General features: G+C 42.2%; 44 protein-coding genes and 1 riboswitch (1 of these 45 running past the window's edge). Of the genes, 15 read left to right on the top strand and 29 right to left on the bottom strand.

Annotation, left to right across the window (positions count from 1 at the left end; all coding sequences use genetic code 11):
* The 7 genes from G1O98_RS09640 to G1O98_RS09610 form a co-directional block, all read right to left on the bottom strand.
* Positions 1 to 6,245, bottom strand: part of the annotated coding region (locus G1O98_RS09640) for a type I polyketide synthase (protein WP_163928595.1) (this coding region is incomplete at its 3' end). Its footprint begins 1,185 nt before the window's first position; 6,245 of its 7,430 annotated nt are in view.
* 141 nt (positions 6,246 to 6,386) lie between these two features.
* Entirely contained in the window at positions 6,387 to 12,005 is a 5,619-nt protein-coding gene (locus tag G1O98_RS09635; RefSeq protein ID WP_163928594.1) for a type I polyketide synthase, read from the bottom strand.
* Positions 12,002 to 13,993 carry a long-chain-fatty-acid--CoA ligase gene (locus G1O98_RS09630; RefSeq protein ID WP_163928593.1) on the bottom strand — a complete coding sequence of 664 codons (1,992 nt, stop codon included), beginning with the start codon at positions 13,991 to 13,993 and terminating at the stop codon, positions 12,002 to 12,004. Before G1O98_RS09630 ends, G1O98_RS09635 begins: the two co-directional genes overlap by 4 nt.
* A 141-nt stretch (positions 13,994 to 14,134) precedes the next feature.
* Complete coding sequence (locus G1O98_RS09625; protein WP_163928592.1) at positions 14,135 to 15,826, bottom strand: aromatic amino acid ammonia-lyase; 1,692 nt, start codon at positions 15,824 to 15,826, stop codon at positions 14,135 to 14,137.
* Positions 15,827 to 16,566: 740 nt separating this feature from the next.
* Positions 16,567 to 17,736: an MFS transporter gene (locus G1O98_RS09620; RefSeq protein WP_163928591.1), complete on the bottom strand. Its 1,170-nt coding sequence runs from the start codon at positions 17,734 to 17,736 to the stop codon at positions 16,567 to 16,569.
* Positions 17,737 to 17,921: 185 nt separating this feature from the next.
* Positions 17,922 to 18,698, bottom strand: coding sequence for a thioesterase II family protein (locus G1O98_RS09615; RefSeq protein WP_163928590.1), 777 nt, complete (start codon positions 18,696 to 18,698; stop codon positions 17,922 to 17,924).
* Between the two features lie 712 nt (positions 18,699 to 19,410).
* Positions 19,411 to 19,998: a hypothetical protein gene (locus tag G1O98_RS09610; protein ID WP_163928589.1), complete on the bottom strand. Its 588-nt coding sequence runs from the start codon at positions 19,996 to 19,998 to the stop codon at positions 19,411 to 19,413.
* Positions 19,999 to 20,337: 339 nt separating this feature from the next.
* Between G1O98_RS09610 and G1O98_RS09605 the strand changes: the two genes are divergently transcribed.
* Positions 20,338 to 22,326, top strand: coding sequence for a S8 family serine peptidase (locus G1O98_RS09605; RefSeq protein ID WP_163928588.1), 1,989 nt, complete (start codon positions 20,338 to 20,340; stop codon positions 22,324 to 22,326).
* A gap of 139 nt (positions 22,327 to 22,465) precedes the next feature.
* Here the strand turns inward: G1O98_RS09605 and G1O98_RS39250 are convergent, their stop codons facing one another.
* Complete coding sequence (locus G1O98_RS39250; RefSeq protein WP_163928587.1) at positions 22,466 to 23,248, bottom strand: ATP-grasp domain-containing protein; 783 nt, start codon at positions 23,246 to 23,248, stop codon at positions 22,466 to 22,468.
* Between the two features lie 29 nt (positions 23,249 to 23,277).
* Positions 23,278 to 23,400: a hypothetical protein gene (locus G1O98_RS40665; RefSeq protein ID WP_275941769.1), complete on the bottom strand. Its 123-nt coding sequence runs from the start codon at positions 23,398 to 23,400 to the stop codon at positions 23,278 to 23,280.
* Positions 23,401 to 23,456: 56 nt separating this feature from the next.
* Between G1O98_RS40665 and G1O98_RS09595 the strand changes: the two genes are divergently transcribed.
* The gene (locus G1O98_RS09595) at positions 23,457 to 23,702 is read left to right on the top strand and encodes a hypothetical protein (RefSeq protein ID WP_163928586.1); all 246 of its coding nucleotides are present in this window, start codon (positions 23,457 to 23,459) and stop codon (positions 23,700 to 23,702) included.
* Positions 23,703 to 23,789: 87 nt separating this feature from the next.
* Here G1O98_RS09595 and thiC read toward each other — a convergent pair whose 3' ends face one another.
* The 3 genes from thiC to G1O98_RS09580 form a co-directional block, all read right to left on the bottom strand.
* Positions 23,790 to 25,163 carry a phosphomethylpyrimidine synthase gene (thiC, locus tag G1O98_RS09590; RefSeq protein WP_163928585.1) on the bottom strand — a complete coding sequence of 458 codons (1,374 nt, stop codon included), beginning with the start codon at positions 25,161 to 25,163 and terminating at the stop codon, positions 23,790 to 23,792.
* 7 nt (positions 25,164 to 25,170) lie between these two features.
* Positions 25,171 to 25,267, bottom strand: a riboswitch (TPP riboswitch).
* Between the two features lie 324 nt (positions 25,268 to 25,591).
* Positions 25,592 to 26,797 carry a calcium-binding protein gene (locus tag G1O98_RS09585; RefSeq protein WP_163928584.1) on the bottom strand — a complete coding sequence of 402 codons (1,206 nt, stop codon included), beginning with the start codon at positions 26,795 to 26,797 and terminating at the stop codon, positions 25,592 to 25,594.
* 708 nt (positions 26,798 to 27,505) lie between these two features.
* Positions 27,506 to 27,985, bottom strand: a complete 480-nt coding sequence (locus G1O98_RS09580) for a sulfur transferase domain-containing protein (RefSeq protein WP_012410063.1) — start codon at positions 27,983 to 27,985, stop codon at positions 27,506 to 27,508.
* A gap of 263 nt (positions 27,986 to 28,248) precedes the next feature.
* Here G1O98_RS09580 and G1O98_RS09575 point away from each other — a divergent pair, with 263 nt between their 5' ends.
* From G1O98_RS09575 to G1O98_RS09565, 3 genes are all read left to right on the top strand, one after another.
* Entirely contained in the window at positions 28,249 to 28,431 is a 183-nt protein-coding gene (locus G1O98_RS09575) for a hypothetical protein (protein ID WP_163928583.1), read from the top strand.
* The gene (locus tag G1O98_RS09570; protein WP_243458389.1) at positions 28,412 to 29,110 is read left to right on the top strand and encodes a GNAT family N-acetyltransferase; all 699 of its coding nucleotides are present in this window, start codon (positions 28,412 to 28,414) and stop codon (positions 29,108 to 29,110) included. Before G1O98_RS09575 ends, G1O98_RS09570 begins: the two co-directional genes overlap by 20 nt.
* Positions 29,111 to 29,231: 121 nt before the next feature.
* On the top strand, positions 29,232 to 29,861 hold the full coding sequence (locus tag G1O98_RS09565) for a TetR/AcrR family transcriptional regulator (protein WP_163928582.1): 630 nt from the start codon (positions 29,232 to 29,234) through the stop codon (positions 29,859 to 29,861).
* Positions 29,862 to 29,993: 132 nt separating this feature from the next.
* On the opposite strand, the gene G1O98_RS09560 is transcribed toward G1O98_RS09565, so the two are convergent.
* Positions 29,994 to 30,707 carry a gamma-glutamylcyclotransferase gene (locus G1O98_RS09560; protein WP_163928581.1) on the bottom strand — a complete coding sequence of 238 codons (714 nt, stop codon included), beginning with the start codon at positions 30,705 to 30,707 and terminating at the stop codon, positions 29,994 to 29,996.
* Between the two features lie 163 nt (positions 30,708 to 30,870).
* Here G1O98_RS09560 and G1O98_RS09555 point away from each other — a divergent pair, with 163 nt between their 5' ends.
* Positions 30,871 to 31,653 (top strand): hypothetical protein, encoded by a 783-nt coding sequence (locus G1O98_RS09555; protein WP_163928580.1) that lies wholly within the window; start codon positions 30,871 to 30,873, stop codon positions 31,651 to 31,653.
* A 67-nt stretch (positions 31,654 to 31,720) separates the two neighbouring features.
* Here the strand turns inward: G1O98_RS09555 and G1O98_RS09550 are convergent, their stop codons facing one another.
* Together G1O98_RS09550 and G1O98_RS09545 are read right to left on the bottom strand one after the other, a co-directional pair.
* Positions 31,721 to 32,470, bottom strand: coding sequence for an SDR family NAD(P)-dependent oxidoreductase (locus tag G1O98_RS09550; RefSeq protein WP_163928579.1), 750 nt, complete (start codon positions 32,468 to 32,470; stop codon positions 31,721 to 31,723).
* 46 nt (positions 32,471 to 32,516) lie between these two features.
* Positions 32,517 to 33,974: an MFS transporter gene (locus G1O98_RS09545; protein ID WP_163928578.1), complete on the bottom strand. Its 1,458-nt coding sequence runs from the start codon at positions 33,972 to 33,974 to the stop codon at positions 32,517 to 32,519.
* A 30-nt stretch (positions 33,975 to 34,004) separates the two neighbouring features.
* Between G1O98_RS09545 and G1O98_RS09540 the strand changes: the two genes are divergently transcribed.
* On the top strand, positions 34,005 to 34,187 hold the full coding sequence (locus G1O98_RS09540) for a hypothetical protein (RefSeq protein ID WP_163928577.1): 183 nt from the start codon (positions 34,005 to 34,007) through the stop codon (positions 34,185 to 34,187).
* A gap of 138 nt (positions 34,188 to 34,325) precedes the next feature.
* A complete protein-coding gene (locus G1O98_RS09535) occupies positions 34,326 to 34,775 on the top strand; it encodes a hypothetical protein (protein ID WP_163928576.1) in 450 nt (149 codons plus the stop codon).
* Between the two features lie 62 nt (positions 34,776 to 34,837).
* Here G1O98_RS09535 and G1O98_RS09530 read toward each other — a convergent pair whose 3' ends face one another.
* Positions 34,838 to 35,263 carry an ester cyclase gene (locus G1O98_RS09530; RefSeq protein ID WP_163928575.1) on the bottom strand — a complete coding sequence of 142 codons (426 nt, stop codon included), beginning with the start codon at positions 35,261 to 35,263 and terminating at the stop codon, positions 34,838 to 34,840.
* Between the two features lie 456 nt (positions 35,264 to 35,719).
* Here G1O98_RS09530 and G1O98_RS09525 point away from each other — a divergent pair, with 456 nt between their 5' ends.
* Both G1O98_RS09525 and G1O98_RS09520 read left to right on the top strand, forming a co-directional pair.
* A complete protein-coding gene (locus tag G1O98_RS09525) occupies positions 35,720 to 36,739 on the top strand; it encodes an Npun_R2821/Npun_R2822 family protein (RefSeq protein WP_163928574.1) in 1,020 nt (339 codons plus the stop codon).
* A gap of 70 nt (positions 36,740 to 36,809) precedes the next feature.
* Positions 36,810 to 37,757 carry a glycosyltransferase family 2 protein gene (locus tag G1O98_RS09520; RefSeq protein WP_163928573.1) on the top strand — a complete coding sequence of 316 codons (948 nt, stop codon included), beginning with the start codon at positions 36,810 to 36,812 and terminating at the stop codon, positions 37,755 to 37,757.
* A 129-nt stretch (positions 37,758 to 37,886) separates the two neighbouring features.
* Here G1O98_RS09520 and G1O98_RS09515 read toward each other — a convergent pair whose 3' ends face one another.
* Together G1O98_RS09515 and G1O98_RS09510 are read right to left on the bottom strand one after the other, a co-directional pair.
* Positions 37,887 to 38,606, bottom strand: a complete 720-nt coding sequence (locus G1O98_RS09515) for a ParB N-terminal domain-containing protein (RefSeq protein ID WP_163928572.1) — start codon at positions 38,604 to 38,606, stop codon at positions 37,887 to 37,889.
* The gene (locus G1O98_RS09510; RefSeq protein WP_163928571.1) at positions 38,603 to 39,985 is read right to left on the bottom strand and encodes an AAA family ATPase; all 1,383 of its coding nucleotides are present in this window, start codon (positions 39,983 to 39,985) and stop codon (positions 38,603 to 38,605) included. Before G1O98_RS09510 ends, G1O98_RS09515 begins: the two co-directional genes overlap by 4 nt.
* 258 nt (positions 39,986 to 40,243) lie before the next feature.
* Here G1O98_RS09510 and G1O98_RS09505 point away from each other — a divergent pair, with 258 nt between their 5' ends.
* Complete coding sequence (locus G1O98_RS09505) at positions 40,244 to 40,615, top strand: zinc ribbon domain-containing protein (RefSeq protein ID WP_163928570.1); 372 nt, start codon at positions 40,244 to 40,246, stop codon at positions 40,613 to 40,615.
* 211 nt (positions 40,616 to 40,826) lie between these two features.
* On the opposite strand, the gene nblS is transcribed toward G1O98_RS09505, so the two are convergent.
* From nblS to yidD, 4 genes are all read right to left on the bottom strand, one after another.
* Entirely contained in the window at positions 40,827 to 42,773 is a 1,947-nt protein-coding gene (nblS, locus tag G1O98_RS09500; protein ID WP_163928569.1) for a two-component system sensor histidine kinase NblS, read from the bottom strand.
* A gap of 288 nt (positions 42,774 to 43,061) precedes the next feature.
* A complete protein-coding gene (gene pabB, locus G1O98_RS09495; RefSeq protein ID WP_163928568.1) occupies positions 43,062 to 45,260 on the bottom strand; it encodes an aminodeoxychorismate synthase component I in 2,199 nt (732 codons plus the stop codon).
* Between the two features lie 488 nt (positions 45,261 to 45,748).
* Positions 45,749 to 46,765: a sulfate/molybdate ABC transporter ATP-binding protein gene (locus tag G1O98_RS09490; protein ID WP_012410079.1), complete on the bottom strand. Its 1,017-nt coding sequence runs from the start codon at positions 46,763 to 46,765 to the stop codon at positions 45,749 to 45,751.
* 94 nt (positions 46,766 to 46,859) lie between these two features.
* Entirely contained in the window at positions 46,860 to 47,384 is a 525-nt protein-coding gene (yidD, locus tag G1O98_RS09485) for a membrane protein insertion efficiency factor YidD (protein ID WP_163928567.1), read from the bottom strand.
* A gap of 226 nt (positions 47,385 to 47,610) precedes the next feature.
* Here yidD and chlP point away from each other — a divergent pair, with 226 nt between their 5' ends.
* Entirely contained in the window at positions 47,611 to 48,831 is a 1,221-nt protein-coding gene (gene chlP / locus G1O98_RS09480) for a geranylgeranyl reductase (protein ID WP_163928566.1), read from the top strand.
* Between the two features lie 450 nt (positions 48,832 to 49,281).
* On the opposite strand, the gene G1O98_RS40660 is transcribed toward chlP, so the two are convergent.
* Positions 49,282 to 49,413 carry a hypothetical protein gene (locus G1O98_RS40660; protein WP_265578546.1) on the bottom strand — a complete coding sequence of 44 codons (132 nt, stop codon included), beginning with the start codon at positions 49,411 to 49,413 and terminating at the stop codon, positions 49,282 to 49,284.
* Entirely contained in the window at positions 49,403 to 49,555 is a 153-nt protein-coding gene (locus G1O98_RS09475; protein WP_163928565.1) for a hypothetical protein, read from the bottom strand. The genes G1O98_RS40660 and G1O98_RS09475 overlap by 11 nt, the downstream gene beginning before the upstream one ends.
* A 92-nt stretch (positions 49,556 to 49,647) precedes the next feature.
* Here G1O98_RS09475 and G1O98_RS09470 point away from each other — a divergent pair, with 92 nt between their 5' ends.
* Entirely contained in the window at positions 49,648 to 50,982 is a 1,335-nt protein-coding gene (locus tag G1O98_RS09470; RefSeq protein WP_163928564.1) for a pentapeptide repeat-containing protein, read from the top strand.
* A 68-nt stretch (positions 50,983 to 51,050) separates the two neighbouring features.
* Here the strand turns inward: G1O98_RS09470 and G1O98_RS09465 are convergent, their stop codons facing one another.
* The 4 genes from G1O98_RS09465 to G1O98_RS09450 all read right to left on the bottom strand — a co-directional run bounded on the left by G1O98_RS09465 (position 51,051) and on the right by G1O98_RS09450 (position 54,412).
* Positions 51,051 to 51,665, bottom strand: a complete 615-nt coding sequence (locus G1O98_RS09465) for a Uma2 family endonuclease (RefSeq protein WP_163928563.1) — start codon at positions 51,663 to 51,665, stop codon at positions 51,051 to 51,053.
* A 92-nt stretch (positions 51,666 to 51,757) separates the two neighbouring features.
* The gene (locus tag G1O98_RS09460; protein WP_163928562.1) at positions 51,758 to 52,378 is read right to left on the bottom strand and encodes a Uma2 family endonuclease; all 621 of its coding nucleotides are present in this window, start codon (positions 52,376 to 52,378) and stop codon (positions 51,758 to 51,760) included.
* Between the two features lie 241 nt (positions 52,379 to 52,619).
* Entirely contained in the window at positions 52,620 to 53,396 is a 777-nt protein-coding gene (gene map / locus G1O98_RS09455; RefSeq protein ID WP_163928561.1) for a type I methionyl aminopeptidase, read from the bottom strand.
* A gap of 20 nt (positions 53,397 to 53,416) precedes the next feature.
* A complete protein-coding gene (locus G1O98_RS09450) occupies positions 53,417 to 54,412 on the bottom strand; it encodes a Gfo/Idh/MocA family oxidoreductase (protein ID WP_175586606.1) in 996 nt (331 codons plus the stop codon).
* Positions 54,413 to 54,869: 457 nt separating this feature from the next.
* On the opposite strand from G1O98_RS09450, the gene G1O98_RS09445 reads away from it, so the two are divergent.
* The gene (locus tag G1O98_RS09445; protein WP_012410088.1) at positions 54,870 to 55,169 is read left to right on the top strand and encodes a ferredoxin; all 300 of its coding nucleotides are present in this window, start codon (positions 54,870 to 54,872) and stop codon (positions 55,167 to 55,169) included.
* 361 nt (positions 55,170 to 55,530) lie between these two features.
* On the opposite strand, the gene G1O98_RS09440 is transcribed toward G1O98_RS09445, so the two are convergent.
* Positions 55,531 to 57,246 carry a SpoIID/LytB domain-containing protein gene (locus G1O98_RS09440; protein ID WP_163928559.1) on the bottom strand — a complete coding sequence of 572 codons (1,716 nt, stop codon included), beginning with the start codon at positions 57,244 to 57,246 and terminating at the stop codon, positions 55,531 to 55,533.
* A gap of 115 nt (positions 57,247 to 57,361) precedes the next feature.
* On the opposite strand from G1O98_RS09440, the gene G1O98_RS09435 reads away from it, so the two are divergent.
* Positions 57,362 to 57,625, top strand: coding sequence for a sulfiredoxin (locus tag G1O98_RS09435; protein WP_012410090.1), 264 nt, complete (start codon positions 57,362 to 57,364; stop codon positions 57,623 to 57,625).
* Positions 57,626 to 57,671 lie beyond the last annotated feature (46 nt).

The raw sequence follows: 57,671 nt of genomic DNA, 5'->3' as shown, positions 1-57,671 counted from the left end.
AGTGCTTGTTGATTCCGTGCAGTCAGACATAACAAATCAGGAGATGAACTTGTGACCGGGGACTGTAAATTAGCTGCTACCGGGGATTCCTCAAGAATAACGTGACAATTCGTGCCACCAAATCCAAATCCATTCACACCTGCACGTAATGGGTTGCCATTTGGCGACCAGGGTATACTCTTACCCGCCACAGCAAAAGGTGTGTCAGCAAAATTGATATGGGGATTAGGCTCCTCAAAACCTACAGTTTGGGGAATTTTGCCGTGCTGCATGGCCAGTACTACTTTGATCAGGCTGACAATCCCAGAAGCAGATAGCAAATGACCAATGGAAGATTTAACCGAACCAATGGTACAGAATCCCTTTTCATCAGTAAAGCTACGGAAAGCTTGTGTCATCCCTTCTACTTCTACTGGATCGCCCAGGAGAGTACCTGTACCGTGGGTTTCAATGTAGGAGATAGTCCGGGGATCTACGCCACAACTGTTGTAAGCTTGGCGGATGGCTTCTGCTTGACCTTTGGGATTGGGAGCGGTTATTCCCTGGGAGTGACCGTCATTATTCACGGCGGAACCTTTAATCACGGCATGAATCAAGTCACCATCTGCCAAAGCCTGCTTGAGTGGTTTGATAATTAATACGCCTGCACCTTCTCCTAAAACGATGCCATTAGCACGGCGGTCAAAGGGATAGCAGGTTCCACTCAGGGAAAGAGCCTGTGCTTTACGTAAAAAAGTGAAGGGGCTAGGACTGAGGTTTAAATTAACCCCGCCGACGATTGCCATACCAGTTTGACCGGAACGTAGACTTTCGCAAGCAATATGTAATGCCACCAGAGAAGAAGAACAAGCTGTGCTAACTGCCATACTTGGCCCCTTGAGGTTCAGGCAATGGCTAACTCGTGCCGCTAATTCGTTGACCTCGTTACCTGCTGCTGACTCAGGGAGAATTTCACTTGGTTGCAGTACTTGTGAGAGGGTCTTGAGCAAATGCTGACGATCTTCAGCAGGAAGGTGATCAAACCAGGAACTCTCTTGCAAACGCTGACGTAATTCCTCGTAATACTGATAATTGGTGAAGTGTTCGATGTAAGTATTTTGTCCACAACCAACAAACACACTGATATTATCTGGGCGATATTTGCCGCCGTAGCCTGCTTGTTGTAGAGCCTGCATAGAAAGCTCTAGGAACAACCTTTGTTGTGGGTCCATCGCCGTAGCTTCCTTGGGAGAGATGCCAAAGAACATCGGGTCAAAGTCGAAGGGACTATCTACAAAGCATCCACGTTTGGATATTTTTGCTTGCAGAGAATTTCCTTTGGCTTCAAAGTAGTGTTGGTTGAACCAACGGTCTTGAGGCACATCTTGAATGACAGAGCGGCCTGCATTGAGTAAATCCCAATACTGCTCTAAGTTATCAGCTCCTGGTATTTTACAAGCCATGCCGATGATAGCAATGTCTTGTTCGGGAACGTCTTGGTATTTTTCCTGGGTAGCGACATTTGGGGGCGCTGATTTTTCGGCTTCCGGGCTAGATGTTTCTTCTGGAGCGATCGGGGCGTGGTCTGTCGCGCTCGTGCTAGTCTTCACAGAATAACCGTACTTGCTTTGTAAATAATCTACCAGGTCATCTGGTGTTTGATATTCAAACAGTAAAGTCGGAAATAATTCCTCACCCAGAGTTGTCCCTAAATGTTGGACAACTTCTACAGTCCCAACAGAATCTAACCCCATTTCTTGGAAAGTTTTGTGTCCTTCCACCTGTGCTTCCGGAATACGTAAATGTTGCAGCAAAACTTCTCGGACAAGCTGTCGCAGATTGCGAGATTTAGTTTGTGGTTGGCTCGTGGAGGATTTTGGTGCTATTTCTGGGGTGGCTTGAGCAATTAAGTCAATGATGTGAATTACACCAGAAGCATCCAAAGATAGAGCCTGAATAAAAGCATTGGCAGCTGGCTCTGGTTCCAGAGGATTTAAACCTTTGGATTTTACCATTAATAAAGTTGATGCCCCTAAAAGAGCGCCCATACCGCGATCGCTCCATAGAGAATAATTTAAAGCCAAAGAGCGTCCTTGACCGCCATGCTGTGTCCGGTAGATGGCATAACTATCGAGAAAAGTGTTGGCTGCGGCATAATCGCCCATGCCGGTTCCCCATTCGGCTTTAGAAGCAGAAACCGAGGACAACAACACAAAGTATTTCAGGGGTTCGTTACGGGTAACAGCATCCAAAATGATAGTTCCTTGAACCTTCGGCGCTAAAACTTTGGTGACTGAGGCAGGTTGTTTTTGTAGTAGTTTAAATGTGCTGTGGTCAACTGCACCCGCCGCATGGATGACTCCATCCAGCTTACCAAAGCGGGACTTGATGTTCTCAATTAATTGCTTCATCCCCAAGGCATCTGTCACATCCACAGCCTGATACATGACTGTGGCTCCGAGTTGCTCTAATTGCTCAATTGCCTGGATACGTTGCTGCGTCGAGGAATCATGACTAGGCGATTGCCATTCTTGTTTGGGGGGGAGTGGATGGCGACCTGTTAACACCAAATTGATGGGTACTTGACGAACCATAGCTAAGGCTATTTCTGTCCCGACAGCACTGGTACCACCAGTAATCAACCAGGTTTCTCCTGCTGACAAAGGTAGAGAATTATCTGTAGGTACATTAATTTTTTCCAAGGTACGGCTCAACCGTTGACCATGACGGATAGCAACGATACCTTCACCAGTAGGGGCTGCCTTCATTTCCTGGAACAAAATATCGGCTAATTTTTCTGGTAGATAGACATCTTGGTTAAAATCTACGACTTTTGCTTTAATCTGAGGATTTTCTTGTGCCACCACCTGTGCCAGTACACCTGCCATAGATTGATGTACACCGTGTAGGGAATCATTTGGAGATATTGGATAAGCACCTTGAGTTACCACTAAGAAATTGAGGGGAGAGGCTGGGTAATGTTTGACTAAAGCCTGTGTCAAAAACAAAAGACTGTAAACGCGTTCATTGAGCAGGCGGTCATTTTCTAGTAATTGTTCTGGGGATGTTGCCCACAAACTATAGTTCCACAGATGCACGGCTGCTGTGACTGTAACACCGACTGCTTTGATATTTTTAATTAGCTGTTCGTAGTCTTCAACGGATGCCGGATTAATAGTGAAATGTCCTGCTGTTTGCTTGAAGCTCTCCCCTGGGGTGACAAAATATGTCGTGTACTTTTTAGAGTCGAACAGCTTTTCTAAATTTTCTCCTACTTGGTGGCGATCGCTAAAGATCAAAATTGCCCCTGAAGGAATATCTTGAGATTGGCTTGACACCTCTGGAGTCCATTGCCAACTATGAAACCAATTCGATGGTACAGCCAGAGGAATTCTTGGCAAAGCTTTGACTTGGGAAATAGCTGGCAGACTTTTCTCCTGCAAGGAGAGAGGTTTTGAATTCTCCTCTGGTAGGGAAGGGGGCTGAGGGGTTAGGTTTCGCGTTAGGTTTTCCACCCAGTAGCGTTGGCGTTGAAATGGGTAGGTTGGTAGTGCTAGGCGGCGACGCTGATAACCTTGGTCAAATGCAGTCCAATTGATTTTTATACCCCTGATGTACAACTCACTTAAACTAGCAAGCAATTGTGACCAGTCCGGTTGTCCTTTTTTCAGAGAAGTTAGCCAAGTGCCTGTACCTTCTGGCAAGCATCTTTTACCCATGCCTACTAATGTGTTACTCGGCCCCATTTCTACAAAGATTTCATACCCTTGTTCATGTAGCGTCTTGATGCCGGCATAAAATCTTACTCCTTCTCTCAGATGCTGTCGCCAGTAAGTTGCATTGGGAATTTCTTGGTATTTAAATATTTGTCCAGTCAAATTCGAGATTAGGGGAATACGCGGCGCTTGAAACTGCACCGAGCTAGCTATCTGCTCAAAGGGATCGAGGATGCTAGCCATTAAAGGGGAGTGGAAAGCGTGAGAAACCTGCAATGGTTGGGCGTTAATTCCTTGAGTTGCCAATTCTTTCAGCACGGCTTGGACAGCTTCTCTGGCTCCAGAAATAACGATATTTTCTGGGCCATTAATCCCGGCAATTGCCACTTGCCCTGTGTAAGCAGCTAAAATGCCGTTAATCCGTGCTTCATTGGTGAACACTGCTGCCATCATGCCATTTTGGGGTAGAGATTGAATTAAGCGCCCCCGCTCGGCAATTAATTTCAGCCCATCTTCCAAGCTGAACACTCCAGCAACGCAAGCGGCTACATATTCACCCACGCTATGACCCATGACTGCATCTGGTACAATTCCCCAAGATTTCCACAGTTCAGCTAGGGAGTACTCTAAAGCAAACAGTGCTGGTTGAGTATATGCTGTTTCATTCAAGGGGGAAGCAACATCCGATGTGGGGTAAAGTACTGACAACAAAGGTTGCTGAAGATAGGGACGCAAAATTTCATCGCATCGGTCTAAAGTCTTACGAAACGTCGGCTGGGTTTCGTAAAGTTGCCGTCCCATTTCCACATACTGAGAACCTTGCCCTGTAAACAGGAATACAACTTTGGAACGCTTCTTCTGTGCTTGACCACTGACTAACGTGCTGGTCTGCTTTTGGCTAGCAAAAGCTGTTAGTTGTTCGCGCAAGTCTGTGTTGGATGCAGCAACAACAGCAAGACGGTGTTCAAAATGCGATCGCCCGGTGTTAGCTGTAAAACAAATATCTGCTAAAGATGTTTCTGGATGGGATGTTAAAAAAGATTCATAGCGGCTAGCCATTGCCAGTAGTGCTGCCTCAGTTTTGGCTGATAAACTCAAAAGATGAAAGGGACGCTCAATTAATTTTGAATTTTGAATTTTGAATTTTGAATTGTTATTTGGTGCTTCTTCGATAATCAGATGGGCATTAGTGCCACTCATACCAAAGGAACTAACCCCAGCCAAGCGTTTGCCGTTGACGGCTGGCCATGGAGTTGGCTTAGTTGGCACAGCAACCGCAAGTTTGTCCCAAGGAATATGAGGACTGGGCTGTTGTAAATGCAGATGTGGCGGTATCTCTGCGTTTTGTAAAGCCAGCACCACTTTCATTAAACTGGCAACTCCCGCAGCTGATTCTAAATGACCCAACTGAGTTTTTACGGAACCAATCAGCAAAGGTTGCTCTGGAGAACGTCCTTGACACAATACTGAGCCTAAAGCTCTCACTTCAATGGGATCTCCCAAAGATGTGCCTGTACCGTGGGTTTCTACATAACTAATTTGTTCTGGTGCTACCTTAGCGTTGGTGAGTGCTTGATTAATCAATTTCTCTTGAGCTAGCCCATTCGGTACTGTCAGACCACTGCTAGCACCGTCATGATTAACTGCCGAGCCTCGGACCACAGCCAAAATATTATCATTGTTGGCGATCGCATCTGATAAACGCTTGAGTACGACTATCCCGCAGCCTTCTCCACGTACATAACCATCGGCTTTGGCATCAAAGGTCTTACAACGACCATCTGGAGCCAGCGCCCTCATTCTACTTAGACCAATAGAGGCTTCCGGTGCTAATATCAAATTGACTCCACCAGCTAAAGCCATATTGCACTCACCTGACCGCAAGCTCTGACATGCCAGGTGAACTGCTAGCAACGAAGAAGAACAAGCCGTGTCTAACTGCATCACAGGGCCTTGCAAGCCGAGGACATAAGCTAGGCGACCGATGGCAATACTCCGAGCATTTCCTAAACTGCTGTAAGCATCAATGCGGTTATGATCGCCGGAATATAGGTTAAATCGGGAATAATCTTCCATAAAGAGTCCCATAAAGACTCCCGTCTGGCTGCCGTTTAATTCCTCTGGGGATTGTCCGGCGTTTTCGATGGCTTCCCAGCCTACCTCCAGCAGTAGCCGATGTTGGGGGTCCATGCTGGCTGATTCTAGAGGGGAAAGTCCAAAGAAATGAGGATCAAATTGATCTACCTGTTTAATAAACCCACCATAGCGGGTGTAAATTTTCCCCAAAGTGTTGGGATTTGCATTGTAATACTCATCCACGTCCCATCTGTCAGCCGGAACTTCAGTGATAGTGTCTACCCCATTGTGGAGTAATTCCCAGAATTTCTCAGGGTAGTCGGCTCCCCCAGGAAAGCGACAGTTCATCCCAATAATAGCGATTGGTTCTGTCTTGGCGTTCTCCACTGCGTCCAACTTGGCACGCATTTCTTTTAAGGCTAAAACTGAACGTTGCAATGGAGATAATTGGTTGATGTCTGAAGTGTTACTCATTTTAAGAAATTGCGTAATTAATAGACAAAGAAATTGAGTCTGAAGCCAGACTCATTTAGCTGTGTAAGTAAATAAATAAATGTCTTTTGTAGACTTATCGGAGTTAAGCAGGTGATTTACGCAAGTTCACAAGTAATTACTTCAGACACCAAGCAAAGCCTCTAATTCTTGGTCAACTAATGCTGCTAATTCGTCTTCAGAATATTGCTGAATATCTATTAACAAATTAGTTTGCACTTCAGTCTCTATTTGCGGCTCCACCACAACTGGCTCTGCTACATTCAAGGAAATTACATTGTTGAGCAGATATTCAGCTAAAGATTCAATTGTGGGATATTCAAAGGTCAAAGTCGAAGGTAGAGAACTTCCTAAGCTGGTTTCTAGTCGGTTCTTCAACTCGATGGACATGAGAGAGTCCATCCCCATATCGAAAAAGCCCTGTTGCGGATTTGGTTGATAAGCTGCTTCAAACCTGAGAACTTGGGCAACCTCACTTTGAATATAAGCAATCAAAACATTCTGGCGATCGCTAGCAATGGTTTCCTCTAATTGACGCAGAAGTTCAAGTTGTTTGGCTGATTGTGCAGAATTCCCTTGTGGCTGAGTTTGGGGAGCTAAATCGGAAATTAAGGGTGCTGCGCCTCCTGGTGGGAATTGCTGGAGGAATTTTTCCCAATTGACTGACATTACACCAACTTGGGTGGCATCTTGTCTCAATAAATCTCCCAGTAGTTGCAATCCCAATTCTGAGGACATGGTAGCAAAACCACTCTCAGCTATTCGCTGTTGGCTACGACTATCTAAATCTGCTGCCATCCCAACTTCTGCCCAAGGCCCCCAGTTAATGCTCAAACCTGGCAAACCCAAACCTCGACGATAATGAACTAAGGTATCCATGAACGCATTAGCGGCTGCATAGTTTCCTTGGCTGGGTGAACCAAGTAATGAGGCGACCGAGGAGAAGCAGACAAAGAAATCTAAAGGTAGGTCTTTGGTCAATGTGTGCAGATTCCATGCCCCTTGCACCTTGGGAGCAAGCACTTTCGCAAAGCGGCTCCAATTTTGTTGCAGTAATACTCCGTCATCTAAAACACCAGCCGCGTGAAAAATACCCCGTAGAGGTGGGTAGTTAGTTTTGATTGCCTCTAACATCTGAGCCACATCTTCCGTGTTGGACACATCTGCTGTGACAACTAGAACTTTTGCCCCTGCTTGCTGTAGTTGATTGATAGCTACTTGAGTATCACCAACCACTCCACGCCTGCTAGTTAAAACTAAGTTTTTGGCTCCTTGTGCTACCATCCACTGAGCAACTTGCAGCCCTAGCGCCCCTAGACCACCTGTAATCAAATAAGTCCCATCTTCACCAACTGCAAGTTGATTCACCTGGGTTTGAGCTTGGCGACGCACCAATCGGGAGACTTTCCGCACTCCTTGACGGAATGCAACTTCGTCTTCTTGGTCTGGGAAGCACAACTCTGCTAATAATTCTTCAACTTCGTTCCCATTGCTAGCAGGGTCTAAATCCAACCGCACACATGATAATTCTGGATGTTCCAAGGCAATGACACGTCCCAAGCCCCACAAAGCAGCTTGATTTATGGCTAAGGAATCAGATATTGGCTCTACTGGCTGGGTTCCTTTGGTAACTAACCACAAACGGGGAGACTTAGACCAAGTTGATTTTGCCAAGGCTTGAACCAAATGCAGCACATTACCACAGCCAGTATTTAAAGTCTCCAGCGTCTCCTCCAGCCCCCACAGGTATACTACCCCACGGCAGGGAGGTTGGTTATTACCTAAGCTTTCTTGAATTAATCTCTGAAAATCTCGTGGTTCTGAAGGGTTGATGTAGTAATGTTCTGCATTGGCTTGATATTCAGCACCGGGAGAAACTAAGATAGTGCGATCGCCACGTTCTTGGAGTAGTTTTGCTAACTTAACCGCCGTTCCTTGCTTATCAGCAAATATCAGCCAACTCCCTAACTCTTGTGACTGTGCTAACTGATGATTTTGCTCACGAGCCTTTGGTTGCCAAGCTACTTCATACAGCCAATCACCTAAATCTTTTTGCAGACTTTGCAGCAAAGTTGCCCGACGAACTTTCCTCACTTCAAAACCGATGATTTCGGCGATTAACTGCCCATTTTGGTCGAACAGATGTACGTCACCAATTAAGCTTTGCTGATTAGATGTTGGTGTTTTCTGACCATGACACCATAGTTGATGACCAGGATGGGAACGACCATAGAATCTAAAGCTACCGATGCTAAAAGGAATGTACATATAGTCATTCTCGACTTGCTCGGCAGGATTAACATCCCAGCAAACGTTGAGTAGTTGCAAGCATGAATCAATTAATCCCGGATAAAGTTGATAGTTATCGAGTTCGTCTGGTAATTGGGGCAGTTTCATTTGACATACAGCTTCTCCATCCTGATGCCAAATATTTTCTAGCCATTGAAATGAAGTTCCCCAACTGTAGCCAACTGCTTGAAAACTAGAGTAAAATTGCGTTCCCGATAAAACTTGAGAACATCTAGCCTTTACTTCTGCTACATCTACGAAATTGGGTACTGGCGAGAACAGCCGGACTTTTCCTGTGCCATGTGTTTTCCAAGAGTTGACCTCGTTTTCTGCTTCTCCACCTAAAAAACTAATAATTTGAAAGGAAGTCTCTTCTGTTGTTTGGGGTGTCAAAACTAACTGAACTGTTGTACTGCCCTCATCTGGGCAAACCAGCGTATTTTGAAATAACAAATCTTCGATAATGCAAGATTCGTTGGGGAAAGCCTCCTTAACTGCGGATAGAAGCATCGAGATATAAGATGCACCAGGAACTATTCTGACTTCATTTAGTTGATGATCCTCTAGGTAAGCAGGCGAATTGGGGCTAAATTGGGTTTCAAAGCGAATTTCTGGAGAAAATGGTAATTTTAGCCGTTGACCAAGTACAGGGTGGAGGGTTTTGCTAGCCTTGGCGGGTAAAGTCTGTTGGCGATGAGATGTCTCAACCCAGTAACGCTGGCGCTGGAAGGGATAATTTGGCAGCACTAGGCGACGACGGGGATAATCTTGATCAAAGCCAGACCAGTTGATTGATGCCCCACGCAAGTATAATTCCTGCAAGCTTTGAAGTAGCTGTTGCCAATCCGACTGTCCTGAGCGCAAACTAGGGAGCCAAACTCCTACTCCTTCGGGGAGACACTTACGACCCATTCCCAGTAAAATTGGTTTTGGTCCGACCTCTAGAAAAATTTCACAACCTTGCTGCTCAAGGGTTTCCATCCCAGAAGCAAATCTCACAGACTGGCGCAAATGTCTGACCCAATATTCCGCATTGGTGATTTCTGTAGTCACTACTGTGCCAGTAACATTAGAAATCAGTTTGATATTAGGTGATGAAAAGCTGACTTCTGAGGCAATGCGCGCAAATTCCGCTAACACTGGTTCCATTAAAGGAGAATGGAAGGCATGGGAAACGTTTAACTTGACACTATTAACGCCTTCGCCTTGGAGAGTAGACACCACTGCTGCGACTGCTTGATGTTGTCCTGAAATAACGACACTTTCCGGGCCGTTAATGGCAGCAATCGATACTTGATTGGCATAAGGTTGAATAGCTGCCAATACTCGCGCTTCTGAGACGAATATATTGACCATTGCCCCATCTTGAGGTAATGATTGCATGAGGCGAGCGCGGGCAGCAACCAATTTTAGTCCATCTTCCAGACTAAAAACTCCAGCTATACAAGCGGCAACATATTCACCCAAACTATGACCCATAACTACTGTAGGTTCTATGCCCCAAGATTTCCATAACTGGGAGACTGCATACTCTAGGGCAAATAAAGCTGCTTGGGTGTAGACGGTCTCATTAAGCGGGCTAGTGCCAGATTCAGGATAGAGAATTGATAGTAAAGGCTGTTCTAAATAAGGACGGAGAATTTCATCACAACGATCTAAAGTTTGCCGGAATATCGGTTGGGTTTCGTAGAGTTCTCGCCCCATACCTATATACTGAGAACCCTGTCCGGTAAATAGAAAGGCAATTTTCGGGCGCTTTTTGTTGTGTAATTGTCCACTCACACCTGGATTTTTACCTGCTGCAAAAGCTGCCAATTGTTGGCGTAAGTCCTGAGTAGATTCAGCGACAACAGCCAACCGATGGTCAAAATGCGATCGCCCTGTGTTTGCTGTGAAACAAATATCTGCTATATTTGCTTTGCTATCACCTACCAAAAAAGATTCGTAGCGGCTGACAAGTGACTGTAGTGCTGATTCAGTTTTCGCCGATAAACTCAAAAGATGAAGCGGACGCTCAATTAATTTTGAATTTTGAATTTTCAATTTTGAATTGTTATCTGGTGCTGCTTCCAAAATCAAATGGACATTTGTACCACTCATGCCAAAGGAACTGACCCCAGCTAGTCGTCGTCCATCTGCCCCTAATGGCCATTGTGTGGGCTGAGTCGGAACCACAACCGACAGTTTTTCCCAAGGAATATAGGGATTAGGTTGTTGAAAATGTAAATGTGGTGGCATCTCTGCGTGCTGGAGAGCTAACACAACTTTCATTAACCCGGCAACTCCGGCGGCTGATTCCAAATGACCAACCTGAGTTTTTACCGAACCGATAGTTAGGGGATTGTCTTGGGAGCGACCTTGACCTAATACTGCTCCCAAGGCTAACACTTCAATGGGATCGCCTAAAGGTGTACCAGTCCCGTGAGTTTCCACATATTGAATCTGATGGGCTTGGACGTTGGCATTTTCTAAGGCTTTGCGAAGTAATTTTTCTTGAGCCGAACCATTTGGGGCTGTCAGACCATTACTAGAGCCATCATGGTTGTATGCTGAACCCCGAATCAATGCCAGAATAGGATCACCATCAGCTAAAGCATCAGATAAACGTTTGAGTACTACTATGCCACATCCTTCTCCGCGTCCGTAACCATCGGCGCTGGCATCAAAAGTTTTACAACGACCATCAGTAGATAAGGCTTTTAATTTACACAGACCAATGGAAGGATCTGGTGAGAGAATCAGGTTGACACCGCCAGCTAAAGCCATATTGCATTCTTGAGAACGGAGGCTTTGGCAAGCTAGATGCACCCCTAACAGCGAAGACGAGCAAGCTGTATCTAACTGCATGGTAGCTCCTTGCAAACCCAAGACGTAAGCCAAACGCCCAGCCGCCATACTTCTGAGAATACTTAAAGTATTGTAGGCATCAATTTGAGTGCGATCGCCATAAAAGCTCAGTTGTGAGTAGTCATCCATAGACAGCCCGACGAATACCCCAGTAGGACTGCCATTTAACTTTTCTGGTGCTTGTCCAGCATTTTCTAGCGCTTCCCAGCTTACTTCCAAAAGTAGCCTTTGCTGAGGGTCGAGGCTGACTGCTTCGCGGGGAGAGATGCCAAAGAACTGAGCATCAAACTTATCCACTTCATTCAAAAAACCGCCGTACTGGGTGTACATTTTCCCTAACATATCGGGGTCTGGATGATAAAACTCATCTACTGGCCATCTTTGTGCAGGAATTTTGCTAATGGCATCTACCCCATTATGTAATAAATTCCAGTAATCCTCTGGGTTATTGACACCCCCAGGTAAACGGCAAGACATCCCAATAATAGCGATGGGTTCTTTCTGTAATTGCTCAACAGTATCAACTTCAGACCGCATCCGCCGCAATTCTAAAATGGCATTTTCTAGTAACAAGCGGTAATTTGTATTCTCTGAATTAGGACTCATACTAATCTCCTTTGTTTAACTGTGGCAATTTCTTTGGTTAGTAATTCAGCTATTTCCGCGTCTGAGAGTGCTTTTAAGTCTGCTGATTCGGCCAGTTCTGCTTTGTTGGTAGGCAATTCTACAGACACCACCAGACTTTCTGTGTGCAAATTAGACTCTGGCTTTGTCTTGGCTAATTCTGTTGATTGGGGAATTTTTTGACTGGCTAGGTGACGTGCTAAAGATTCGATGGTGGAGAAGTTCCAGACTATAGTTGCTTCTAAGGGATATCCCAACCATTCACTCAATTCTTGAGCTAACTTGACAGCCCTGACGGAATCTAATCCATAATCAGCAAATGACTTACTTTGGTCGATTGACTGGGCTGCTACTGCCAATTTTCTCACGACCCAATCCATAATCCAGTTTTCAATCAATTCGGCAGTTTGGTAAGAGACATTTACCGACGCAGATGTCTGAGTTTTGCTAACCACAGTACTATGGGAAGGTGCAGCAGAATTTTCTTGCCTTAGTAGCCGCTTGAGTATTTTGCCAGTCGGGTTCTTGGGGATGGAGGAGACAAATTCGACGGCACTAGGAACTTTATATTTAGCCAGTTTCTGGTAACAGAATGCAATTATTTCTTCTTCTGTAACTACTTGGTCTGGTTTGAGGACAACACTAGCTTTCACCTGTTCACCTAGTATTGAATCTGGTACACCGTAGACAGCTACCTCTGCAATACCTGAATGCTGGTAAATAACATTTTCAACTTCGGCTGGGTATACTTTTAATCCACCGTTGTTGATCATATCTTTGAGGCGGTCAACGATGTAAAAGTAGCCCAATTCATCTATTTGACCAATGTCACCGGTGTGAAACCATCCGTTCTTAATGGCTTTGGCAGTTTCAGCCGGGCGATTCCAGTAACCTAGCATGACATTGACACCGCGAATAACGATTTCGCCGAGTTCACCAGGGGTAACTTCACAACCATCATCGAGGCTGACAATCTTCATCTCGACATTTTCAATTGGTGAACCAATAGAACCCAGTTTGTACCTCAATTCGTGGTTATAGCTAGCTAAGGGTGATGTTTCTGTAAGACCATACCCTTGGTTGATGACTTTACCAAACTTGTCTTGCCAACGTTTGGCAATTTCTACAGGCAAACCTGCGGCCGCAGAGAAGTAGTAACGCACTGAATCCAAATCGCGGATAGATGCTTTATCGCATAAAAGAATAAAAGTAGTGGGAACACCAAAAAAGATTGTAATATTATATTCGCTTATAGTTGTCAGTACCGTTTCTGGGTCGAACGATCGCTGTAAAACGATAGTTGCACAGGTATTAAGTCCACTATTGAGAACTGCATTCTGCCCGAAACAGTGGAACATCGGTAAAAATAGTAAAATTTGATCGTTAGGACGCATTTCGCAACAGTGATTCATGGAGTGCATATTAGAAATCACATTGCCATGAGATAAAGTAGCGCCTTTAGGGAAACCTGTTGTACCAGAAGTATAAAGAATCGCCGCTGGATCATCACGTTCCATCTCCACAGCACGAGCGCTAGACGAAGCATTTGCCATGAATTCACTCAATGCGATCGCGTCAGTTGCTTTCCCCTCAGCAATTAAGATGTGCTTAAGGTGCGGTAAATCCTGCTTAGGCAATTTTTCTCGCAGCGTTTCTGTGGTTACGAGTACAACTGCTCCACAGTCATTGAGAATAAACTTGAGTTCATCGCTTTGCAGACTTGGGTTAATGGAAACTGCGATCGCCCCAATCTTGAGAATCCCCAGATAGGAAATAACAAATTCAGGAATGTTTGGTAATAATAATGCTATGCGATCGCCACGCTCAATCCCTAACCCCAGTAAAGCATTGGCAAAGCGATTTGCCATTTCATTCAGTTGTTTATAAGTAAAATATAAGCCTTCAAAAATGAGCGCTGGTTTGTTAGGAAAAAGGCAGCAACCACGCTCCACATTTTGGGAAATATTCATAAAAGTTGTTGCAAGATTTAAGTTGTAGCTCTTGTTGTACTTATCGCCTTGATGTAGAGAATTTATGCAATAAGTGGATGAAATTAGTAAACAGTCAACAGTTAAATTAACTGCCGACTGTTCACGATTGGCTAATAACTGTTAATAGATATCTTGAACTGCTTTTACAATCAAACCACCAGCCGCGATATCAGCAGAAATCCGGGCAATATGCTCATCCAGACCTTGCTCATTATCATTCCAAATATATGGGCGATCTGAAGTTGGTTTTTGTCCAACTACTTGGCGGACTGCTGAATACAACCGCTCAGTTGCAGGTGATAGACAGACGCGTGCATCGTAATGACCAGTCTTTTTATATGTGCGGAGGTCAACAGCTTGGACTCCAAACATGAGAGCGATCGCCATATAATTCTGGAATATATCGACAGAACGGCGGGCTAGAGTCGCTGAAGTGTATCCTTGACTGTTGATGTTCTGATTAAATTGTTCCGCATGGGTAGGAAAGCGATCGGCGATGGAATTTCCATAGAAGGTCAACAGTGGCATAATTGAGTTACCGCATATTTGCAGACCTTTTAGTCCCATATTGACTTTACGTTCTCGGTTGCCAAGTAAAGATGGTGGTAGTCCATTGCTAAACTCCGGTGAGGCGAGGAGGGCAATTTGCACATCCAAATGTTTAGCCATTAGCCCAATGTAGTAACGCAGGTGATCCATTCCCACACCCACGTACTGTCCGAGAAAATTGCCTCCATGATAGCTAGCTTGGTTATTCACATCAATCAGTGGGTTATCGGTCACTGAGTTGATTTCGATTTCAATTTGTTTGGCAATCTGGGAAATCCCATCAACAATGGGCCCCAAATACTGGGGAAGGCATCGCAGTGAGTAACGATCCTGAATTAATTCGTGATCACGATAATCGTGTTTACCATCTAACTCATCACGGACTAACTGGGAATTTGCTAGCAAAGAAATCATCTGATCTGCTGCCCATAATTGACCAGGATGTGGTTTGGAATTATGGATAAATGGATGGAATGATTGATTGGTTCCGTTTAAAGCTTGGATATCTAGAGCGTGAACGCCCATAGCGATCGCAGTTAAAATTTGAGTATCGTAGACGCAGTTTGCCGCAATACCTGTCATTACTGAAGTGCCGTTCATCATCGCCAAGCCTTCCTTCGGTAACAATGTCAGGGGTGACAAATTCAGCTGACTTAGGGCTGTCGGTGCATCCATCTCTTTACCGTTGAAGTCAACCTTAAAACTGGGATCTAAGCCTATCAGTGAACCAGTAATGTAGGATAGTGGCACTAAATCACCACTTGCACCAATTGAGCCAAACTCATACACATACGGTGTAACACCAGCGTTGAGAAAAGTTTCCATGCGCTTGATAAGTTCCAGCCTGATGCCAGATGCACCGTGCATGTGAGAGTTTGCACGCAAGAGCATAGCTGCACGCACATCCGCCAAGGGTAATTTGTTACCTGCACCTGTTTTTAGGAACCAAACTAAGTTGGTTTGGAGTTCAGATGCTTGTTCACGGGATATGGCAACATTGGCCATACCACCAAAGCCAGATGTTACTCCGTAAATTGGCTCCCCAGATTCAACAGCATTATTAATGTAATCACAAGATGCGTGAATATTCTGCAAAACGTCTGCGTTATCAGTTAAAGACACTAATGCGCCATTGCGTGCTACCCTTGCAACATCATTGATTGTGAGTTTCTGATTACCAATAATTACATTGGTAGAGGAATTTCCAGTGAAAGAAGATTGTTGAGATAAGGTTTTGCTTTGTGCTTGAGATAGTGTCTTCATACAGAGATTATGTTTAACTTGTAGTAGGTATTGCAATTAACTTAACTTTTGTTTTTTGCTGAGAGTATTTGACATAATATTTCAGCAAATACAAATTGATATTTAGCTGGCATCAGTGTTTTAACGAAGCAGTCATTCTCCATAATTGAAACTTTCGAGAATAATTTTTGGAGAAGTTCACGTAATAATTAACCAAAAACATTAGCCATTTGTTTCAATTTGTTTGCTCATATATTGATGACAGAGATTTCGTTTGTTGTGTTTTGAAATTACAACATGAGAGAATAAAACTTGTCATCGTTTGTTCTGTAATTGAACTGTTATATATTTAACTGGAGTAAGTAAAAGATTTATGCAACTATTCCATAAATTTGACTTTATTTATTTTACTCACCTGCGATCGCATATATTAAAAGCCTTATGTGGAATATGTTTCGTCTATTTCGGTCTCTATAAGACTAATACAGCACGGTGTAAACAGCACAAAAATTTAAAACCCGTGAAAATACTGCTATATGAGCTTTTCACAGATTTTAAATATTTAGATATTTTCTTACTCGAAAATGCCTAACAACATAGCTCAATCAAATCAAGCCATATCCGAAAGCGAAAGTGCCATTCACTATAATCTGAGTTGGCTCAGGAACATTTGGTTATAGATCAATTATGACGCTTCCGGCAAGGGATAATATGTCATTAGCACCAGTGAATCTTTCCTCTTCACCAGTGATATTAACGAGTTAAGCAATTCGGAACGGAAATTTTTTATTCTGTCTGCCTACATAAAACAAAAACACGGCAAAGATGATTATTGTCAAGCTAAATATGTAACCATCACCAAAAACTTTGATGGCTAAGGATGAAGCAATAGGCCCAGCAGTACATCCGAAACTATATATAGCTGTGAACAAAGCACTTCCAGAAGATAGTTCATTTCTAGAAAGTTTTGCTCCAATTAATGCCATTGCTAAGGGAAAAATCGGACTGATACTAGCTCCAGCAATAAATGCAAATATCTGGGTAGCAGTGGAGTCTTGAATCAATGAAAGAGATAAAAACGACAATATTACGATAGACACGCTCATAAAAAGAACTTTGAGTCTGCCGAATTTGTCTGCTATGTGAGTAACTGGAACAGTAGAGAGCAAGCCGCCAACTACAAATACAGCAAAGGTATAGCCGATCTGCTCTATATTGTAATTTTGTCGTAGCAGATAAACAGGATATAAAGAAACTAGCGTTGATTCGGCAAAACCATAGGCAAATGCGCCCTGAAGAGGAAGTTTCAGCTTGTTGAAAATTCCGGAACGTGAAGATTGTTGAAAAACAACTGCTTTATCTGGTAGAGCTATCCATACCACAATTACGCCGCTAAAAATTAAAGCACTACCCAACAAAAATGACAGTTTTGGTGAAACATTATACAAAGCAGAACCAATTACTGGGCCAATACCAAATCCAAAAGTAAAAGCTAGAGCATTCAAACCATTGACGATCGCTCGATTACCTTCATGACAAAAGTGATTCAATGCAGTGTTTCCACTGACTAGATATAAACAACAAGCAATGCCCATAACAGCACGTATAATAAACCACAAAGGCATTGATGTAGTCATAGTGAACAAAGGAGCGCTAATACCCATCATTGTCAAGCCAAGCATCATAGTTTTACGAAGCCCCAACTTGGGTAATACTTTTACTACGAACGGTGTTCCCAAAGCTATGACTAGAAAATACACTGTAGAATTTGCTCCTATCCATAAATCATCAACTTGATGTTGCGCCATTAATGTTGAGATAAAGGGATTAAATAGCCCTATAGAAATACCAGACAAAAAAGCTATGCTATACAAAGCTGGTAATCCAGTAGAAAACGGGGAATTTGATTTTGTCGAGATCAATTCTGTCATAAAACTTGAGGATAATTGATAAATTACGTGGTTTGAGTGCATGGTATAAATACGATGCAAGCAATCTTGTTATTGCAAAATAGCTACGCAAAATAGAAATAGCTTTTTTGCAATAAAAGTATTTTTAGCAGTTTATTTAAATAGATTTAGCTGCTTAGTAAAGTATAGATTTGTATCTGAAATTATTAATTGTTGTTGATAGCTACTAGGTAATTTAAATGTTGGGATAATGACTGCAAAAAGAGTGATTGAGAATTATGCAAAAAGAAATGATCTCCAGGAAACATTTGCAGGTTGAAGTAGCTACTAGTCTGCTCACGCCAAGCTTCTAAAGCATCAACCTTAATTGCTTTATCCTGCAAACCTCCAAATACAGAGATTGGGCATTCGAGTGGCATTTCACTTTTGTAAATGTATGTCTCTAGTATCGTAAAGTCCGCTCGTAGACAAGGCAAGAAAAGTTGCAACATTTGTTCATTCTGCAAAATTTCCTTGGGAATTGCATTGTAACGATCGCAAAGTTCCGCCAGGAATTTAGCTTCAGGCATTTTGTGAATAAACGGTTTGAGAATTGGTTTTTGGGGAGCAGGGCAACAAGCAGCAAATAAATGAACAGGGCTAAGATTATATTCTTGACGGAGTAGACGCGTTATCTCAAAGCCAAGCATTGCACCCATGCTATGACCAAAAAAAGCAAATGGCATATTCAGATACGGTCTAATTTTTGATGCCAAAGTTTGAATAAGAGTTAAAAAATTGGTATAGGAAGGTTCTTGCAATCGACGGCCTCTTCCAGGAAGTTGAACTAAGTAAACCTCTACATCCTTTGGTAATTTGTTTGTCCATGTACTATATGTTGAAGTTGTACCCCCCGCACATGGAAAACAGAATAGGCGAAGCTGGGCCTTAGGATTCAGCTGAGGGCAGCTAATCCAAGGGTCAAATATTAGTCTTGCTGTCATAAAATTATGTCTGTAATCTGAAAATTTTTGTTATAAAACCTAACCCTGTTTCTTTATCAGACTGTGGTAGCTCTGTTCATAGCAGCGATTAAAGGTAAATATTATTTCTGTACATATACACGGTTAATTAACATGAGTAATTAAATCTGACTATGAATAAGAATTATTACAGCCAAGACTTAAATTTTGGTACATATTTGCAGCAAATAATACTATCAAATTCATTGATAAAAAATGTTAATTTTATCTACCAGTAACTGCTATTAAATAGAAATAACTAAATAGTAAAAGCATAAAATTTTAATACCTGAGAAATTGCTAATTATATTTGATTCCTCCCGTCACTTTGATAAATTATTAAAACTTAAGAGTTAATTTTTTGTTTGCTCTCATAGTACTTATCGCTCTTCTCTGGGTTATTTATGCAAAACACCAAAATCCCCAGCAAATAAAATTTGTGAACTACAGCATTAGATGCGATGAGCTACGCCCCGCAAAGAAGCGCGGGTACGCCATCGCTATTCCTTAGAGGTTGTTTGAAAAGTTCTCGTCTTGGTAACAAAAGTTTTAGATCCCCCTAAATCCCCCTTAAAAAGGGGGACTTTAATTCCGTTTCCCCCCTTAAAAAGGGGGGTTAGGGGGGATCTCAAAGACCTAAAGTCACAGCGAAACACTGTTCAAACAACCTCTTAGTGTGACTCATTTCGAATTATTAATGTTCTAGTCTCAAACTTCTTTCCATAAGCATCTGAGGTTCGATATTCTCAACTTTTGGTATCGCTTCTAGCTGAGGAATTTTTGCGATCGCATCTGCAATATTACCTGATTGGGCACGCAACCAAGCGGCGTGAGGTGCATAGTCAAGGCTTTCTACTACTTCGTAACCCGCTCGATTAATTGCCTCGTGCTGAGACTTTATATCAATGCCTTCAGCAAAGCGGATGAAAACCAGTCCAGTTGGTACTGCTAGGGAACCATTGGGTTCTATTGTGTAAACTGGACTCAGTTTACCCTGCTCTGATTGATTGGGTTCGCCTGGAAAAACTGCGTAGGCGTAGCCCATCGGAGACATCGCACCATCGTTAAGTTGTAAAATTGCTCCTGGTGCTACCGTCTTGGGTTGATTATTATAATGTATTGCATAGTACCCAGACTTACGAGTATAAGATATAGCAGTGCGATCGCTGCCAACCCGAATTTGTTCAGGATACTCAGAAAAATAATCGTTTTGAAATCTCACTTCAGGAATCAGGGGTAAAGAGTACACCTGTAGAAAATACTCAGCCGGAAAATAAAACATCTTTCTCAAGTTCTAATCATGTTATAGCGTTTTCAGTGGTATGGAATACAAATCTTTATATCGGGATGCAAGCTATATATCCCTAGTGATAGTGAAGATTCGTAAAACAGCTTGACTTTGAATTCTTCTTTTCTGGAAAGACGAATTGAAGGCTTGTATGAACTTTAGAGAGATTAAATTCTGTTGCAGCTGGATCTTTTTAATGTCGTAATACACATATAACACATGAAATAAAAACCATCCATAAACGCACGCTGCGTATAGCAAGCTTTAAAAGTAGTGCATAATACGATTTCCCAATGCCCAATTTTCAAGACAAATATCCCAGGAGATTAAGCTATGGTTCAGGTTCGCTATGGTGGACAGAACGGTCAACAGTATGAACTTGCTATCAGTGAAGAACACGTTGTAGTGCGTACCGAAAGCCGCAGTACTCTAATTGGTGCAAGACCGTTTGAAGTCGCACCTGTGTCACCCACAGCTCGTAGCATCCTCAATCAATTCGAGTTAACAACGCGGTTTCGGCAAGCGGGTGTAGAAATTTTGCGCGCGAAAGTTCCGACTCAGGGTGTCGCTTTGCGCGATCGCGCCCGTGAAATTCTCAACCAAGAGTCTCAAGTCCAATTTGCCGGACGTGTCTTGATCGATCCAGCCTCCAGCCAACCGATAATTTACACCGAAAACCTCTTTGTTAAATTCGATAATGAAGAAGAATCAAGGGTCTGCCAAGAGATATTGGGACGTTACGGCTTAACAATTAAACGCCAACTTGAATATGCGCGAAATGCTTATTTTGTCAATGCACCTACAAATACTGGTATAGCTATCTTTGACATCGCTGAGAGACTTCTGAATGAGGAATCAGTCGAACTGTGCCATCCTGAACTAGTGCGTGAATCACGCCAACGTCAGGTTTTCCCGCAGCAGTGGCACTTAAAGCAAACAACAATTAACGGTAAGGTAATTAACGCCCATGCCAACGTTGAAGCAGCTTGGAAATTAAGCGATGGCACAGGAGCAATTATTGCAATTATCGATGACGGTGTGGATCTCGATCATGAAGAATTCCGTTCCTCTGGAAAGATTGTTGCCCCGCGCGATGTCACACGTAAAAATGACAATCCCAGACCGGGAAACGACAATAATCACGGGACAGCTTGTGCAGGAGTAGCTTGTGGCAACGGGAAATTTGGTGCATCAGGCGTAGCACCAGGCGCAAAACTGATGCCGATTCGTTTAGCTTCGTCGTTGGGTTCACAGGATGAAGCAGATGCTTTTATTTGGGCGGCTCAAAATGGTGCTGATGTGATTTCTTGTAGTTGGGGTCCAGCAGATGGGACTTGGTTTGAGCCAAACGATCCTCTACACAAGCAAAAAGTACCTTTGCCTGACTCCACAAGACTGGCTATGGACTTTGCAATCAATAAAGGACGTAACGGCAAGGGATGTGTAATTTTATTCGCGGCTGGCAATGGTAACGAAAGTGTGGATAACGATGGCTACGCCAGCTACCAAAAGGTAATTGCGATCGCAGCTTGTAACGACTTTGGTACAAGAAGCGCTTACAGTGACTTTGGTCAAGCGGTGTGGTGTGCCTTTCCCAGTAACAATGGTGATAGTTCTCAAACCCCTGGAATTTGGACAACCGATCGCGTTGGTGTACTTGGTTATAATTCCGGTAATGTAAATTTGGGTGATGCCGGAGGTAACTACACAAACGAATTCGGCGGAACTTCTAGTGCTTGTCCTGGTGCGGCTGGTGTAGCAGCATTGATTATTGCCAGAAATCCAAATCTGCGTTGGGACGAAGTACGAGATATTATTAGACGCTCTTGCGATCGCATTGATCAAGCTGGAGGTAAATATGATGCCAATGGTCGCAGCCCCTTCTACGGTTATGGTCGAATCAATGCTCTCAAAGCTGTAGAATTGGCCAAGCCGGCGCAAACATCGCCCATTAGCATATTCAAGGCAGTACAAGATATCCCAATTAACGATTTGCAAACATCAACATTGTCGTTGGCGATCGCTAATACCAGCCTGATGAAATCCATCAAAGTTAATGTAGACATCGAGCATACTTACATTGGCGATCTTGTAGTTACTCTCCTTCCCCCAGTGCAGATAGGCATACTTCCCATCATTCTGCACGATCGCCAGGGCGGAGCTACAGATAATATCAAAACAACTTATGACGAGGTAAACACCCCAAAACTTGCTGCCTTTAAAGGTAAAAGTCCCCAAGGAACCTGGACTCTGGAAGTTGCAGATAAAGCTACCACAGATACCGGAAAGATTCGCAGCTTGACCATTGAAATTGGATTTTAAGCCAACACCCTTGAGTTACAGCTATTTTCAAGTCAATAGAGCGCACAGTAAGGGCATAGCAATGCTGTGCCCTTAAACAGATGTGGTTCAAATACATGAAAATTGCTGTAAACGCATAGCGATCGCAAAGGTTCAATGATCACACTACCCACAGTTGAGTAAAACGTTCAGCCGTCCATCCAATAATATCTGATACCTGGCCATCACCAATTTCTACGATCCGCTTAGTACCATCTATACGCTCTATTACATCTACAGAGAAAAACTGACTTTTAATGCGCTTGGCACACTCAGAAACAATCTCTGGAATTTCTTCATCTAGTAAAGCGGCAAAAGGTTTACCATATACGACAAAGTAACGCCTCTCGGTTTCAGACACAAAATCTTCAATCCGCCGCACACAAATACCTCCCTCAATGCTGCCCCGAAATGTCTGCATTTGGGCAATTACTGTTTTAATTTCTGAAGGTTTATCAATCATCGAACCAACTGAGGTTTTGAGAGACTTAACATAATCTTTGATAAAAAATCCATTCCAGCCAAGTCGATTCAACTCACTTTCTAAATCATCATCGACGGAATAAAATTTAGTCTCTGGAGTTAAATCAGCAATCAGTGGATACCAGTTGATCAGATAATGTGTGGCTAGATACTCGTCCTTAGAAGTTAAGACACTTGCCCCTGTACTCTCTACAACACTAACTAATAACTCATAATCTCCGGGCGAAAGCATCCAACCCCGATATACCACTTTTGAATCAGGAGTAGGGACTGGGATAATCTTTGATGAACCAGATCCCAGCGACTCCAAAGATATAACGGAAGTTGCCAATCCAGCATTTTGCATACAAGCAACTTGCTCCAAGTATGCTGAATCGGCTTTCTTTGCATTGAAGTAATCACTGGGAAAAAGAAATCTCACAATATTTGGATTGAATATACAGCTAATTACTAATTATATCGGACGGAACTCTGTAAATCTCTGAGATCGATTGCTGTAAACAATCCTGCAAAACCACCTCCGAGAATCACAATCGGCAGAGCATTCTTTGCTTCATGTATTTGCGATCGCATAATTTAAATTACCTTAGAAAATACCCACCCAATTCTTAGCCCTATCAAGGTGATTTTTGTATTCATTACTAACTTTGAACTTGGCAGTTGAACCTTTTTGCTCAGAAGTTGAACCTTTTTACTCGGAAGTTGAACCTTTTTACTCGGAAGTTGAACCTTTTTGCTCGGAAGTTGAACCTTTTTGCTCGGAAGTTGAACCTTTTTGCTCGGAAGTTGAGCCTTTTTACTCGGCAGTTGAGCCTTTTTACTCGGCAGTTGAACCTTTTTACTCGGAAGTTTGCACACAAGAGCCGAAACCCTAGTTTTTAGGTAGGGGCAATTCATGAATTGCCCCAAAGCACGTCTAGTTTTGTGGATGAAAAACTATTGTAACGACACAAGACAATCTGTTAGCCGTGAGTCACAGGCTCTTTCGCCAAGAACTTCTCTAATTCTGTCAGCGCATCAGCATCAACCTTAGTTTGCATCGGACAGAACTTAGGTCCACACATCGAACAAAACTCAGCAGTTTTATAGATATCTGCTGGCAAAGTTTCATCGTGATATTCCTTAGCTCTTTCTGGATCGAGTGATAATTCAAACTGACGGTTCCAATCGAAGTTGTAACGCGCTTTAGAAAGCTCATCGTCTCTATCCCTTGCACCAGGGCGATGTCTAGCAATATCAGCCGCATGAGCCGCTATTTTATAGGCAATCAACCCATTCCGCACATCTTCGGCATTTGGTAGACCTAAATGTTCTTTGGGTGTTACATAGCACAGCATTGCAGTACCGTACCATCCAGCCATCGCTGCTCCAATGGCTGAAGTAATATGGTCATAACCGGGAGCAATGTCTGTCACCAATGGCCCCAACACATAGAAAGGTGCTTCAGAACACTCTTCCATCTGCTTACGGACGTTAAACTCAATTTGATCCATTGGAACGTGTCCAGGCCCTTCTACCATCACCTGGACATCATCTTCCCAAGCTTTGCGAGTTAGCTGTCCCAGGGTTTTCAATTCAGCTAATTGTGCTTCATCTGAGGCATCATGAGTGCAGCCGGGACGTAGAGAATCTCCTAAACTGAAGGAGACATCGTACCTTTTGAAAATCTCAATAATGTCTTGGAAGTGGGTATAAAGTGGGTTTTGTTTGTGGTGATGTAGCATCCACCGCGCCAAAATACCGCCACCACGAGAGACAATACCGGTGATGCGGTTTCTCACCAAGGGCAAATGCTCAATCAAAATCCCAGCGTGGATAGTTTGATAATCTACCCCCTGCTGGGCGTGCTTTTCGATGATATGGAGAAAATCATCAGCAGTCAGATTTTCGATTGTGCCGTGGACACTTTCTAAAGCTTGGTAAACCGGCACTGTACCAATAGGAACAGGTGAAGCCTTGATGATGGCGGTACGAATTTCATCCAAATTACCGCCGCCTGTGGACAAATCCATCACGGTATCAGCACCGTACTTCACCGCCAGATTCAGCTTATCAACTTCTTCCTGAAGATTAGAAGAGTTGGGGGAAGCGCCAATATTAGCATTTACCTTACATTTAGAGGCGATGCCAATAGCCATCGGCTCTAAGTTAGTGTGATTTATATTAGCCGGGATAATCATTCGTCCCCGCGCCACTTCATCACGAATTAGATCGGCAGGGAGATTTTCCCGTTGGGCGACGTAGTGCATTTCTTCGGTGATAACACCTTGGCGCGCGTAGTGCATTTGAGATACATTACTCTGCCCACGCCGTTTAGCAACCCATTCTGTCCGCATATTATGATTCCTCAATAAACAGCTTCCCTCCGCTGGTATTACCCAGACTCAGGTGTTAAGGGTGTGATCTCAGCCTGGTTATGTAGGCACCCCTAGCATGGATGTAGTGTATCACTTTCGTTATGTCTAGCAGCAAGGGTGTTAACAATTTATGAGGTGAGGGTGGTGTTAAGCTATTTTTTCTGAGTCTAATACTGCCTTATGGATTTCTTCTGGAGTCATTGAGGCGGGATAAGTCCTAGAGAGAAGTTTTACCATCACAACGATCTGTGTGGCAGGTTTGAAATATTTACCATCTCAGGAATTATCGAGAAACTTTTATAACAAATGTTCATTAATCCAAAAAAGGCGATCGCATCCTTTACACCCTTCAACTAAAAATTTTTAACCACAAGGTTCTATGGGGCGATCGCTTTGACTTCGTAAAATTAAACAACAACAAAATTAGTTGCACTTAGTGACAATCCATCGCTGAGTTGCGCGAATTGTACCTGAGTAAACGCGCCACCGCTACCATCTTGGTCAAAGAACAGCGCACCTGTACCATTGTCGTAGATAAATCGTTGAGCGTCTGTTGTCGCGGCTGAACCGATGGTAAACTCACTAGTCGAGAGTGCGCCTGTTACTAAAGATCCGCCGAAACCAGCAGAGGATACCTGAATAACTTCAGCAATCGGGTCGAAGTCATAAAGACTATCAACACCTTCATTATAATTATTGAAGGCAAATGTATCAGTGCCCTCTCCTCCAAATAGATAATCATTGCCTCTCCCTCCAGCCAGTAGATCGTTGCCATCATTTCCGAAAAGGAAATCGTTACCATCACTGCCTAGAATAGTGTCAGTGTTAGCTGTACCAGAAATATCTAATTGTTCAATATTCTTATAGCTAACTTGATACGTCCCAGCTGTAATTGAACCTTGGTTAGTGACTGTATCGAAAGTTGAGGTGATTCCCTCAGTAGTAAAACTGCCATAATCGATAGACAAATAGTCGTCGCCCGTACCTCCATCTACCGTTTGAGTCACTAAAACATCAGGGGTAACAGATGGGGCGCTCAAATGGAATGAGTCGTTGTCACTCCCTCCTTTAAGGGTGTTGTTGCCAGTAGCACTGTAAGCATAAAGTTGATCGTTCCCCAAGCCACCGTCTAAAAGGTTATTTCCAGAAGAGGAAGAAATATCCAACACATCATCCCCAGTTCCTCCCTTAAGGGTGTTGTCGCCACTGGTGTTAGAAGCATAAAGTCGATCGTCCTCAGAGCCACCCCTTAAAAGGTTATTTCCAGAAGAATGATAAATGTATAGATAATCACTTCCTTCTCCCCCATTAAGGGTGTTGTTGCCAGTGGTATAGGAAGCAGAAAATGCATCATTCTCAGAGCCACCGTCTAAAAAATTTTTCCCAGAAGAATTGTTAATATTAAAATAATCACCTCCAGATCCCCCCTTAAGGGTGTTGTTGCCAGTGGTATAGGAAGCATAAAGTTGATCGTTCCCCAAGCCACCGTCTAGGCTATTATCTCCTTCACCACTATATAAGATGTAATTACCATCTCCTCCAGAGAGGCTATTATTGTTAGTTGTACTGATCATAATGACATCATTAGCATCAGTACCATTAATATTTGCCATAACTTCTATTGACCTAAATTGACTTTTCAGAGGCTTGCTGTTTTAATGCACATAAACTATACCAAGAGTTGACACTTTCGGTATAGTTTATGTCGCGATTGAGAAACACAACTTTTGACTTTGACCAGCCTTTTGACAGGCTGAAAAGGACTTTTTGGCTAACTTACTGACACAATACAGTTGATTAATCTAATCACTATAGTGTTTGTTTAGTTGAGTGTCACTACTTGGAATAGCATTTTTTTACTGTTTATATTTAGTATAAAAATCTTATAATAATTACGTATTTATATCTTGAAAATCGAAATAAGTTACTGATAAATAAGAAAAAAGATTTTTATCATACGTTGTGTACCCAGATGAATCATAAATCTTGGCACAGCCTACATTCTAGTCTAATACAAAGTTAATGGGTATCTCTTGGATAAGTCAAAATTATGCCCTCAGACTGGTAGGTTGAGGGCTACTTACAAAAGTGAAAGATCCTAGCGGAAATTACTTAAATGAGCTATCTATGCGTTAATTGAACCGAATTCGGATTTGATATTACAAATTAGACAACAAAAAAATTAGTTGCGCTTAGTGATAATCCACTGCTGAGTTGCGCGAATTGTACCTGAGTAAAAGTACCACCGCTATCATCTTGGTCAAAAGCCGCACCTGAACTAATGCTAAGTTATCAATATCCTATTATTTAGTACATCTGTTTCAGCAAGTAGGCACAGCTAATTTGGCGTGTTTGTTAACGTAGTCCACAAATAATTGCCTTAGTCGGGGACTCACGCCAGCGTGTTCAAAGAATCCAAAACCCAGATTCTTAGCTCTTGCTAAGGTTTCTTCTGGTGTTAATCCTTCCTGGATAGCGATACTTAAGAGTGCAATTCCAGTCGAGCGCATTCCGGCTGCACAATGCACAACTGCTGGTTTAGGAATTTCTTCGAGTGTTGTGAGGATTTTGGTAATGGCCTCTTCATTCAAGTTTTTTAAATCTACCTTGAGTGGAACATTCTTATAATGCAGCCCTAATGCTTCAGCTACTTTTTGCTCATCCTTGGAAAATCCTAGCTCATCAGGCGATCGCAAATTTAGAACGGACTTAAAACCTTCTTGGATAGCTTGCTCAAGCTGTTTTGGTATAACTTGTCCTGTTGTCGTTAAGTTTTCGTTAATCTGTATGGCGTTAATCACATTTACTCCTTTTGACTTTCTAATGGCTTCCAGCTTGGTAAATAGTCGAATCAGCAAGCTTTGAGAAGTTATTTAAGTAAGCAGTGCAAAATTAGCTAAATATCAAAAGATATTGCTTGATTACTTCAAAATATGCTTTTTGAAGTTGGTTATTTTATTGCTTTATCCATAATATACGGTTTGTCGATAGATTTAGTGGTAATTGGAGCTTATTATGATTTTCACCGATAAAATTATCAGAGCTTATATATCAGCAGTCTGTATTGGTTCTCTGTTACTGGCAGAGGGCAGGTATTGATTTTGGGCTGGCGATTTGCGGAAGCGATGTCTACGACGGACTACGGATGCGAGTCACACAGAAAATTAGACGACAAATTGTTCAGCGAGTTGTGACTCAATTGGAAACTGCTAATATCAGTAAAGCAATTGAAAATTTGGCTAGTTGATCTTGATCTGTTGCGATATCTACGACGGGTGGTTCCTGAGCGCGGTCGTAAAGCCTGCGGCATAGCTACGCTTAGCGCGCAGCGTCTCCGACAGGAGAAGGGCTACGCCTACGCAACTAAAATGTCCATAACATGCCAAAAAGTCAAACAGACATGTAATCTGAATGTCAGTCATGAACCTATGAGCGCTAACGAAATATCTCTTCGACCTGCTCTAGAAACAGATGCGTGGGTGCTGAGTGCAATTCATATTGCTGCTATCAAAGCTCTGCCTGCAACTTTCTACACCGAAAAAGAACTTTTAGCTTGGCGTAATTACCGCGACAAACCGGATGGTTCAAATATCTTGAAGACCATGAAAGTGGAAACTTGCAAAGTTGCAATTAAAGGAGATGTTGTTATAGGTTTTACTAGCTTCATTGTTGATGAACTCATCGGGCTGTATGTCCATCCTAAACATCAAGGGAAAGGGATTGGACGTGCTTTAGTTCAACATTTTTGTGACGAAGCAACCGATCAAGGTATAGATAAGGTAATTACAACTGCTAGTCTTTATGCTGAAGGATTTTATTTACGACTGGGATTTACTGCCATCCAAAAAGCACCTCATTATTTAAGAAAGGGGATAGTTGTCCCAGTTACGAAAATGAGTAAAACATTAGCTACCGCACCGAGATAAATTTAAGTCGATACCAGATTTTCAATAACTTTAAAAGTACTGGTATCAAGATTATTTTTATTTAATTTGCAACAACTTTGGAGACATAACTTATGATGAAAATAAGTACTTGCCAGTATAAATGAATAAAAGCATCCGTTCACCAACTCTCACCCGTATACGTTTGATAGAAGCCGCCTCGCAAGTATTTGCCAGTTTAGGTGTTCAAGGAGCGACTACCCGTGAAATAGCTCGTGTTGCTGGTGTGAATGAGGTGACTTTATTTCGTCACTTTGCTAGCAAAGAACAACTTCTGGGAGCAGTGATCAAAAATGCTTTGGCACTCCAGACCGAAGCCCTTGCATACCCCGAAGCGTGGACACAGGATCTAAAAATTGATTTAAGGCAGTATGCCCATCTTTATAATACTATGCTAGAAGCACAGGAGGACTTAATTCGTACATTTATTGGAGAAGCTAAACGTCATCCTGAAGCAGCTAAACAAGTGATTCAAGAAGCCGCCAAGCCTTTAGGAGAAAAACTGGTCGCTTATTTGCAATCGAGTCAAAAACTAGGCACTGTGAGAGTAGACCTCGATCCATTTCCAGCAGTCGATATGTTTACAGGAATGCTGTTAGCTGGAATGCTATGTCGCAGTGCAAAATTCAACCAAGGTAGCTATAGCTGTGAGGACTATATCGAAACCTGTGTAGATATTTTTGTGCGTGGTATCAGTACCTCTAACAGTTCTCAATGCGGCTGTAAGTTCTGAGCTAAATTAGATAATTTATGCCAATAATATGGCTTAAAAATAGTTGAAATTAGCGTTTGGGGATAATTATTTTTCACAATTTAAAATCTGTTCCCAATTCAATTATTTTATTTAACTTGAAGTTCACAACAGTTATTTATAATTAGTAGTTTCAGTAGAGCCGCCATTAACTAAAAGCGCTTGTTGTTTTGCCAGCACTTGTTTGCGTAACAAGAGCAATTTTCTATCTTTTATACCTTCCGCGATTAATCCATCGACAGTTTTCATGAGATAATCAGCGCAGGAACCCAATTTTCCGGATGCGGTGGCAATGCTATTAACAGCAGTTGTTAATGGTACTTGATGAGCATACCTGGGATGCTGACGGTTAGCAACAAAGGCGATCGCTTTAAATTCTTGCGTACCATCAAATACTCTTACCCAACGGGCAACGTAGACACCAGCTAACATTTCCCGTCGCCAAATCAGCAATAATTCGGATGCTACATCAGCAGCAGCAATTCGATAAACAATACCACGACAACTACCCCCGCGATCAAGTCCTAAGAGTAATCCGGGATTCTCTGGAGTACCGCGACCGAGAATCATCCATGTACAAAAGCACCGATGCCAACCATAAATGATCCCAGCACGGCGCTCGACGTATGTGATTAGGGGATTCCAAATCAAGGAACCGTAAGCAAATATCCAGATATCAGAATTTGGTAGTTGGTGTTGTAGTATTTCATGGAGCGATCGCTGTAACTCATCTTCGCTCAGGGTAGTTAACTTGATTCCAGAGTGTGATGCTTCTAACAGTCTCGTCTGTGCGTTTCCGGCTTCGAGGTCGCTACGACTGAGTGACATAATGTAGATTATTTCCTTTTCTGTAAATATTCAGTAATTTCACTATAACTTTAAAATAAATTAATCATAGTATTGCCTCCTTTTCCGTAGGATTATAGAGTAAGCCTAACTACAGGCAGCAATATCTTGATGATGCTAATCCTCGAAATAAGGAGCAAACTTTGTGGCATCTGCGACAAATCAGTTATTAAAGTTATCAATCCAATATTTACCAACAATTGCCACTAAATTAGCAATTACAACTCTAATAGCAATTCTACCATTACCAGTTAAAGCAGTTACATTAGTCACTAGTCGTGCTGATTTTGGAAGTAATGACGGAATTGATTGGTCAAGTTTGGGTAAAGTGTTCAATCCCTTTGCTCCCGATCCTTCGGCTTTTCTGCCTAACTCCTTTTCATCGGTATCCGAAGGCGGTTTAGCTTTAGGTGTAACTGTACCTCAAGTTAATGATTCTGGTATTACCCCACCTTTTGTTTTTCAAACCTCTTTTATACCTAAAGGTATTCCGACTAACTTCACTGATGGCGATTTTCTTCTCTTCACAGGCTTTAACCCACAAAGTGGTTTTCCTGCCATTGGCAACTCAGGCCCTTTGACGATTAACTTTGATCGTCCTGTTTCCGGTGCTGGTACTCAAATAGCTGTAGATGATATTCTAAAATTCAACGTGTTTGTCTCAGCTTTTGATAGTGTCAATAACTTATTGGGTACTTTCTCTGTACCGGGAACTTCTTCAGTAACATTGGATAATTCAGCATTGTTCGTTGGGATTAGCAGTGAAACTGCTAACATCTCGCGACTGGTTTTCAGCACTTCTGAGTTAAATAGGGCTTTTGCTATCAACAGGGTGAGTATTATTGCAGTTCCTGAACCAAATTATACCTTGGCTATATTAGCTTTCGGTGTTTCATCTGCCATTTTGAAAGTACGCCAACGCAGGTAGAAATTATTGTCTAAACACTTGTAGAGACGGCGATTTATCGCGTATCTTAACCCAAGCGTATTGAGCTTTAATGTTCTTGTCCCGTTGGCCGGATAAGAATTTCGTTGACATTAACGCGCGACGGTTGTGTGACGGCATAAACGATCGCAGCAGCAACGTCTTCGCTATGCAGAGGTGTAATTGCCTTGCGCCGCTCCTCAATACGTTGTTTGGCAACTGGATCGGTAATTTGGTTGTCAATTTCCGTATCCACTAAACCAGGTTCAATAATGGTGACGCGAATGTTGTCCTTGTGGACTTCTTGGCGTAAAGCTTCTGAGAGGGCATTAACGCCCCATTTGGTAGCATTATAAACACCAACACCCGCCCGTGCTGTCCGACCTGCCACTGAGGATATATTGACTATGTGCCCTGATTTTTGCGCCTTCAACAGAGGTAAAACAGCGTGGGTAGAATATAGCAGTCCTAGTACGTTGATGTCGAACGATCGCCGCCAGTCTGAGCTATTTCCCGCTTCAATGGTTCCGAGTAAGGCAATGCCTGCATTATTCACCAGGATATCGACCCTTCCCAATTCTGCATTGGCCTTTGCCACCAAGTTATTTACCTGGTTTTCATCAGTCACATCAGTGACAATGGGCAATGCCTTGCCACCACTAGCTTCAATACGTTCTGCTAATGCCTGAATGCGATCGCCACGCCTAGCAGCCAGTACTACTGTTGCTCCTTCTGCCGCCAATGCGATCGCAGTTGCTTCTCCAATTCCTGCTGAAGCCCCAGTGATAATTGCTACTTGTTCTTTTAATTTACCTGTCATTTATTTAATTCCTTAGTGATTAGTAATTGGTAATTATTAATTGAGATTAGTTATTCTCCCCCTGCTCCCTACGCCCTTCCCCCTGCCTCTTCCCGATCCTCAATACGGATGCGACTGCTGCCCCACAAAGTATTAGGGCTGCGAAGCGAAAAGTTCCTTGGAACCCCGCAACGATCGCATCAGGAGGGGCAACAGAAACATCTGCACCCGCAGACATACTAGCGATTAACGCTCCAAATACTGCCCCGATTAAAGAAACTCCTACTGTGTTTCCTGATGTGCGTGACAAAGATAGTAGCCCAGAAGCAATCCCTAGCCGCTCCCTTGGTACTGCTCCCATAACAGTGCTGTTGTTGGGCGATTGGAATAAACCCAGTCCAATGCCGTAAATAAAATAGCGTGACACATAGCCTAGCTCAGTAATTTGGGCATCAAAGGTGCTAATGCCCAAACAGCCACCTATCATCAACCCCAGTCCAATTGGGCTGATTAGTCGAGCGCCAAAGCGGTCTGAAAGTATTCCTCCTAATGGGGCAATTAACCCACTAAGTACAGGTGACACGGCTAGTAGCAGCCCCACTTTTACCGTCGGATAATGCTTGACGCTCTCTAGAAAGAAAGGGACAATGAGTAGCGAACCGCCGATAACAATGAATGCTAGCCAGCCACTTAGCAAACCCATACTCAACTGAAGATTGCGAAACAGGTGTAGTTCTAGTAGCGGCTCCTTTATAACCGCTTCAACTACCAAAAAAATTATGAAACTTAAGGTAGCGATCGCTAATAATACTAGTGCATTGGTACTGCCAAAGCCCTGACTTTGCCCCAGCGTCATACCCAGACCAAAACTACCCAGAGTCAACAAAGCCAATACAGCTCCAAAAAAGTCAAATTTCTGTTTACCCTGAATGCGTACAGAAGGTGGCACTACCCGAGCTATCAAGAAACTAGCGATAATCCCCAACGGTACATTGATGAAGAATATACTATGCCAGCCTGATAAGCTTAGGAGCAGCCCCCCTGCGGAAGGGCCAAAAGCAATTCCCAGTGATACAACACTACCGATAACGCCAACAGCACGACCTCGCTCCGAAGATGGAAAAATTTCTGTAATGATTGCCAAACCAAGCCCAGAGATGAACACAGCACCCAGTCCTTGAAGTGCGCGAAAGGCAATCAACCACTCAATACTAGGTGCAAAACCACACAACAGCGAACTAAAAGTAAACAGAACAAGTCCCCCCTGATATAAGGACTTCTTGCCCCACATATCTCCCAAGCGGGTTGCCCCCAAAACTAAACCGGAACTGACCAACTGGTAACTCAATACAGCCCATTGGGTCGTCGGAAAACTGGTGCCAAAGGCTTGCACTAATGTGGGTAGAGCAACATTGATGATGCCCACATCAAGGGTAGACATAAACACCCCAAGTCCGACACCGAGTAAAACCCAATTTTTCTGAGCGTCTGACAAAGCCAGAGGTTGTGTTTCCAATTCTGCCAAGGTTTAGCCTCCGCCTTTGACTTTACGGTTATGAATAGTTTGCATACGTATATTCATTATCCTCACTATCTGTTCACTGCGATCGCTTGGTTGCTCAAAAATACTCTGGATAAATTGCCAAATTCAGGTTTATTTCAGGCATTATTTTCTCAATCAGCAACACTGGCTTTTCTACTTGTCATATATTTTGGTAAATTACTTAGATACTTTTAACTCCAAGCTCCTTCGGCTATATCAACAATAGTATTTAGTAAAATACGGTAACTCGATATATTCACTGTATTTTATACTAGTTAGCAAACTATCATAGACACCTCTAAGAAGCAAGTCCTAGAGGTTTTCGTATAAGCAATGACTCAAAAAGCTGCCTTATCTCGATTTGCCCTAGCATTTATTGCAGGCTTTGTGTCTGTTTTGCTATTTCACCAAGGTATGTTGGCGTTGCTACATACACTGAATTTCACGCCTCGCACTCCTTATCCAACTGCACCAACACAACCATTTGGAATCCCGCAAATTTGGTCAAGTGCATTCTGGGGAGGAATTTGGGGAATGATTTGGGTAGCAATCGCGCCTCGTTTTCAAAATAATAAAAGCTATTGGTTAGCAGCATTGGTATTTGGTGCAATTGTCCCAACGCTAGTAGCTTGGTTTGTGGTCGCACCAATCAAGGGTCAGCCCATCGCTGGAGGCTGGAAACTTGTGGGAATAGTCACAGGTTTATTAGTTAATGGTGCTTGGGGAATAGGAACCGCCGGGTTGCTGAGATTATTCTCTAGAAAGCAATTGTTCAATAGCTAGATTTTTTAAGACTTCTACCAGTTTCTGAAGAGACTCGCCGTTTATTCAGCAAGTCAATAAAGTTATTCCCCAGACGTTCCCGGCTCAATCCGCGCCCCAAGCTGAAGAACTCGTCCGAGATCATCAGCGTTTCGCCAAGTTTCAACTATCTTCCCGTCAACAATCCAATGAATGAACATAGCCGTGAACGTCTGCTCTCTACCATGACTAGGTATTCCAAAGAAACTTTCCTGAGTGCAGGTATTAGTTGCACGCACCACAACTTTGTCACCTTCAGCAATTACGTCTTCAATTGTCCATTTCTGCTCGATAGCCCCAAATGAGCCAAAGAGTTTACGTACTCCATCCGGCCCTGGAGGAAGCCCAGGTAAAGCACCGTGCATCCTCCAAGTTGGGGCGGTCATCTCGCAGATATCTTCAATTCGATGCTCGCTAATGAGTTCAATCCAGCGTCGAGCAATTAATTTATTGTCTTCAACATTAGACATTGCTACTCCTTTTTGCTTAAAACTAAAAATAATATTTACTTATCAGTGATTAATTCTGGGCTGATGCAAGTTCAAAAATAAATTTTTGCTCCGTGCATTATTGCTAATTTTTTGAAAGACAGGCACTCCCGCTTTGGGCAGCCCCAAATATTATTGCATTTTAGACAGCATCCCAAACGCTCTCATTACTGGTACACTGCCACCTACTTTAATCGAATGTCTTAACGCACAGGACATTTTTGGGAAAAAGCAAGTCTACAGCATGGGTTTTGACGATGCAGACAAACAACGAGTAATATTAGTATCATCCAAACTAAGCAAAATCCCTTGCTCCTTGCCCCAGTATAAAGTGTAAAGATGTGTATACTAATAATGATTCGAGAATAATAGCTCAGAAAATAACGAGAATATTATTTGCGTTACTCAGTCATTGCAAGAGACAAAGGATTTATCAAAATGGATTCCTTCGGTATCTACACCCTGGCTAATGATGTGGTGTTTGACCAACTAGTAGCTTTGCTAAACAGTATTGAGGTGAATGTTAGCGCAGATATTCCTATTTGTATAATTCCATATAATGATCAAATAGATTTAGTTAGGAAAGAAATTAATAATCGAAAAAATGTAATCTTATTTGATGATTGGGACGTAATTCAATACTGGGAAGAATTTGCTCATCAGGTTTGGGCAGCACATCCAAGGGAAAAAGAGACAAAATTATCACGTCCTAGTTGGTACAAAAGTCATTTACAAAGAAAGTTTGTTGCCTTTGAGGGTATTTTTGATAAATTCGTATTTTATGATGGTGATAGTTTGGCAATGAAGCCACTCAATAATGTAATTGACAAGCTAGAAACATCAGATTTTGTTTTTGATGATTGGGAACACCTTAAGGATAGGTCTGTTGCAGCGTTAAATATTTCAGTTATAGAGAAAACTGGGCTGTATACAGAAGCAGATATACGTCCTCAACTGCATTGTTCTAGTTTCTTTGGCTCTAAACGAGGATTGTTTACTGTTAAAGATATTGAGATAATGAAGGAGCGATTAATTACCCAAAAAGAAGTTGAGTGGATTAATGGACATGGATGGTGGGATGATTCTTTTTTGTTTAACTATATGACCTTGCGCTGCGATCGCCCACTTTTTAACTTTACACTTAGCCCCAATGGTGAAGATAGAACAGGTAACTGTGCTAATGCAGATCCCTTTGTCAATATTAATAACGTTCTTTATAATCAAGATGGCTTAAAACCAATTCATCGTATCCATTATATGAGCTATTCTTCTCGTGATTTTGCCCAGTTATCTCAAGGACAAGATGTCAATATATGTTATGGAGATGAATTTTTGCACTATCGCTTTCTTAAAGAACCAGAACAAAGACCAAAACAGCTTAAACCAGCAAGTATAATTACTAAAACTAATAATCTCTTTAACAAAACAATGAATAAAATTCAAAGAACTCTCCGTTAAATATAGCTTTATTGGTGACGCGTTAAATTAGTATTCTATTTTCTATATTTTCTAGTTACTAGTATAAAATATGCCTAAAATTACTGTTTGCGTTCCTACTTTTAATCGTGTTCATCTTCTTCCTTATGCCATTGACAGTGTACTGAATCAGTCTGAGCAAGACTTTGAGCTAATTGTTTGTGATGATGGTTCTAGCGATCGCACACCTGAGTTAATGTCACAGTATACAGACCACCGGATTAAATATATCCGTCATCTGCAAAATATTGGTAAAAGTAATAATATGCGCTCTGGCTTTGATGCTGCCAATGGTGAATATTTTATTAAATTTGATGATGATGATCGACTCACACCCGATTTTCTCGCAAGTACCGCAGCGATTCTTGCTCAAGACTCTAGCATTGATTTTGTTGGTACAGACCATTGGATAATTGATATTAACAATGTGCGTGATGAGGCAAAAACTCAAGAAAATACTCATCGCTGGGGTAGAAAGAATTTACCAGCAGGTGTTGTAGATAATTTGTTGGAAGTTGTATTTGTTAACCAAAGCTTTCAAGTTGGCGCAACATTATTTCGCCGCAAAACCTTGCAAGAATTAGGATATATGCAGCCAAATATGCAAAACTGTGAGGATAATGATTTATTTGTGCGTTTAGCTTTGGCGGGAAAAAAGGGTTATTATTTACCAAAATTATTGATGGAATATCGCACTCATGCAGAACAGCAAGGTATAAATAGAGCCATTCCTTATTTGTTTGATAAAATGCGGTATTTAGAAAGTTATAAGTTTGATTCTGAAACAATAGAGACAATCAGGAAAAATCGTTTAACTGAAACGCAGTTATTATTAGGTTTGCGTTTAATTGAAAAGGGTGAAACGCAAAAAGGCAGAGAGCTAGTTTTGGCAGGACAGTCTTTTTCAACTCCTAAAGCTTGGACTGGTTTAGGATTATCATTGTTACCCGTTGGGTTGCGAGGTAAAGCGTTTAATGCACTGCGACAGGTGCGGGGTTAAACATTGACATATTGCAATATGGTTCAGTTAGAGCCAAAAATATTAACCTGCGTAGGTTGGGTTGAGGAACGAAACCCAACATTAAGCTTTAATTGTTGGGTTTCACTTCGCTCAACCCAACCTACGATTCTAATAACTTCTTGACCACTCATCAATAATAGTCAAAATTGTTTTATCACCCAAGTTTTTAACAGATTTTACTACATCACGGTAATCTTCAAATTTTTGCTTTGGCTTTTTATGTCGAGCATCTTCTATAGCTTTAGCAAGTTTTTCTGCTCCAGAAATTCTAGAGCGTTGTAATTTTATAGATAATTCATCTTTATCCAAAGAATTCAATAAACTAAGTGGATTATTTTGTTCACCCTTTTGGGGAATAAGGTTTTCAAGTTGCTTGAACTGATTCTCTATTCTCTGTCTTTCTTGTATAAATTCTGACTTAAATTCATTGAATTGCTTCTCAAGACGTAATTCTAAATTTGTCAGACGTGGTTCTAACTTTGTTGTTTCTGGCTGTGGTGCTACAGGTTTAGTAGAAGAATCAATTCCTTTGAGAGATGCAACTTGCTTTAAAACTAAATTTTCTAATTTTGGGGCAATGACAAAGGCATTAACCATTTCAGCTTGCCGAGGATTTTTTTCTCGTGCCCTGACAGCAGCATAGTATTCAAAATGTCCATCAATTACCGTATAACTCTCTACTCCTGTCACTTTCACAACTAATGGTCTGATAATTCCTCCTGTTTCTATAATTATGTCTGCGAGATTTTCCAAATCAGTCTCTGAAAAATTTGATCGAGGTTCATTAGAAGTAATACTTTTTACATCTACTAAAGAGAAATTCATCATTTATTTAACCCTATTCCTGTTAATACTTCGTCTGCTAGGATTTCAAATTCCATAGCAGATTTTTGAGCATCTGATTTTAATTCTTCTGCATATTTCATAACAGATTTTGGATCAGGATATTCTAAATCTCCAACTGTTATAGTCTGATTCATACATTCTGATAGCACAGTTCTATCATAAATTACTGCTTCCATCAAAGGCAGATTGTAACGTTCTAAAATTACGCTTCTTTGCTTAGGAAAAGTATATTGTAAAAATTTAGAATTAGTAGAGATTTTTGAAGCCAAGATACCCATTAATATAATGTCTTGTTTTCCTATCATTTCTCTAAATTCATTAACTTCTATAATAAAGTTTTTAACACTTAACAACCCCTGGTTTGCAAATGGCTTTAAATCTGAAGGTATTATCAGGTAATCAGCAGCTACAAGTGCAACTTTCGCATATAAATCTCTGGATGGAGGCGTATCGATAATAACAATGTCATATTCTTGCTCTACTTTTTTTAATTTCGTAACTAATCTAGTTTTACTAGCATCAATTTGATTAAGTTTATACTGACCTTCTATTAAATTAATATGTGCAGGAATAACATCCAATTCAGGGTTGTTAAAGTAATGTGATTTTCGAGTAACATCGGGTATTAAGTAAAAATCCCCTGATTCTAATAAATGATAAATGTTAGAATCTCGTAAGTCATCTTCTTCGTCAAATTGAAATTTTATTAATCCTGTAGCAAAAGTAGTATTTGCTTGAGAATCTATATCAATCAAAAGAACCCTTTTACCTTTTTTACGTAATGCTGCTGCCAGGTTGACTGCAACAGTAGTCTTTCCAACGCCGCCTTTATTGTGGTAGATTGCAATCGTTTTCATTGAATGTTGCCTGTTTGTTTCAAAATTTGAATTATTTTCTATCTGAATTTTTGATTTATCTACTAGCTGTCCTTCTTTCAAGCTTTCTCTACCAATTAGAGTTTTAATTTCATTTATCTTTATCTCAACTTCTTTCCCAGAGCATTGAAATATTAACTGAATATCAGCCTGTAATTTTTGATAAATTCTAATCTCTTTGCCATTAGTCAGCAATCCATACCTGACATTCAAGCTGGTCAAATAATGCCTGAGTCGGGGGACATGATTATTTAAGTTTTGTTTGGGATGCTTTGCCTCCATGACGACACTCAAGGGTGAGTTGGCATCTAAGACAAAGGGAATCACCTGTGCAGCAAATGCTAAGAAATCTAAGCGGATGCTACCAACTGCAACTTCTTGATGCCAGGTGTCAGGAGTATAACCTAGCTGTGGTAGCAAATATTGCACTATGAGTTTGCTTTCAACTTCGCTTTCGTTACGGCACAGCTCAGGATTAAAAGGCAATATTTCTCTACCTCTAAATAATTATTGGACTTCGGGCAAAACCTCATATTTGCTAGATTATGGCATAGCCTTAATTATATTGAGTGATAGAAATCACTTATAAAATCTAAAAAACTATCATAAAATTAGTACTTCTGCTGATAAAGTAACCAATTTTGACAGCTAGCTATATTCAAAATTAACAGGCTACGTATGTATTTCCCCACTATCCCTGTAAATGGGTAGAATCAAAGTGTTTACCTATTTGCCCTAAAGGTTTTGGCTACTGTATCTTGTCCCCACTGCCATCAACTCGTTGATAGTCAAGCTATTAGTTGTCCCTATTGCCGGACTACACTCAAAGCTTACGGTCATCCCGGTATTCCATTGCACCGCGCTACTGGGGATGGGTATCTGTGCGACACCTGCACCTATCACGCTGATGATACTTGCAATTTTCCTCAGCGTCCCTACGCCAAAGACTGTACTCTCTACCAAAATATTGAACAGACAAAATTAGAGTTGGAACAGCAGCGTTACACTAACAGTTTTGCCGTAACTCTGAAAACTTGGGTAAAACGCAATCAAGCTTTGCTGTTGCTATTAGGTTTATTATTGGTCTGTTTGTTGTTCGTGATATTAAGGTCTTGATTAGTGTTTAGGGACTTGCGTGAAAATAAAGTACCAGTAAACCGAGTTTCGACTTACCTCGGCTCCGCTCGGCACGAGTCGCTCAACTCTCGATGGCTGAGGGTTGAGCGCGGTCGGAATCCGTCTGGTTGGCCCTTACTGGGGAACGGGGAATGGGGGAGATAAGGGAGAAAGAATAACTATGTAATGGCCAATGCCCAATCCCTAAACTTTAGACCGTGGTGATTGTGGATGCTTCAGTAATAGCTTCAACTTGTATTGATGGCGCTTTTTCCTCAAAGGCGGCTAAGTCAAACCAGAAAGTTGTGCCAATGCCAACTTCACTCACTAGATGGACTTTACTACGATGTCTGTCGATGATATTTCTGACAATCGATAATCCTAAACCTGTGCCTTCTAAGGTGTGAACTCGGTTTTCTACGCGAAAGAAGCGTTCAAAAATTGAGTGCTGGTCTTCTGTAGCAATGCCAATTCCAGTATCGGAAATTTCAATCCGCACTGGAGAAGATTGGCTGTAATTGGGTTTGAAATCTAGTTGGTAAGCGCGGATTGCTACTTTACCACCAGCTTTGGTAAATTTGAGGGCATTACCAATTAGGTTGCCAAAAACTTGTACTAACAGATCGTAATTACCCATTACCAGGGGTAAATTAGCAGCAACTTCCTGAAGAAGTTCAACACCTTTATCTTTTGCATTGAGTTGGTAAGTACGCAATGTTTGCTCGATCGCTTGAGCTAGATCCACTCCATCGAAGTTATACTGACGGCCAGATTCGAGTTTTGATAAATCTAATACATCGTTAACTAGGCGGGTTAGGCGATCGGTTTCATGGTTAACTGTTTGCAAAAACTCTTGCCGTTCTTCTAATCCTAAATCTTCGCCGTAGTCATGCAGGGTTTCAATATAGGTTTTGATGTTAAATAAAGGCGTTCGCAGTTCGTGAGAGACGTTGCTGATAAATTGACTTTTTGCATCGTTTAATTCCACCTCACGGGTTATGTCTTGGACAGTAATCGCAATACCTTTGATGCTTTCTCTTTGCACGTTGAGTACTGTAGTCAAGAGAATACGGATTGTTCGAGGGGTGGGTTGGTTAAGAAAAATGCGGAATTCGGCACTTTCACATTCGCCGGCTGCCATTTCATACAATGGGCCACTGATTTCCATTTGTACTGCTGACGGTAAGTGATGCAACACATTGCAGCCGACCACATCAGCCGTTTCCCAGCCAAAAATTCGCCGCGCTGTGGGGTTGACTAATATCACCTGCATGTTGTTATCAATCAACACAGCACCATCTGCGATCGTGGAAACTAGGGTTTCTAGCTTGGCTTTTTCGGCTGTCAGTTCTTCAATATTCTGTTCTTCATAGCGTTCTAATCGCTCTGCCATCTCATTAAAGCTTAAAATTAACTCCCCTAGTTCGCCCCCTAAAGGTAAATCAATCCGCTGCTTGAAATTCCCGGTAGCAATTTCCTTTACCCCCACCAGGAGTTCTTTTATTGGTTTAGTGATGGTCAAAGCGTTTATTACTCCTGCCAAAATCACCATTACCCAAATTGTGATAAAAACGGCAATGGTGACATCGCGGGTAAAATTGGTGGAGATAACAGCAGTCTGATTGGGGTTGATACCGATCGCTAATACACCTAAGTATTTCTTATTAACGATCAGAGGAATAAATACATCGGTAACAACTCCATCTGGGGTCATGTGTTGCCGCACCATCGGCTTTTCCCCATCACCAGGGTAATCTTCTGGCAGTTGTATTCGCCGTTTAATGGTGAGAGAATTTTCTACCTCGGCTTCCCAAAAAGGTATGCCAAAAAAGATTTCCCCGGTTTCATCAGCGTAAAGCATATAACGCACGCTAGAGGTGCTGCTGTAGAAGCGTTGAGAAAATTGGGCAACCTCCGTGAGATTATTGTCAGCCACGAGGGGGGCAACATTGGCAGCAAGCAGCAAACCCAAGTCACGCCCGAAGCGGGTGTCATTCATCCGCGCGTCCTGCTGGATTGTATTCACAGCCCAGAAGGTCAAACCACTCATCACCAAGGAAACCACCAATGTAGCCACAGCCAGCAACTTAGTCTGGAGGGTAAACTCAGACCACCAACTTGCGATCGCATGTCGAATTGTTTTTAACAGAGTTAGCATCTTAAATAAAGTTGTTAGTAGTCTTTGTTATAAAGCCCAACAACTAAAAAATTAACAGTTAATTTGACAAACATGTTAGGGAAGGGGGAATAGGGGAGTTTCAGAGGATATCCCTGTTAAGCTTGTCTTAACGAATTTACCTCATTTGGGCGATCGGAGTTGATATCCAATTGAGGATTAAGGCGTTAAACCCCATTTTTTTATATTGGTTACGCACAGGTGAGTAGTCTAACAAAAATCCCACCTGTTGGGATTTTGAGCGAGTTACCCGACTGAAGTTAGCGGCGGCTAGGAAACTGCTCGCACTTTTTTATAGCTATCAAAAGCCTCTGTTTCTATCCCCTGGATGTAATATTGGTTAGAATCAAAGGCTCCATGCGTGGCGATCATCATGGCATGAATCAATGCCTTTGCTTTCAGAAGTGTTTCTTGAAACTCCATTTCAGGATCAGAAAGCGCCACAATGCCGCCGCCAACGCCAATTGAGGTTTCCTCTGGAGTCAGCACAGCAGTACGAATGACAATATTCAAATCAGCCGAACCATTCAATCCCAAAAAGCCGATCGCTCCTGAGTAAACTCCCCGTGCTTCTTGCTCTAATCGATCGATAATCTCAAGGGTTCTGAGTTTGGGAGCGCCTGTCATCGAACCGCCGGGAAAGGCGTTGCGAATGCAGTCTGTGGCGCTCATATCAGCGCGTAAATGACCGCGAATAGTCGTCACCAGTTGATGTACCGTAGCATAGGTTTCCACATCCATCAATTTGGGAACATGGACAGTACCGACTGCACAAACCCGTCCTAAATCATTGCGAAGCAAATCCACAATCATCAGATTTTCAGCCCGATCTTTTTCACTGTTCCGCAATTTTTCACGCAGGATAAAATCTTCGTTGGGTGTTTTTCCTCGTGGTAGCGTTCCCTTAATGGGCTTTGTTTCCACCCAGCCTTGACAATCAATGTGCAGAAATCGCTCTGGAGATGAGCAAGCGATCGCCAAATCACCAAAGCGCAAAAATGCAGAGTATGGAGCAGGATTGATGCGGCGTAATGAACGATAGAACACTAGGGGATCGGGTGTTGTGTCTGTGTGAATCTTGTTTGTTAAACAAACTTGATAAGTTTCTCCTTCGTGAATTTCTTGCAAACACATCTGAATATTATCAAGATAAGTCTTTTCAGACCGACTTAAGCGGAAAATAACAGGTGTCTTAACTTCTGGTGGAACAATAGGCGATAGGGGAAGAAGATGGTCAATCTGGTGTTTTGTCCATTCAAACCAGGCTTCTGCTAAGTCGTATTGTCCGTGCTGAATTAGGCAAAGCAGATAGAGGGTTTGCTCCTGGTGATCGATTGCAATCATTCGATCAGCTAACAGAAACATAGCATCAGGTAAGCTAGAGGCGTGATTTAATTTAGATCCGCACTCTGCCTTTAGTTCATAGCCAAAGTAACCTACAAACCCGCAGTTGAAATCGAAGGGTAAATCATCAGATGGGCAATGTCGCCGTTCAATTTCATGCTGGAGATATTCAAAAATCCCCTTTGTCTTACAGCTTATGTTATCAGACTGTGTAATTGTGAGTTCCTGCGTTAGCGAAGCGCTGCCGTCTACGGCAGATCGCGTCTGATAGCGAATTAGCAGACTGTTTTCGCCACCGCTATCTCCCATAAAGGAAAAGCGAGAAAGACCAGATTCAACCAGACTGCTATCTAGCCAGAAGGTATTTGGTGATTTGCCAAACAAATGCACAAACATTTGCTCGGTATCGGGATACAGATTCAGCTTCTGCGTACAAAGTTGAAATTCCTGTTGCTGTTTTTGGGAAGAAGAACTTGGAGGTATGGGAGCAGCACCACTATCTCCTACCCAATAGTGTTTTCTCGGACTATTGCCTCGCTCTTGGGCAAATTTTAGGGTAATCTCTCTAAAATTCTCAAATAAGGTTTGTCCATACTGAGTACAGATTGACTCTGGATGAAACTGCACACCCCATAGCGGCAAAGATTGATGGCGCATTCCCATCACCAGATTGTCCTCTGTCCACGCTACTTTTTCTAAACAGTCTGGTAGGTCATTTGCAACCAGCAAAGAATGGTAGCGCACAACAGAGAAAGGGGAAGGAATTCCCGCAAATAAATCAGTACCACTGTGATAAACTTCACTGATCCGACCATGCTGAACTTCGGGTGCATGAATAACTTTTCCTCCATACTCATTACCAAGTCCTTGATGTCCAAGACAAACACCTAGAAGTGGCACTTGGGTATTTTGAATAGCTTGACTACAGATCCCAAAATCTTTTAGATTTTCAGGACGACCTGGCCCTGGTGAAATCACAATGTTGTCAAATTCCCAATTTTGCAGTTCATCCCATGCAAATTGATCGTTGTAAATCACAGTGGGATACTCTGCATTTACTTCTGCAATTAATTGGTAAAGATTAAAAGTATAAGAGTCATAATTGTCAATAATTAGGGTTTTCATCTTGGAAGTTTCGGTGTTGTTATGCTTGTTGGTCTATACACTGGCACAAAGACAAATACAAGCAGCTTTATTCAAGTCTAAATCAACGTTAAAAATCAGTTTATTTACCTAACTAAGTGACCAGGTTTTCGCTGGATATTTCAATGCTTTTAGTGGATTTGTTTAATGTTATTTAATACCCAAATACAGATTTTAGTTGCAATGAAATAGAGATTTTATCTTAATGTTTTGACGAAATATTACTTACGTTACTATAACTATGTCACCTAAATATTTTCTGTATTTCTTATACTATTAATTAATTGACTTTTTATTCATTGGCTAATCAATTTAATTGTTCTGCTATTTTATTCCATTACAATTGTAGACAATTTTAGCATTGTAAAGTGATGCTCTCTCTAACCTACGTAAGATTAAAACCCCTAGCCAATAGCTGAATTAGACAGCGATTAACTAGGGGTTTTGATCGTTGGGAAACTGGCAAAAGTCTAAATTGAATAAGACACAGGGAAGGATTTCGCATCCTTTGGCTTGACATATATACGCTGTTTCGGTTCTAACTCTAAGTCATTAAAGCGATCGCGCGTTAAATGGGCCATCACCACTTGCCCATCATCGAAAGTTAATTCTACCTGAATTTCCCAACCTAAATGTATCAATCGGCTCACTGTTGCAGGTGTAGTGGCACCGTTAGCAGCCTTTTCTAAAATCACATCTTGCGGGCGCAAAAATACTTGTGGATGTGGCGCATCAAACCCGCTACTTTGAAAAATCTTCGAGTTGCTGGGTAATACATTTACCGGGCCGATGAAGCTCATCACAAATGCGGTGGCAGGATTATCATAAATTTCCGATGGTGTCCCCACCTGTTCCACGCGCCCTTTATTCATGACCACAACTTCATCGGAAACTTCCATTGCTTCCTCTTGGTCGTGGGTGACAAAAACCGTGGTAACATGAACCTCATCATGGAGGCGGCGTAACCATGCCCGTAAATCTTTGCGGACTTTAGCATCAAGTGCGCCAAAGGGTTCATCTAGAAGTAATACTTCAGGTTCTACTGCTAATGCCCTTGCTAAGGCTACCCGTTGTCTTTGACCACCAGAAAGTTGTGATGGATAGCGATCGCCTAATCCACTCAATTGCACCAACTCTAGTAATTGTTCTACCTTTCCTTTAATCTTCTTTGGCTGTGCCTTACGAATTTCTAAGCCAAAAGCAATATTCTGCCTGACAGTCAAATGCTTAAATAGGGCATAGTGCTGAAATACAAAGCCAATATTGCGCTGCTGCACGCTTTGGTATGTAGCATCCTTACCAGTAAGCAGGATTTTGCCGCTATCTGGCATTTCTAAACCTGAAATTAACCGTAGTAGCGTAGATTTACCCGACCCCGACGGCCCAAGCAACGCAACTAGCGAACCACTCTTAATTTCCAGGCTAACCTCATCAACAGCCTTGAAACTCCCGAATTGTTTGGAGACATTCTCAACTACTATGCCCACTGCTGCTATACCTCTGCAACTAAATCTACAGATCCTTGGTAGGATTACTGTGTCTTACATATACCATACATAATTATTTTTAGATGAACAAGATTTAGCTACCGCAACTGCCACAGTCGAGGAAGCTACAATCAGCGCCACTGCAATCAAGAAAACCACAATCCGGGGGACTACAATCAGGAGTCATGTTAAGTATCTCGGCACAATTGCAGCCCAAATCAGCACAATCAAAACATTCAGTATTGTTGCTGTTAACAAATGAGGATGTTTGACCAACTTTACCAGATGCTTGTTTTCGTTGCTGTGTTTCTGCTTCTTCCTCTGTGGATTCTTCTGAATTCTCGATTGACATAGACATATAGCGGAAAGCTACTGCGCTTTTACGCAAAATATGGTTAGCTTCTTTACAAGCTTGAAATCGTTTACGAGAATTGACAAATGCTACTTTTAACCCTTCCTTAGCAATTACCCGCTTGAAGTACCCAGAGCATGATTCGCCGCCATATAGTATTCTGTGGGCACAAGCAAAACCTTTGTGTGGGGAAATGTACTTTTGATATCCGGTAATTGCGGCGACACTAACTTGTCTAGCAAAAGAATCGAACAACGAAATCTGCATATTTTGGGACTGGGGATTGGGGACTGGGGACTAGGCAATATTCTTCATTCTTCCCAATTCCCAATGCCCAATGCCCCATTCCCAATACCCTATTCCCAATCTCAATTCGTATCGAAACATTAAGGAATATTGCATTTAAGCAGAAACCTAGAGGAAAAGCGCCAAATCACTAGAAAGACCGTGGTAGTATGCTCTCGGTAAATGTGAAGATTTGGGAGAAAGACCTTTGACACTACGGGTTGCTGTTATTGGGTCAGGCCCTGCTGGTTCATCTGCCGCTGAAACACTGGCAGCCTCTGGGATTGAAACCTACCTATTTGAGCGGAAGCTAGACAATGCAAAGCCTTGTGGGGGCGCAATTCCCCTATGTATGGTGAGTGAATTTGACTTACCACCAGAGATTATCGATCGCCGGGTACGGAAGATGAAAATGATTTCACCTTCTAATCGGGAAGTTGATATCAATCTGGTAAATGAAGATGAATATATAGGAATGTGCCGCCGGGAAGTGCTGGATGGCTTTTTGCGCGATCGCGCGGCAAAATTAGGCGCAAATTTAATTAATGCCACTGTTCATAAACTTGATATACCAGGAAACAATACTGATCCCTATACCATCCATTACGTTGACCATACAGAAGGTATTTCACAGGGGATTGCTAAAACCCTGAAGGTGGATTTAATCATTGGGGCAGATGGGGCTAATTCTCGCGTTGCCAAAGAAATGGACGCTGGGGATTACAATTATGCGATCGCTTTCCAAGAGCGAATTCGCTTACCCGAAGACAAAATGGCCTACTATAACGACCTCGCCGAAATGTATGTCGGTGATGACGTTTCGACCGATTTCTACGCTTGGGTTTTCCCCAAATATGACCACGTAGCTGTCGGTACTGGCACAATGCACATCAACAAAGCCAGCATCAAACAGTTACAAGCTGGTATCCGCGCCCGTGCTTCCGAAAAATTGGCAGGCGGTAAAATCATCAAAGTCGAAGCCCACCCCATTCCTGAACATCCCCGTCCCCGTCGTGTCGTTGGTCGCATCGCTTTGGTGGGAGATGCTGCTGGTTACGTTACCAAATCCTCTGGCGAAGGTATTTATTTTGCCGCTAAATCTGGGCGGATGTGTGCCGAAACCATTGTAGAAGCATCTAACAGTGGTAGCCGTATTCCTACAGAAGGCGACCTCAAGGTTTACCTGAAGCGTTGGGATAAAAGATACGGACTCACCTACAAGGTGCTGGACATTCTGCAAAGCGTGTTCTATCGTTCCGACGCTACCCGCGAAGCGTTTGTGGAAATGTGTGATGACCTCGATGTACAACGGCTAACATTCGATAGCTATCTGTATAAAACGGTTGTCCCAGCTAATCCCATCACCCAATTGAAGATTACTGCCAAAACCATTGGTAGTCTAATTCGGGGTAATGCCCTTGCACCTTAATTGAGGGCAAAGGACTGGGAATTCCAACAAATAAATTACTCAATTTTGTGGGGTGGATATCTTGCACGCTGATTAATCAGGGAGAGCAAGATGCTTACCCCACAATATATATTTTTATCCATGTCGTAGGGGCAATTGATGAATTGCCCCTACGACATAGTTTTTCAAATAGGTCTTTCAATGTGACTTATAAAATCTCTTATTTTTTCTCAGCGATCTCTGTGCCTCTGCGGTTTAAAAGTTTTTTAACCACAGAGGCAAGGCAGCTCGGTCTTCTCCCAAAGGGAGAGGCTAGCGCCTTTCCTTTGGAACGCTACGCGAACGCGGAGCGTCTCGTAGAGAAGGGGGTTTCCCCCATGAGCGACTGCCGCGCAGAGGACACAGAGTAAAGAGCTTAAAATCATCAGATACACTTCATTTAGCGACTTGCAAAAAATAAATTATCCCAAATTATTGACCACTCATAGTATGGCGTGAACCTGCGATCGCTACCTTCTTACCTTGACGTAAAGCATCTCTAAGTACAGACTGTAGTAGCACCTCAGCAACTCCAGGCTGACTCTTAACCTGCTTAATTGTCACCTGTGTCTGATGTCAGGTGACTGGCATCATCAACCGTGCCAGGAGGCAGAGGTTGACGATCATTGCGATCGCTCCAAGCTTTTAAAGTCAGGTGAGTAACAGGTCTGGCGATTATTGTTAGGGCAATTGTGATAGTTGCCACAAGCACAAGCAGGATAATCTTGAGCCTATTTTTTAACAATTTACACCGTAGGAACGCTGCATAACCAGGATTGAAGGGGCAAAATAGAAAACATGACGATTGAATCCGATTCCTCTAATCTACCAACCCCAGAACCAGTCCCCGAAAACGACTTGCAACCGGATGACTTTGACGGTAGTTCAACTGAGAGAAACCTAACCTCAGAAGTACTCGCGGTGATTGGGTCTTTACAATCTCCGCAACATACAATTGCTTTACAACAAGCCCGTTCTGACTTCAAGCAACCCATTACCAGCCAATTCACAGTTAAGCCAAGGGCATTGCTAATTACTCTAATAGCGATCGCCATCACCTTTATTGGAATTATCCTCAATAACTGGATCGTTGGTATTATCGGAACACTGATAACTTTGCTGTTATCCTTAGCGATATTATTGCCTTGGTTCCAAGAAGTTTTAAACGAGTGGTTTTCACCCCAAGAACGCACCCTGTTTGTGGCCTTTTTGGGGCTAATAATAGCAATCATCGGCTTGATCAGGTTCACAGGTGTGAGCGATCGCTTACTTGCTTTAGGACGCAAAATTAACTGGGACATTGCTGGTAGCCTAGCAGAATGGTTTGGTGCTTTGGGACAAATTCTGATCGCCATCATTGCCGTTTATGTAGCGTGGCGGCAATATGTTATTTCCAAAGACTTGACAATTCAGCAAAACATGCTAACGATTCAGCAAAATATTATCACCCAGCAACAGACAATTGATTCCTATTTCCAAGGCATTTCAGACTTGGTGTTAGATGAAGAAGGATTATTAGAAGATTGGCCCCAAGAAAGAGCGATCGCTGAAGGACGCACTGCGGCAATTTTAAGTAGCGTTGATGGTAGTGGTAAAGCGAAAATTCTCCGCTTTCTCTCACGTTCCAAGTTGTTGTCACCCCTAAAACGCGATCGCCTATTAGGTCGAGCCATTCTCGATGGGACTGGCGGATATGCAGAAGACCGTCTGGAAGGTCTGCGTGTCATCGATTTAGGTGTAATGCTAGCCGCAGCCGACCTTTCTGGCACTGATTTGCGTTGGACTGACCTCAGCGAAGCTAATCTTGTCCGCGCTAATTTGACCGGTTGTGACTTAGTAAAAGCCAACCTCTCCCGCACAATTTTATATAATGCTAATCTTACTGGTGCCGACATCAACGGCATTCGCCTATTCTACGGTTTAGTAGATAAAGCATCACCCCGCAGTCGGACTGAACCCCCAGATTATGAAACCGGCGAACAAACTGGTGCTGTAGTGGAAAATGCCGATTTCAGTAATGTGCAACGGATGTCTGAGTCTGCACGTTGCTACTGTTGTACTTGGGGTGGCGAAAAAACTAGAGCTACTATTCCTGGTGGTTGTGAAGGTATTCCTAATAAGTTGGGAAGATAGTTTTTAGATAAGCCCAAAACACTTGTAGAGACGGCGATTTATCGCGTCTTTAAATAGTAGATAAAAAATTAGTTAGCCGCATTAAAAATCTGTTGTGCAGTTAAATTTAATTGAGGAAATGTAGGTGATAAAATCGCTGTGTTGCCTTGAAAAGGTGTCATTTGATATTCGCCATCAACTAATTCGCATACAAAAATAGTTGGTTGTTTGGGATTCCCGATGAACTTTCTTGCACCCAATGCAGCATAATCAGCAATCCAATATTCGGGAATTCCCATTTCTTCATAATCTCTAAGTTTATTGTAGTAATCATCTCGCCAGTTGCTTGAAACAACTTCTATAACTATTGGAACTGATGCGGCTTGGCTTACTGTTGACTGTTTTTGAAAAAGCGGTTCATTGTCGAGATTATCAAGATTTAGCAGCAACACATCAGGCGAATAAGCGGATTCGGCAGAAGGAATTTGGATAAATGAAGTTTTGGGGATTCCGTAGGGTAAATTAAGACGATCAAACTCCACGGTTAATTTCCGCGACAAAAACGCAACAACTTTTTCATGCGCTCCGGTTGGGGGTGGCATTTCAATAATTACTCCTTTGTGCAATTCATAGCGTTTAGTGTCATTGGGATACCATTCAATAAATTCGTTGAAGGTGAGTAATTTGGGCAACGCTTGAGTCATAATCTTACCTCCATATATGTTTTACTTTATTAGCTTTAAAAAGTGTAAATGTTTATTCCCAAAGAATACGACGTTTTCCTCAATCTCTAACTCTAGCGACCCGCAACAAATATCTGTTCTGCGGTCAGATTCAGGTCTGGAAACGTTTGGGAGATGAGGCGTTCTGTTCCTCTAAACTGTTGTGCTTGATAAATTCCATCAACTAACTGATAAATCGTGATTGTAGGTTCTTTGGATAAGCCAATGTAGCGTTTGCCTCCTAGCCCTAGATAATCCGCGATCCAGTACTCACCAATACCTAAAGCTTCGTAGTCTTCCACTTTCCGAGCATAATCATTCTGCCAATTAGTACTGACAACCTCTACTACTAACTTTACAGACTTGCCTAGTGTAATAACTGGCTCAGTTTTCCATAATGGTTCATTTGCCAAACTAGTCTGATCAAGAATCACAACATCTGGTCTAAAGGCTGAATTTTGACCTAATGGCTTAATTAGGCATTTCATGGGAATAAACCAAGGCAAGTTGAGCAGATCAATTGCTACGTTAAGCTTACGATTAATTAACCCAGCAACCTGTTCATGAAGTCCAGTAGGTTCCAAGTCGATTATTTCTCCGTCAATTAACTCGTAGCGTATATCATCTAGATAGCCAGCAACGAATTCCTCAGAGCCAATATTACCTGTATTAATAGTGGCTGATACCATAGACATTTGTCCTTCCAGGTTCAGTACAAGAGCAGGTATTGCTGCTCTTGATTATTCTAACTATCTTTGATTAGGCAATTGACTAATATGCTTCAAAATCTGAAGTACACTATACAACTCATTGCTCCGGTTATAGACATCAAAAAAACTCTAATCCATAGAACAATATTACTTGCTCTAGTGTGACATTTTCCGCAGCAACAGTTAGAGCCATTATGTTAATTCAATAGTAGAAAAACCTACCAGTTTAGTAATTCTCGCCTTCAGGTAGGGTGAGAATTTCAACGCCATCTTCAGTTACGGCTAAGGTATGTTCACATTGAGCAGAAAGCTTGCGATCGCGCGTTACCGCAGTCCACTTGTCGCTGAGAACTTCGACTTCGTAAGTACCTTCATTAATCATTGGCTCAATAGTAAAAACCATCCCCGGTCTCAGGCGCTTGCCTTTGCCGCGAGTACCATAATGGGGAACATCCGGCGCAGTGTGAAAAATGTTGCTGATGCCGTGTCCAACAAAATCTCGCACTACAGAAAAGCCTTGCCCTTCAGCATACTCTTGAATAGCTGCACCAATATCGCCAATGCGTGCCCCAGGTTTAACTTCAGCAATACCCAGGCGCAAACACTCTTCTGTCACCTCTACCAGCTTTCTCGTTTTTGGGGAAGGAGTGCCAACAAAGAATGTCTTGGATGTATCGCCATGATACCCTTCAACAATGGGCGTTACATCGATATTAATAATGTCACCATCTTTGAGAATCTGCTTGGCGTTGGGAATGCCATGACAAATTACCTCATTGACACTGGTACAAATCGATTTTGGATAACCCTTATAGCCAAGAGGTGCGCTTTTTGCTCCATGCGCTTGCGTCCAACGTTCGGCTTCATCATTTAGTTCTAGAGTGCTAACCCCTGGCTTCACAAACGGTTCGAGATGCTGGAGAAGTTTGGCTGCTAAACGCCCAGCTTGACGCATTTTCTCTATTTCTCGTTGGGATAAAATGACAATTAGTTCAGTTTTCATTAACTTTTATCTAGACAAATTTACATAAACATAGTGAACCCTGTCTGTGCAGCTCTTTGAGCAGCATCAGCAACCTTTAAGGTATACAAACTCTGCTCTGGGGTAACGTACAAAGGAGTGCCATCAAAAAGATGGTCTAACACCATAGCTGTGTCTTTGGCAAACAAACCCCGACGAGGGCCAACCTCTATAGATGTTGTTTCCCCTGGCTGGATGAAAATTCCTGTGTCGCCATCAAAGACTAAACCACCTTTTTCTCCGTGAACTTCAAACTTGCGTTCTGATTGCCAAATACTTTCGCCTTTGCCATATACTACTTGGGCTAAAAGTCCACTGTTAAAGCACAGTTCACTAGTACAAAAACAGGTTTGGTAATATTCCGGTTCTATTTCCCAATATCGCTGATGACAGTTAACAGTAAATACTGTACCAAATAAATCGATGAGGCGATGTAGGCGAGACAGGGCCCCAATTAAGGGAAAACCGAACAACTCGTGGTTATAAGTCCATTTACGGGGTGCAGGATTTTGGGGATTGATGGTGCTGTAGCGAGCATAAAACACTTCACCGACTTTGGCTAAGTTTTGCTTCAAGGCTTGATGCAAACCACCCAAAAGTTCTAAGTGTTCCACGTGCAAGAGTTTTTTTTGTGCTTTGGCTAGGGCAATAAGTTCGTCTGCTTCGACTACATCCAACGAAAGGGGATACTCTATAATTACATGTTTGCCATTGGTAAGTGCTGCACGAGCGATCGCACCATGATCTCGATTAACAGTACAAATCACCACTAGGTCTACATCTTCACGCTCTACTAGCTCTTGCCAAGCACTTAATGCTTTAATCTGGTACTCTCTGACAAAGGCTTCTGTTTTTTCTGCGGTATGACCAACAACCGCCATCAACTGCGATCGCTCATCATGGAGCAATGCTTCAGCCCGGAACTTTGCCGCATACCCAGTACCTACCAAACCTACACGCACTCTTGCTTTTTCCAAAGCTGCTCCTGAATTAGACATAATCATTTTATATAAAAACTTGGCACAAACTCATTATGTAACCTGCTTAAAAATCGGTTTTTGTTAGTCTTAAAATTTTCCGAGTTGTTGCAGGAAGTTTCTTGGTTTCAAACAACCTCTCAAGTTTCTTGATTGTCTTGACAAAAATCCGATCTTATGGATTAAAAATCCTTGCTGCAAATTTAAATAACATCAAATTTAATCATGTTTTCTTAGCTAGAACATAGTTTTTTATTATCACAGCTCAACTAGGGCAGTAAATACATAAATAAAACTTATCGGGATTAAGCAACTAAATTTCATTACTAATCGGGTTCAATTTCGAGTTACATAGTTTAATTTTTCTCGTAGTATCAGAATTGAAGCAAATATAAACTAGCGGCTAATTCTCAAGAACAGCCGCGACCTTTGCCTTAAGATAACTTATACTGCCGTTCACAAAAGAGAGGATTACTCAATGCCAACCTATAAAGTGACACTAATTAACGAGGCTGAAGGGCTGAACACAACTCTTGATGTTGAGGACGATACCTATATTCTAGACGCAGCTGAAGAAGCTGGTATTGACCTGCCCTACTCTTGTCGTGCCGGTGCTTGCTCTACCTGTGCAGGTAAACTCGTATCAGGTACTGTCGATCAAGGCGATCAATCATTCTTAGATGACGATCAAATAGAAGCTGGATATGTACTGACCTGTGTTGCTTACCCAACTTCTAATGTCACAATCGAAACTCACAAAGAAGAAGAACTCTATTAAGAGCAAAACTAAATAGCCAAAAACCTATTTCTATTGGTGATTATAGTTGCTCGAACATTTGGACTGAGTGATCGTCCAAGGTCTCAATGCTGCAAGACTAAGCATCAATTTGTGTGTGCCTCTTAAAGCCACTTTGAAAAAAAGACTGATTTCATGTTGAGCAGGAACACAGTAAATTTAGTGTTCCTGCTTAATTTTTTTAGTATAGAGTTCCACCTCAGCAATTTTGCCTTTTGTTGACTCCTTATTCCTACCTCTAGATAGAGGTAGGAATAAGGAGGTAGAAACTTTTTCTATCTAATTTTGAGTCCTGTATTTTGTACCTCACTCAAAAAGCAAACTGCTGTAAAAAGCGATTAGCTTAGAATTTAATCTCTTTGTTGAGAACTTGAATCTGAGTACCAGGATAATAAAATTGGAGAATTTTAGGACTTGACCAACCTAGTTTTGCTAGATTTTGAGCGCCAGTTTGACTCAAGCCAACTCCATGTCCTAATCCACCACCAATAAAAGCGTATCCCCACAGTTCTGGTTTGCCTTTATTCAGAGGTTCTAGGTAAAAAAACGTACTTGTAGGAGCAGCAAAGGCACTGCGAACTTCGTCTTTGTGGAGAATAAAGGTGCTTTTATCAGTTTTAACCGCGAGTTCAAGGATGCGTCCACTCTCGCTTCGCTTCACCACTGCCATAGCCTGAATTGTCTTAAATTTGGCATGAGGACTGTTTTTTACCTGCAAAAATTTCTGCAAGTCCTTGATAATATCCTCTAAACGGGTTTCTCTGCGCCAACGAAAAGCATCCCATTTGCTCTCATTAAATCCCTGTTGGATATTAATAAATTTATGGAAGTTCTTTTCATCTGCCAAACTCTGCTTAGATAAGTTCCAAAAATTAGTCGCAGCATCTAGCACAGGGCGCAAATAGGGACGATTATCGCCATTCCAGATATCGCTGAAGGAAGCAGTGACACCACCTGTGGTAGAAGAATACAGGGCATCTACTAGTTCGTTTTTATAAGTTACTACCTTACCCCTGGTGGAGGCGATCGCTTGGTCTGTTTTAGCAGCCGCTCCATTTAGCCCATAATAAACTTGGCAGTGAGTATCGGCACACAACTGATAGTTATCTGCGGCAAACCTGCGTAAATTTCTTAAAGCATAAGTCCGGGCGAGAATTGCTTGGGCTTCTAGCGCTGCTTTTGGTGCATCCGTTCCTATTTCGTAAGGCACAACCCCACGTAAATAAGTTTCTAAAGGGACTTGGTTAACTAAAGTGTATGTGCCGTAAGCATTTGGCTGCAAATTCATCTGTCCAGAATAAAGACGAGCATTTTCTGGCTTTTCGCTTTTATTCACCCGAATCAAGTTTTTATCAGTGCTGATTTCCAAATCATTTGGGCTATAGCGTTTACCATCCACCACCCAACTAACTTGTGGCAATTGTTTTAAAACTTTAGTATCAAGATATACTTTATCTTTGTTAGAAGTTTGGATGTTTTGCAATAGTAAGCGTCGCAATAAAGGAGTGCTATAAACATCTCGTTTAGCCCAAACCTGCCAGCGTTCTGGCTGAGCGATTTCCACTTCTATTCCCTGAGAACGCCATTTGTTAGCACTGTCTTCCGCAGTTTCAAAAGTACGGTATGTCCCTAAGACTACCATTTCTTCAACTGCTGGCTGGGGTAAAGCTTGCATAACTGTTTCCAGCTTTACAGGGTTCTTTGTCAGCAGGATTTGCTGCTTGTTGCCCGCTTGAAATTTTAGCTTTAAGCGATCGCCTTTTGTGGGTTCCAGTTGCAGTTTGGCTGTGGGTTGTGAACCAAATCGCTGCACAATCCCAATTTTCAGTCCTATATCCTGGATGTTACTCTCAGGACCTGATGCAGCAGTCAATCCCAATAGACAAAATGTTGTCAGCACAGTGTGGGAAAAACGCCAAAACAAAAATTTCATGGCTACCTGATAGCGTACCCCTATGGGGAAGCAAGCTACGCGCAGCATATCGAGCTTCTTTTGCCCCCTAATGCGGCGTTGGAGCTTATTTTCCAATTGCTTTGCAGTGCGGTCTTTTTGTCGCATGAGCGCTCCAATGATACCATTACCAGTTTTGCCCCAAATATACGTTGCAAAACGAAGTCATAACGACTATGATTTATTTAGAGACACAAAACAGAACTAGTTGGATAAACTCCTTATGGTTAGAGTCCAAGAAATTCCATTAAATCAGATAAAACGGCCATTGCCCCGTGCAAACGATCCAAATAAAGTGCAAGCCTTAATGGAATCGATTGCGGAGATTGGGCAGCAAGAACCTATTGATGTCCTAGAAGTAGATGGACAATATTATGGCTTTTCTGGTTGCCATCGGTATGAAGCTTGCCAGCGTTTAGGCAAAGAAACCGTTTTAGCCAGAGTTCGTAAAGCACCCCGTAGCGTTTTAAAGATGCACTTGGCATAGAGAATGAGATAGGGAGGCAGGGGAGGCAGGGGGAGAGATGGTGCAA

Source organism: Nostoc sp. UIC 10630 (genome assembly GCF_010747425.1).
In the GTDB taxonomy this organism is placed as follows: domain Bacteria; phylum Cyanobacteriota; class Cyanobacteriia; order Cyanobacteriales; family Nostocaceae; genus Nostoc.
Note: the sequence above shows the minus strand (reverse complement) of the source record. Positions and strands in the feature narration are given on the sequence as shown.

What these genes read in the sequence shown, in the direction of transcription:
- G1O98_RS09550 (WP_163928579.1), bottom strand. Translation starts at nt 32,470, where the DNA reads ATGACAGGTAAATTAAAAGAACAAGTAGCAATTATCACTGGGGCTTCA.
- G1O98_RS09450 (WP_175586606.1), bottom strand. Translation starts at nt 54,412, where the DNA reads ATGTCTAATTCAGGAGCAGCTTTGGAAAAAGCAAGAGTGCGTGTAGGT.
- map (WP_163928561.1), bottom strand. Translation starts at nt 53,396, where the DNA reads ATGAAAACTGAACTAATTGTCATTTTATCCCAACGAGAAATAGAGAAA.
- G1O98_RS09620 (WP_163928591.1), bottom strand. Translation starts at nt 17,736, where the DNA reads ATGACAGAATTGATCTCGACAAAATCAAATTCCCCGTTTTCTACTGGA.
- G1O98_RS09585 (WP_163928584.1), bottom strand. Translation starts at nt 26,797, where the DNA reads ATGGCAAATATTAATGGTACTGATGCTAATGATGTCATTATGATCAGT.
- G1O98_RS09515 (WP_163928572.1), bottom strand. Translation starts at nt 38,606, where the DNA reads ATGATGAATTTCTCTTTAGTAGATGTAAAAAGTATTACTTCTAATGAA.
- yidD (WP_163928567.1), bottom strand. Translation starts at nt 47,384, where the DNA reads ATGCAGATTTCGTTGTTCGATTCTTTTGCTAGACAAGTTAGTGTCGCC.
- G1O98_RS09530 (WP_163928575.1), bottom strand. Translation starts at nt 35,263, where the DNA reads ATGTCTAATGTTGAAGACAATAAATTAATTGCTCGACGCTGGATTGAA.
- nblS (WP_163928569.1), bottom strand. Translation starts at nt 42,773, where the DNA reads ATGCTAACTCTGTTAAAAACAATTCGACATGCGATCGCAAGTTGGTGG.
- G1O98_RS09605 (WP_163928588.1), top strand. Translation starts at nt 20,338, where the DNA reads ATGGTTCAGGTTCGCTATGGTGGACAGAACGGTCAACAGTATGAACTT.
- G1O98_RS09460 (WP_163928562.1), bottom strand. Translation starts at nt 52,378, where the DNA reads ATGTCTATGGTATCAGCCACTATTAATACAGGTAATATTGGCTCTGAG.
- G1O98_RS09525 (WP_163928574.1), top strand. Translation starts at nt 35,720, where the DNA reads ATGGATTCCTTCGGTATCTACACCCTGGCTAATGATGTGGTGTTTGAC.
- G1O98_RS09560 (WP_163928581.1), bottom strand. Translation starts at nt 30,707, where the DNA reads ATGTCACTCAGTCGTAGCGACCTCGAAGCCGGAAACGCACAGACGAGA.
- G1O98_RS09540 (WP_163928577.1), top strand. Translation starts at nt 34,005, where the DNA reads ATGAATAGTTTGCATACGTATATTCATTATCCTCACTATCTGTTCACT.
- G1O98_RS09465 (WP_163928563.1), bottom strand. Translation starts at nt 51,665, where the DNA reads ATGACTCAAGCGTTGCCCAAATTACTCACCTTCAACGAATTTATTGAA.
- G1O98_RS09470 (WP_163928564.1), top strand. Translation starts at nt 49,648, where the DNA reads ATGACGATTGAATCCGATTCCTCTAATCTACCAACCCCAGAACCAGTC.
- G1O98_RS09610 (WP_163928589.1), bottom strand. Translation starts at nt 19,998, where the DNA reads ATGTTTTATTTTCCGGCTGAGTATTTTCTACAGGTGTACTCTTTACCC.
- G1O98_RS09615 (WP_163928590.1), bottom strand. Translation starts at nt 18,698, where the DNA reads ATGACAGCAAGACTAATATTTGACCCTTGGATTAGCTGCCCTCAGCTG.
- G1O98_RS09535 (WP_163928576.1), top strand. Translation starts at nt 34,326, where the DNA reads ATGACTCAAAAAGCTGCCTTATCTCGATTTGCCCTAGCATTTATTGCA.
- thiC (WP_163928585.1), bottom strand. Translation starts at nt 25,163, where the DNA reads ATGCGGACAGAATGGGTTGCTAAACGGCGTGGGCAGAGTAATGTATCT.
- G1O98_RS09445 (WP_012410088.1), top strand. Translation starts at nt 54,870, where the DNA reads ATGCCAACCTATAAAGTGACACTAATTAACGAGGCTGAAGGGCTGAAC.
- G1O98_RS09635 (WP_163928594.1), bottom strand. Translation starts at nt 12,005, where the DNA reads ATGAGTCCTAATTCAGAGAATACAAATTACCGCTTGTTACTAGAAAAT.
- G1O98_RS09435 (WP_012410090.1), top strand. Translation starts at nt 57,362, where the DNA reads ATGGTTAGAGTCCAAGAAATTCCATTAAATCAGATAAAACGGCCATTG.
- G1O98_RS09565 (WP_163928582.1), top strand. Translation starts at nt 29,232, where the DNA reads ATGAATAAAAGCATCCGTTCACCAACTCTCACCCGTATACGTTTGATA.
- G1O98_RS40665 (WP_275941769.1), bottom strand. Translation starts at nt 23,400, where the DNA reads ATGCGATCGCAAATACATGAAGCAAAGAATGCTCTGCCGATTGTGATT.
- G1O98_RS09440 (WP_163928559.1), bottom strand. Translation starts at nt 57,246, where the DNA reads ATGCGACAAAAAGACCGCACTGCAAAGCAATTGGAAAATAAGCTCCAA.
- G1O98_RS09625 (WP_163928592.1), bottom strand. Translation starts at nt 15,826, where the DNA reads ATGAAGACACTATCTCAAGCACAAAGCAAAACCTTATCTCAACAATCT.
- G1O98_RS09520 (WP_163928573.1), top strand. Translation starts at nt 36,810, where the DNA reads ATGCCTAAAATTACTGTTTGCGTTCCTACTTTTAATCGTGTTCATCTT.
- G1O98_RS09630 (WP_163928593.1), bottom strand. Translation starts at nt 13,993, where the DNA reads ATGAATATTTCCCAAAATGTGGAGCGTGGTTGCTGCCTTTTTCCTAAC.
- pabB (WP_163928568.1), bottom strand. Translation starts at nt 45,260, where the DNA reads ATGAAAACCCTAATTATTGACAATTATGACTCTTATACTTTTAATCTT.